The sequence below is a fragment of the Providencia sp. PROV080 genome (assembly GCF_033688105.1).
GTDB lineage: Bacteria > Pseudomonadota > Gammaproteobacteria > Enterobacterales > Enterobacteriaceae > Providencia > Providencia zhejiangensis.
Map to the genome: position 1 here is coordinate 230,687 of NZ_CP096346.1, position 57,671 is coordinate 288,357.

Annotated in this window: 54 protein-coding genes (2 of these 54 running past the window's edge); 22 read left to right on the plus strand and 32 right to left on the minus strand. The window is 42.8% G+C overall.

The window, feature by feature from the left end:
- The 16 genes from M1F03_RS00990 to paaA form a co-directional block, all read right to left on the minus strand.
- On the minus strand, positions 1 to 1,175 hold the 5' portion of the coding sequence (locus M1F03_RS00990) for a fimbria/pilus outer membrane usher protein (protein ID WP_251464887.1). It extends 1,318 nt beyond the left edge of the window; only the first 1,175 of its 2,493 coding nucleotides appear in the window; its start codon is at positions 1,173 to 1,175; its stop codon lies beyond the left edge, outside the window.
- Positions 1,176 to 1,195: 20 nt separating this feature from the next.
- Positions 1,196 to 1,888 (minus strand): molecular chaperone, encoded by a 693-nt coding sequence (locus M1F03_RS00995; protein ID WP_154623244.1) that lies wholly within the window; start codon positions 1,886 to 1,888, stop codon positions 1,196 to 1,198.
- A gap of 58 nt (positions 1,889 to 1,946) precedes the next feature.
- On the minus strand, positions 1,947 to 2,525 hold the full coding sequence (locus M1F03_RS01000; protein WP_154623243.1) for a fimbrial protein: 579 nt from the start codon (positions 2,523 to 2,525) through the stop codon (positions 1,947 to 1,949).
- A 1,188-nt stretch (positions 2,526 to 3,713) separates the two neighbouring features.
- Positions 3,714 to 4,307, minus strand: a complete 594-nt coding sequence (paaY, locus tag M1F03_RS01005) for a phenylacetic acid degradation protein PaaY (RefSeq protein WP_163860510.1) — start codon at positions 4,305 to 4,307, stop codon at positions 3,714 to 3,716.
- Positions 4,308 to 4,339: 32 nt separating this feature from the next.
- On the minus strand, positions 4,340 to 5,278 hold the full coding sequence (gene paaX / locus M1F03_RS01010; RefSeq protein WP_154622250.1) for a phenylacetic acid degradation operon negative regulatory protein PaaX: 939 nt from the start codon (positions 5,276 to 5,278) through the stop codon (positions 4,340 to 4,342).
- Positions 5,279 to 5,441: 163 nt separating this feature from the next.
- Positions 5,442 to 6,764 (minus strand): phenylacetate--CoA ligase PaaK, encoded by a 1,323-nt coding sequence (gene paaK / locus M1F03_RS01015; RefSeq protein ID WP_154622249.1) that lies wholly within the window; start codon positions 6,762 to 6,764, stop codon positions 5,442 to 5,444.
- Between the two features lie 200 nt (positions 6,765 to 6,964).
- Complete coding sequence (pcaF, locus tag M1F03_RS01020; RefSeq protein WP_154622252.1) at positions 6,965 to 8,167, minus strand: 3-oxoadipyl-CoA thiolase; 1,203 nt, start codon at positions 8,165 to 8,167, stop codon at positions 6,965 to 6,967.
- On the minus strand, positions 8,167 to 8,604 hold the full coding sequence (gene paaI, locus M1F03_RS01025) for a hydroxyphenylacetyl-CoA thioesterase PaaI (protein WP_163860511.1): 438 nt from the start codon (positions 8,602 to 8,604) through the stop codon (positions 8,167 to 8,169). Before paaI ends, pcaF begins: the two co-directional genes overlap by 1 nt.
- On the minus strand, positions 8,601 to 10,139 hold the full coding sequence (locus M1F03_RS01030) for a 3-hydroxyacyl-CoA dehydrogenase (RefSeq protein WP_251464888.1): 1,539 nt from the start codon (positions 10,137 to 10,139) through the stop codon (positions 8,601 to 8,603). Before M1F03_RS01030 ends, paaI begins: the two co-directional genes overlap by 4 nt.
- 1 nt (position 10,140) lies before the next feature.
- A complete protein-coding gene (gene paaG, locus M1F03_RS01035; RefSeq protein ID WP_163860513.1) occupies positions 10,141 to 10,935 on the minus strand; it encodes a 2-(1,2-epoxy-1,2-dihydrophenyl)acetyl-CoA isomerase PaaG in 795 nt (264 codons plus the stop codon).
- Between the two features lies 1 nt (position 10,936).
- The gene (gene paaF, locus M1F03_RS01040) at positions 10,937 to 11,710 is read right to left on the minus strand and encodes a 2,3-dehydroadipyl-CoA hydratase PaaF (protein ID WP_154622245.1); all 774 of its coding nucleotides are present in this window, start codon (positions 11,708 to 11,710) and stop codon (positions 10,937 to 10,939) included.
- An 8-nt stretch (positions 11,711 to 11,718) separates the two neighbouring features.
- Positions 11,719 to 12,777, minus strand: coding sequence for a 1,2-phenylacetyl-CoA epoxidase subunit PaaE (gene paaE, locus M1F03_RS01045; RefSeq protein ID WP_251464889.1), 1,059 nt, complete (start codon positions 12,775 to 12,777; stop codon positions 11,719 to 11,721).
- A gap of 10 nt (positions 12,778 to 12,787) precedes the next feature.
- Positions 12,788 to 13,297, minus strand: coding sequence for a 1,2-phenylacetyl-CoA epoxidase subunit PaaD (gene paaD, locus M1F03_RS01050; RefSeq protein ID WP_154622243.1), 510 nt, complete (start codon positions 13,295 to 13,297; stop codon positions 12,788 to 12,790).
- A 4-nt stretch (positions 13,298 to 13,301) separates the two neighbouring features.
- Positions 13,302 to 14,063 carry a 1,2-phenylacetyl-CoA epoxidase subunit PaaC gene (gene paaC / locus M1F03_RS01055; RefSeq protein ID WP_163860516.1) on the minus strand — a complete coding sequence of 254 codons (762 nt, stop codon included), beginning with the start codon at positions 14,061 to 14,063 and terminating at the stop codon, positions 13,302 to 13,304.
- Positions 14,064 to 14,073: 10 nt separating this feature from the next.
- Positions 14,074 to 14,361 (minus strand): 1,2-phenylacetyl-CoA epoxidase subunit PaaB, encoded by a 288-nt coding sequence (paaB, locus tag M1F03_RS01060; RefSeq protein WP_154622241.1) that lies wholly within the window; start codon positions 14,359 to 14,361, stop codon positions 14,074 to 14,076.
- 24 nt (positions 14,362 to 14,385) lie between these two features.
- A complete protein-coding gene (paaA, locus tag M1F03_RS01065) occupies positions 14,386 to 15,324 on the minus strand; it encodes a 1,2-phenylacetyl-CoA epoxidase subunit PaaA (protein ID WP_154622240.1) in 939 nt (312 codons plus the stop codon).
- A gap of 324 nt (positions 15,325 to 15,648) precedes the next feature.
- Here paaA and paaZ point away from each other — a divergent pair, with 324 nt between their 5' ends.
- Complete coding sequence (gene paaZ / locus M1F03_RS01070; RefSeq protein ID WP_251464890.1) at positions 15,649 to 17,715, plus strand: phenylacetic acid degradation bifunctional protein PaaZ; 2,067 nt, start codon at positions 15,649 to 15,651, stop codon at positions 17,713 to 17,715.
- 86 nt (positions 17,716 to 17,801) lie between these two features.
- Positions 17,802 to 18,563 carry a class I SAM-dependent methyltransferase gene (locus M1F03_RS01075; protein ID WP_163860517.1) on the plus strand — a complete coding sequence of 254 codons (762 nt, stop codon included), beginning with the start codon at positions 17,802 to 17,804 and terminating at the stop codon, positions 18,561 to 18,563.
- Here the strand turns inward: M1F03_RS01075 and M1F03_RS01080 are convergent.
- From M1F03_RS01080 to proP, 3 genes are read right to left on the minus strand one after another with little or no spacing between them, the layout of a single operon-like run.
- Positions 18,535 to 18,876, minus strand: a complete 342-nt coding sequence (locus M1F03_RS01080; RefSeq protein WP_154622237.1) for a monooxygenase — start codon at positions 18,874 to 18,876, stop codon at positions 18,535 to 18,537. The two genes, M1F03_RS01075 and M1F03_RS01080, sit on opposite strands and share 29 nt — an antisense overlap.
- A 52-nt stretch (positions 18,877 to 18,928) precedes the next feature.
- On the minus strand, positions 18,929 to 20,401 hold the full coding sequence (phrB, locus tag M1F03_RS01085; RefSeq protein WP_251464891.1) for a deoxyribodipyrimidine photo-lyase: 1,473 nt from the start codon (positions 20,399 to 20,401) through the stop codon (positions 18,929 to 18,931).
- A gap of 26 nt (positions 20,402 to 20,427) precedes the next feature.
- The gene (proP, locus tag M1F03_RS01090) at positions 20,428 to 21,930 is read right to left on the minus strand and encodes a glycine betaine/L-proline transporter ProP (protein WP_154622235.1); all 1,503 of its coding nucleotides are present in this window, start codon (positions 21,928 to 21,930) and stop codon (positions 20,428 to 20,430) included.
- 1,234 nt (positions 21,931 to 23,164) lie between these two features.
- Between proP and poxB the strand changes: the two genes are divergently transcribed.
- Positions 23,165 to 24,889: a ubiquinone-dependent pyruvate dehydrogenase gene (poxB, locus tag M1F03_RS01095; RefSeq protein WP_154622234.1), complete on the plus strand. Its 1,725-nt coding sequence runs from the start codon at positions 23,165 to 23,167 to the stop codon at positions 24,887 to 24,889.
- A 76-nt stretch (positions 24,890 to 24,965) separates the two neighbouring features.
- Here the strand turns inward: poxB and M1F03_RS01100 are convergent, their stop codons facing one another.
- Complete coding sequence (locus tag M1F03_RS01100) at positions 24,966 to 25,865, minus strand: DNA-3-methyladenine glycosylase family protein (protein ID WP_154622233.1); 900 nt, start codon at positions 25,863 to 25,865, stop codon at positions 24,966 to 24,968.
- Positions 25,866 to 26,058: 193 nt separating this feature from the next.
- On the opposite strand from M1F03_RS01100, the gene M1F03_RS01105 reads away from it, so the two are divergent.
- The 3 genes from M1F03_RS01105 to M1F03_RS01115 are packed head-to-tail and all read left to right on the plus strand — an operon-like array spanning position 26,059 to position 27,513.
- Positions 26,059 to 26,604, plus strand: coding sequence for a DUF2569 domain-containing protein (locus M1F03_RS01105; protein WP_154622232.1), 546 nt, complete (start codon positions 26,059 to 26,061; stop codon positions 26,602 to 26,604).
- A 38-nt stretch (positions 26,605 to 26,642) separates the two neighbouring features.
- Positions 26,643 to 27,005: a DUF488 domain-containing protein gene (locus tag M1F03_RS01110; RefSeq protein ID WP_154622231.1), complete on the plus strand. Its 363-nt coding sequence runs from the start codon at positions 26,643 to 26,645 to the stop codon at positions 27,003 to 27,005.
- Positions 27,006 to 27,018: 13 nt separating this feature from the next.
- Positions 27,019 to 27,513 carry a DUF2569 domain-containing protein gene (locus M1F03_RS01115; protein WP_163860520.1) on the plus strand — a complete coding sequence of 165 codons (495 nt, stop codon included), beginning with the start codon at positions 27,019 to 27,021 and terminating at the stop codon, positions 27,511 to 27,513.
- A 42-nt stretch (positions 27,514 to 27,555) separates the two neighbouring features.
- Here M1F03_RS01115 and M1F03_RS01120 read toward each other — a convergent pair whose 3' ends face one another.
- The 7 genes from M1F03_RS01120 to M1F03_RS01150 form a co-directional block, all read right to left on the minus strand.
- Positions 27,556 to 29,124 carry an ATP-binding cassette domain-containing protein gene (locus M1F03_RS01120; RefSeq protein WP_196713899.1) on the minus strand — a complete coding sequence of 523 codons (1,569 nt, stop codon included), beginning with the start codon at positions 29,122 to 29,124 and terminating at the stop codon, positions 27,556 to 27,558.
- A gap of 326 nt (positions 29,125 to 29,450) precedes the next feature.
- Positions 29,451 to 30,965 carry a glycerol-3-phosphate dehydrogenase gene (gene glpD, locus M1F03_RS01125; protein ID WP_154622228.1) on the minus strand — a complete coding sequence of 505 codons (1,515 nt, stop codon included), beginning with the start codon at positions 30,963 to 30,965 and terminating at the stop codon, positions 29,451 to 29,453.
- A gap of 460 nt (positions 30,966 to 31,425) precedes the next feature.
- A complete protein-coding gene (locus M1F03_RS01130) occupies positions 31,426 to 32,184 on the minus strand; it encodes a DeoR/GlpR family transcriptional regulator (RefSeq protein WP_163860523.1) in 759 nt (252 codons plus the stop codon).
- 26 nt (positions 32,185 to 32,210) lie between these two features.
- Entirely contained in the window at positions 32,211 to 33,056 is an 846-nt protein-coding gene (glpG, locus tag M1F03_RS01135; protein ID WP_154622227.1) for a rhomboid family intramembrane serine protease GlpG, read from the minus strand.
- Positions 33,057 to 33,072: 16 nt separating this feature from the next.
- Positions 33,073 to 33,396, minus strand: a complete 324-nt coding sequence (gene glpE / locus M1F03_RS01140; protein WP_154622226.1) for a thiosulfate sulfurtransferase GlpE — start codon at positions 33,394 to 33,396, stop codon at positions 33,073 to 33,075.
- A 90-nt stretch (positions 33,397 to 33,486) separates the two neighbouring features.
- Positions 33,487 to 34,065, minus strand: a complete 579-nt coding sequence (nfuA, locus tag M1F03_RS01145; protein ID WP_154622225.1) for a Fe-S biogenesis protein NfuA — start codon at positions 34,063 to 34,065, stop codon at positions 33,487 to 33,489.
- A 63-nt stretch (positions 34,066 to 34,128) separates the two neighbouring features.
- Complete coding sequence (locus tag M1F03_RS01150; RefSeq protein ID WP_154622224.1) at positions 34,129 to 34,812, minus strand: phosphoribosyltransferase family protein; 684 nt, start codon at positions 34,810 to 34,812, stop codon at positions 34,129 to 34,131.
- 33 nt (positions 34,813 to 34,845) lie between these two features.
- Between M1F03_RS01150 and bioH the strand changes: the two genes are divergently transcribed.
- The gene (gene bioH, locus M1F03_RS01155) at positions 34,846 to 35,625 is read left to right on the plus strand and encodes a pimeloyl-ACP methyl ester esterase BioH (protein ID WP_154622223.1); all 780 of its coding nucleotides are present in this window, start codon (positions 34,846 to 34,848) and stop codon (positions 35,623 to 35,625) included.
- A 50-nt stretch (positions 35,626 to 35,675) separates the two neighbouring features.
- Here the strand turns inward: bioH and M1F03_RS01160 are convergent, their stop codons facing one another.
- The 5 genes from M1F03_RS01160 to M1F03_RS01180 all read right to left on the minus strand — a co-directional run bounded on the left by M1F03_RS01160 (position 35,676) and on the right by M1F03_RS01180 (position 42,526).
- Positions 35,676 to 36,881 (minus strand): hypothetical protein, encoded by a 1,206-nt coding sequence (locus M1F03_RS01160; RefSeq protein ID WP_318840057.1) that lies wholly within the window; start codon positions 36,879 to 36,881, stop codon positions 35,676 to 35,678.
- 109 nt (positions 36,882 to 36,990) lie between these two features.
- Complete coding sequence (locus M1F03_RS01165) at positions 36,991 to 37,224, minus strand: FeoC-like transcriptional regulator (protein ID WP_196713896.1); 234 nt, start codon at positions 37,222 to 37,224, stop codon at positions 36,991 to 36,993.
- A 10-nt stretch (positions 37,225 to 37,234) separates the two neighbouring features.
- The gene (feoB, locus tag M1F03_RS01170; RefSeq protein WP_318840058.1) at positions 37,235 to 39,553 is read right to left on the minus strand and encodes a Fe(2+) transporter permease subunit FeoB; all 2,319 of its coding nucleotides are present in this window, start codon (positions 39,551 to 39,553) and stop codon (positions 37,235 to 37,237) included.
- A gap of 56 nt (positions 39,554 to 39,609) precedes the next feature.
- A complete protein-coding gene (gene feoA / locus M1F03_RS01175; protein ID WP_154622219.1) occupies positions 39,610 to 39,840 on the minus strand; it encodes a ferrous iron transporter A in 231 nt (76 codons plus the stop codon).
- 352 nt (positions 39,841 to 40,192) lie between these two features.
- A complete protein-coding gene (locus tag M1F03_RS01180) occupies positions 40,193 to 42,526 on the minus strand; it encodes a Tex family protein (protein ID WP_154623644.1) in 2,334 nt (777 codons plus the stop codon).
- 157 nt (positions 42,527 to 42,683) lie between these two features.
- On the opposite strand from M1F03_RS01180, the gene greB reads away from it, so the two are divergent.
- The 15 genes from greB to hemN all read left to right on the plus strand — a co-directional run.
- Positions 42,684 to 43,169, plus strand: a complete 486-nt coding sequence (gene greB, locus M1F03_RS01185; protein ID WP_154624386.1) for a transcription elongation factor GreB — start codon at positions 42,684 to 42,686, stop codon at positions 43,167 to 43,169.
- 249 nt (positions 43,170 to 43,418) lie between these two features.
- Positions 43,419 to 44,138 carry a two-component system response regulator OmpR gene (gene ompR, locus M1F03_RS01190; RefSeq protein WP_004923581.1) on the plus strand — a complete coding sequence of 240 codons (720 nt, stop codon included), beginning with the start codon at positions 43,419 to 43,421 and terminating at the stop codon, positions 44,136 to 44,138.
- Positions 44,135 to 45,466, plus strand: a complete 1,332-nt coding sequence (gene envZ, locus M1F03_RS01195) for a two-component system sensor histidine kinase EnvZ (protein WP_154624387.1) — start codon at positions 44,135 to 44,137, stop codon at positions 45,464 to 45,466. Before ompR ends, envZ begins: the two co-directional genes overlap by 4 nt.
- A 187-nt stretch (positions 45,467 to 45,653) precedes the next feature.
- Complete coding sequence (locus M1F03_RS01200; RefSeq protein ID WP_251464896.1) at positions 45,654 to 46,574, plus strand: hypothetical protein; 921 nt, start codon at positions 45,654 to 45,656, stop codon at positions 46,572 to 46,574.
- 519 nt (positions 46,575 to 47,093) lie between these two features.
- Positions 47,094 to 48,137, plus strand: a complete 1,044-nt coding sequence (gene pstS / locus M1F03_RS01205; RefSeq protein ID WP_154624389.1) for a phosphate ABC transporter substrate-binding protein PstS — start codon at positions 47,094 to 47,096, stop codon at positions 48,135 to 48,137.
- A 111-nt stretch (positions 48,138 to 48,248) separates the two neighbouring features.
- Positions 48,249 to 49,205: a phosphate ABC transporter permease PstC gene (gene pstC, locus M1F03_RS01210; protein WP_154624390.1), complete on the plus strand. Its 957-nt coding sequence runs from the start codon at positions 48,249 to 48,251 to the stop codon at positions 49,203 to 49,205.
- A 1-nt stretch (position 49,206) separates the two neighbouring features.
- On the plus strand, positions 49,207 to 50,088 hold the full coding sequence (gene pstA / locus M1F03_RS01215; protein ID WP_154624391.1) for a phosphate ABC transporter permease PstA: 882 nt from the start codon (positions 49,207 to 49,209) through the stop codon (positions 50,086 to 50,088).
- A 38-nt stretch (positions 50,089 to 50,126) separates the two neighbouring features.
- On the plus strand, positions 50,127 to 50,903 hold the full coding sequence (gene pstB, locus M1F03_RS01220) for a phosphate ABC transporter ATP-binding protein PstB (protein WP_154624392.1): 777 nt from the start codon (positions 50,127 to 50,129) through the stop codon (positions 50,901 to 50,903).
- A 13-nt stretch (positions 50,904 to 50,916) separates the two neighbouring features.
- The gene (gene phoU, locus M1F03_RS01225) at positions 50,917 to 51,630 is read left to right on the plus strand and encodes a phosphate signaling complex protein PhoU (RefSeq protein WP_154624393.1); all 714 of its coding nucleotides are present in this window, start codon (positions 50,917 to 50,919) and stop codon (positions 51,628 to 51,630) included.
- A 489-nt stretch (positions 51,631 to 52,119) separates the two neighbouring features.
- Positions 52,120 to 52,950 carry an ABC transporter substrate-binding protein gene (locus M1F03_RS01230; protein WP_154624394.1) on the plus strand — a complete coding sequence of 277 codons (831 nt, stop codon included), beginning with the start codon at positions 52,120 to 52,122 and terminating at the stop codon, positions 52,948 to 52,950.
- Positions 52,951 to 53,052: 102 nt separating this feature from the next.
- Positions 53,053 to 53,805 (plus strand): amino acid ABC transporter permease, encoded by a 753-nt coding sequence (locus tag M1F03_RS01235; RefSeq protein WP_251464897.1) that lies wholly within the window; start codon positions 53,053 to 53,055, stop codon positions 53,803 to 53,805.
- Between the two features lies 1 nt (position 53,806).
- Positions 53,807 to 54,559, plus strand: a complete 753-nt coding sequence (locus M1F03_RS01240) for an amino acid ABC transporter permease (RefSeq protein ID WP_154624396.1) — start codon at positions 53,807 to 53,809, stop codon at positions 54,557 to 54,559.
- A 218-nt stretch (positions 54,560 to 54,777) separates the two neighbouring features.
- Positions 54,778 to 56,112: an NCS2 family permease gene (locus M1F03_RS01245; protein ID WP_154624397.1), complete on the plus strand. Its 1,335-nt coding sequence runs from the start codon at positions 54,778 to 54,780 to the stop codon at positions 56,110 to 56,112.
- 203 nt (positions 56,113 to 56,315) lie between these two features.
- Positions 56,316 to 56,843 (plus strand): Der GTPase-activating protein YihI, encoded by a 528-nt coding sequence (gene yihI / locus M1F03_RS01250; RefSeq protein WP_251464898.1) that lies wholly within the window; start codon positions 56,316 to 56,318, stop codon positions 56,841 to 56,843.
- A gap of 205 nt (positions 56,844 to 57,048) precedes the next feature.
- Positions 57,049 to 57,671: the beginning of an oxygen-independent coproporphyrinogen III oxidase gene (gene hemN / locus M1F03_RS01255; RefSeq protein WP_154624399.1), read on the plus strand. Its footprint extends 751 nt past the window's final position; the window shows 623 of its 1,374 coding nt (coding positions 1-623); it begins with the start codon at positions 57,049 to 57,051; its stop codon lies beyond the right edge, outside the window.

Sequence of the window (57,671 nt, forward strand, 5' to 3'; positions counted from 1 at the left end):
CCAGAACCCAGCAAATAAGCTTGATAATCTTCACTGGCGATAACGCCGGTATAACCTGTGATTAAGTTATTAAAGCCATATTCGAAAGTGCCTTGGAAGAACTTCGGCTGATAGCTACCATTTTCTTGATTAACTTTACCTGCGAGTAGTGCGTAGTTACTGACGCCTTCTTTTAGCATGCCAGGTACAGCGGAGAAAGGGACAGTGAAGGACTGTTCTTGGCCGTCAGCTTCTTTCACAATGACTAATAAGTCACCCGCAGACCCTGTTGGCTGAATATTATCAATGGTAAATTGCCCTGGTGGAACGTTTTCTTGATAAATCACACTGCCATTTTGCATCACCTTGACGAGGGCGTTAGTTTGCGCAACACCTCTGACAATCGGGGCGAATCCCTGTTGTGAGGTTGGGCGCATATTAATATCTGATGCGAATGAAGCCCCTCGGACACGCACTGAGTCAAATAATGTGCCTTGAGAGTAGAAATCTCCAGCAATAAAATTTGATTTATAGGATGGTAAAGCTTTACGTAGGTAGCGGGTGTTATTCTGCCATTTTAGATCATTGCCTGCATGTTTACGGACTGAGCTGCTATCACGAAATTGCCAAGAACTGAAGTTGATCCCGGATTCAAGGCCAGCATAAAAGTCATCACTGGATGATGTGTCGCCACGTTTATTATGCGTTTTATAGTATGTTGTATTATATGAAAGCATCGCAGCGGGTATGCCATTCTCCCAAAATTCAGGGGGAACGTAGCCCGCTTCCGTGCGTAATAGGAAGCTTTGTGGAATAGACATTTTGATGCTTAATGTACTGACATCAACATCAAAGCTACCCCCTTGAACTAATTGTTCTAATGAATAATTTTGTTGCTCACTCGTGATTTCAGGTAACTTGATACCTAACAACGACGCTTCATGTTTGCTAAGCAACACTTGATTGTTATCGTTGGTAAACACAAAGGAATAGCGCCCTTTCCAGTCACCATTAATAAAAACGTCCATTTCTTGGGTGCCTGCTGGCATGCTTTGTTCTTCATAAAAGCGAGACAGGTCTGATTTCGCAGAATCACCAGCGAGTAAAGAGGTATCAAAGCTGACCCCCCAACTTTTTGATGTTCCAAGAACGAGAAAAGCGAAAAATAGGCTTTTATGGCAGCCAAACAACGTCATTATTACTGATTCTCTTATTTTTATTTTGCAATCACAGCTTTATGTTTATAGGCACCTAAGTCATCGACGTAGAGCAAACGATAATTTTGGCCTGCAATGACATTCGTTTTAGCGGGCGCTAAAACCTGATCAAAAGGATTAATCATGAGGGAATCCGATAACATTTTCTGACCTTTTCGATCATCAATATTCGCGATGGTGACATAATAAGGGCTATTATTCGTGATAAGGAAACCCCGATTTTCGGCCTTAACAGAAATACTCTCAAGAGCTTCATCCACTCCCGCTTGTAAATGTGTTGGGCGATAGAAAAGCTTAATACGCGTTTTGATCGCAAGCTGCATGGTATTTTTACCTTGCAGATGCTCTGGGGTCGGTGGAATATCTAATATATTTAAATAAAAAACCGATTCGCGATCAGTTGGTAAAGAGGCTGGCAATTTTTTTATACGTAATTGTTGCCCTGCATTACCAGACACTTTCACAACTGGTGGTGAAAGTAAGAAAGGCACATTTGCGGTTTCAGGGGTTGAATCGATATCACCATCATCAATCCATGACTGAACTAAGGCTGGGTCATTCCCATTATTAATTAATTGCACGACTGTTTCGTTATTTTTTTCAGGATAAATAACGCGGGTGCCATTCACAACGATATTAGCAAATGCAGTATGACTACTAATAAGTAAGGATAGAAAGATAAATAATCGCATAATAATCAACTCAGAAATAGCCAAGTTAAAAAGATAACTTGGCTATTTGGGGAAATAATTACAGATATGAAATGGTGTAAGTCACGTTAGAGCTTAAGCTACCGACTCTTGCTGGTAGAGCATTAGTTTTATAGTAATAGATATCTAATGCTAAAGTATCAGTTTTAGAATCATTGCCTTTGATATCAGTCACTAATGGTTGGTTTAATAACAGAGGGATTTGGTCTGTTGTTTTAGTAATAGCGAAACCAACGTTACGAGAAACACTGGTGTCATTTTCATTAACAGTGGTGTTTTGTAGATATTTACCATCAGTAGAAATATTATTTGCAGAAGAGAAATAAATTTTCAATGGAGTATCTGCTACACCGCTAGCAGAAGTACAGTTAGAGAAAGTAAGTGCGACTGTTTTTTTGTTTTTAGTAATAATACCTTGCTCAGTGCCAGCATCTTCAACAGTGATTGGGTTTAATGCAACAGTGAAATCTGCACTTTTACCACCGTTGATAGTACAAGTTGTATCTGTGATCGCGCCACTAAAGTTAATTACACCACCAGCTGCGCTATCAGCAGCCAGTGCTGGTGTAGCAGACAGAATTAATGCTGTAGCAGCCGATAATGCAAATTTGTTATTCATTTTCTTCTCCGAGAAAAGCTGTATATAGGTTAATAACGGTACATGGCGAAGTTTTTAAATTCTATTTAAATAAAAATAGAACGTTAAACTGGCCAGTTAAAAAATATTTATTAATTATGTGAAGTTTAAATAAAAGAAATACAAAACTATGCCTTTTAGTAAAGGAGTTTTTATATTTAGGCTGTATTTAAACTTCAGGGTAATTTGATTTATATCAAATTTGGCTGGACGCTATTATACGTGTAATCATTTGTTTAAAAAGAGGGTAAATATTACTCACATTAGATTTAAAAATTAAATATCGAGATAAGCTCAGAAAAGGTTGCAGATTACGTGTAAAAAGGCGAATTTAGAAATGAGACTGGAGTTTTATTTTGTAAATTTATATATTTCGGCATTATATATATTTTTTATCTATAAAGGTAGGGTTAAAAACTTGTTACCAAGTGTTTCGTTCTGTCATTTTATGTTTTTTTATTGATTTTAAATCAAAGTGTTATGTCAAATACTACTTTAGTAGTATTACGTTAATTATATAACTGCATGAAATTTTTCGAAAATTAATATATCAATAATTTTATTTATAACATCTTTTTTATCTTTATAAATGAATTTCTTGGAATAAATTTTTATTCTATTTGATAACAATTCACATTAAGAATAATTGTTAATAAATATATTCACCAGTGAAAATATTTTTTTAACGTAAACAACCGGCTATGAATGAGCAATAATTAAGCAAGCTAAGTTTTTACCTATTAATGTAATAGGCAAAAACGTATTATAACCTTAAAAATAATAAGGTTATATGCGTATGAAGTTGTCGAAATAGCATGACTAACTTCAAATTTATTTTTCAAAAAGCGATGACTAAACTTTTACTTAATTAACTATCGGCAAAAAATCAATTAACTTTATTATTTATTTACTTTTTTCTCTCAATAGTCAGTGAATGAGTCGGGCGCTTTGCACGGTACATTCACTGAAACGTGATGACTTATCATGTATGGCGATAATATAGTCGATAAGTTGAGAGACTTATTTTTAGCAGATCTTATTAAAAATGCTTATATAAGATAATCGGAATAGTATCAATCTCATAATGATTCGTTTGACAATTAATCATTATTGCTTGTTGATGGTCAGAAAAAGCACTCTATTTTGAGTGCTTATGGATGGCGATAAAACTTATAGCGCTGATTTTGGAATAATGCCTTCAAATTCAAGTTTTGGCCGGTTTGGCTCTTCTTCTTTTAAGGGGGATACTTCTTTAAGCGTTTGTTGGCAACGAGCCACTAAGTTTTGATAATCCACAGTACCGCTGCTTTTCCATGCGATTTCTTTTTCCGAGAGGGTGCGTTGCGCTTTGGCTGGCGTGCCCATGATTAAGGTATTATCGGGAAATATCGCCTCTGCTTTTACAAAGGAACAGGCACCCACAATCGAGTTTTCTCCAATGATGGCACCGTCCATGACAACACTATTCATTCCTACTAACGCATTACGTTTGATATGGCAGCCATGCAAAATTGCGCCATGACCAATATGACCATCCTCTTCAATGATCGTATCGTATTGGGGAAAACCATGCATGACACAGTTATCTTGAACGTTGGCACCATCTTTAATAATTAGGCGACCGAAATCCCCCCGTAAACTTGCATTAGGACCAATATAAACATTTTTGCCAATGATGACGTCACCAATGACAACGGCAGTTGGATGAACAAAACTTTCAGGACTGACAACTGGCGTGATGCCGTCTATTTGATAAAAAGGCATATTGAGTTCACTCCTATTTGTTTTTAGCATGACTATGCTGCGATTTCTTTTAAAATACCGCCAAAACGTCGGAAGTAGAGTGTCGTTGGTTGCGGTAATTCTCCTACGGTTGTTTCACATATTTCGCTAACGTATCGTGTTGCGGCCAGCTCAATGCGCTGATAAATATTGATACACAGATTACGTGCTATTTGCCCTTCCCACTGTGCTGGAAGCAGCTCATCAGGTAATAGTGGGTCTTTTAAAATGACTCGGCGGTAAAAGTGGATCAGTAATAAGCGTAGCTGAAAACATTGCTCGGGTGATATTTGCTCATCAGATAATTCTTTCAGCAATAAGGCGAGTGGCCGAAATAGCACAATGAATTGATGGTAGTGTTCAGCAACCTCCTGTAATGACCAGCTATCAGAAACGAGGTTTTTCAGATTTTTTTCTGAACGAGTATAGGGATAATCCGCTCGAAAATAGATCACCTCTTCACTGGCATTGAGCTCACTGAGTAGAGAAGGGATATCACTTTGAGCACTGCTGGGAGCCGCCATTAATGAGGTGCTAAATTGGCCAAACCCTAACCAACTTAACTCTTTTTTTAACCGAGCTTTTTCGTCTTTATCTGCGGCTTCAAGCAGTAATAAATCCCATTTTCCATCCCAATTTGGCTGCTCACTTTGATAGATTTTACTCTCAGCGTGGCGAAATTGGTTTTGTCCACGTTCAGATATTCGATAATAGCTACGGCGACCGATTTTCTCTGCGTCAAGCCAACCTTCTTTTTGTAGACGGAATACAGACGTACGGACAAAGCGATCTGTGAAGCCCATCGGCTCTAGTAATTGGGTTAAGCTACCCAACCATATTTCCCCGCCACGATGGTGCAAGGCATCGCCATACAGCGAGATAATCAGGGATGTTCCACTAATGGGTTGGCTCGTTAGCGCATGCTGTATAAATTGATCAAGTTTAGTTTCCATTTTTTTATTATCCATTGAATATCTGTATCAAAAGCATGAGTGAATAGTAGACAAAAACAGCTGATTTGTCTTCTATTTGCTATACAGAGGCTGACTGTGATAGGAAACTGAGATTGAGGCACTTTTAGGTATTATCCGCAATAAAGTGCCTCAATAAGATGAATTATATGGCAATCCTTGTATCAATGACTCGAGTTGCTTTACCTTGAGAGCGCGGAATATCGCCACAATTAACAATACTAATCTGGGTACTAACACCTACCATTGATTTAATGCGATGCTTAAGATTATGGCAAATATTACAGCGTTCATCATAGTTGAGTATGTCAGGTTGTTTTAATTCAACGCGAATAGCCAAGCTATCCATATTACCTTTACGACTGATTTCGAGTTGATAATGTGGAGATAGCTCTTTGAATTGCATAATTTGCTCTTCGATTTGTGAAGGGAACACATTGACCCCACGAATAATCATCATATCGTCAGAACGACCGGTAATTTTTCCAATACGGCGCATATTGCGATTGATGCCAGGCATTAAATGCGTCAGATCTCGAGTTCGGTAGCGAATAACAGGCATTGCTTCCTTTGTTAAGGTAGTAAATACTAACTCACCTTGATCACCCGGCGAGAGGGCTTGCAGTGTTTCTGGCGAAATAATTTCAGGATAAAAATGATCTTCCCAAATGGTTGGCCCACTTTCTCCCGCATCGGCGCATTCCATGGCAACGCCCGGCCCCATCACTTCGGATAATCCATAGATATCTAAGGCTTTAATTCCTAAACGCGTTTCGATTTCTGTTCTTAATGCTTCTGTCCATGGTTCAGCACCAAATACGCCCAACCTTAGTGAGCACTTACTTGCATCACCGCCCATGATTTTCTCTAGTTCATCAATAATACTTAAGCAGTAAGATGGGGTCACCATGATCACATCAGGTTTGAAATCTGCGATCAACTGAGCTTGTTTCTCTGTTTGTCCTCCCGACATGGGAATCACAGCCGCACCAAGACGTTCAGCGCCATAATGGGCACCAAGACCGCCCGTAAATAAGCCATAACCATAGGCGACGTGGATTTTATCCCCTTTCGTGGCCCCAGCAGAACGGAGACTGCGCGCAATGAGGTCCGCCCAGTTATCAATATCTTGTTGTGTGTAACCGACAACAGTTGGGCGTCCTGTCGTACCTGACGATGCATGGATACGGATGATTTGATCCATCGGTACAGCAAAGGTATCAAATGGATAATTTTCACGTAAATCTTGTTTTGTCGTATAAGGGAATTTTTCGATATCACTGAGTTGCTTGAAATCATCAGGATGAACGCCCGCAGCATCAAATTTTTTGCGATACATTGGCACATTCTCGTAAGCGTGAGTGAGTGTCCACTTCAGTCTAGAGAGTTGCAATGCCTCGATTTCATCTCTTGAAGCAAACTCAATTGGATTAATCATGTGTTGCTGAGTATGGGGTAGTGTGCTCATATTTGCTAGTCCTTATAATTATTGATATCTGCAGGCTTTAAGTCCTTAATGGCGTATTACCGAGTCAGGACGATATATACTTAAAAACTTAAAGTGAGCGCAGTATTAGCCTGAGCAGGTGTAGGGTTTCAGGCTGTTTTTTATGTTTCTACCTATCATCTATCTGATTGAATTTGTATGACTTTAGGTAAACTAGTTACTTAAACTCGTTCAATAATCATGGCGATCCCTTGACCGACACCAATACACATGGTGCATAGGGCAAAACGTCCTTGTCGGCGATGTAACTCATTGGTGGCGGTGATCGCGAGTCTTGCGCCACTCATACCAAGAGGGTGCCCTAATGAAATAGCGCCACCATTTGGGTTAACTTGTGGTGCATCATCCGGTAGGCCTAATCCTCTGAGTACGGCAAGCGCTTGTGCCGCAAAAGCTTCATTAAGTTCAATGACATCCATTTGTTCGATAGTCAGTCCTGCCATTTTGAGAACTTTTTGGGTGGCAGGTAATGGTCCGATCCCCATAAATCTAGGTTCAACACCACAGGTTGCAGTCGCAATAATGCGCGCTCTAGGGGTTAAGCCCTGGGCTTTAGCGACCTCTTGTGAGGCAATTATTAATGCGGCTGCACCGTCATTAACGCCAGAGGCATTACCCGCGGTCACGGAACCATTTTCACGAAAAGGTGTTTTAAGTTTTTGTAATTGCTCAATTGTCGTTTCTGGGCGAGGGTGTTCATCGGTGGTGATGGTAATATCGCCTTTGCGGTGCTTAATCGTGACCGGTACGATTTCTTGCGCAAACACACCTTTTTGACGTGCTTGTTCAGTACGTTGCTGGCTACGTAAGGCAAACACATCTTGATCTGTTCGGCTAATTTGGTATTTCTCAGCAACGTTTTCTGCTGTTTCGGGCATCGAATGTGTTGAAAACTGTTGGTCCATGAGAGGGTTGATAAAGCGCCAGCCGATAGTAGTATCGAATATTTGAGCCTGTCTCGAAAAGGCAGACTCTGATTTTCCCATGACAAAAGGGGCGCGACTCATTGACTCTACGCCACCAGCAATCATCAGACCCGCTTCGCCAGCTTTGATACTTCTTGCCGCGAACGCAATTGCATCAAGCCCTGAACCACAGAGACGATTGATTGTTGTTCCAGAAATCGATAACGGTAGACCCGCCAATAAGCCCGCCATTCTCGCGACATTGCGATTATCTTCTCCCGCCTGATTGGCACAGCCTAAGATAATGTCATCGGTGATAGACCAATCTAATTGTGGATGCCTTTCCATTAGGGCCTTTAAGGGGAAGACCGCAAGGTCATCAGGGCGCACAGAGGACAGAGCACCACCATAACGGCCAATTGGGGTTCTGATACCATCACAAATAAAGGCATCTTTCATCATGCTTCTCCTGTTAAACGATGACCTAGGCGATGTGCTCGCCCATAAAACCACGCTAAGGTTTTTCCTTGTTGGTTGATAATTTCGACTTCATAGAAGCCTGTCCGTTTGCCTTGATGCTTTACGTGAGCAATGGCAGTTAGCTTGTCGCCTTCAAAGGCCGGCCGGATAAAATCAATAGAGCAACTTGAGGCTACCGCAGCAAGACCATGGCTGTTGCAGGCATAAGCAAAGGCGGTATCAGCGAGACTAAATAGCTGCCCACCATGGCAAGTTTTATGCCCATTTAACATGTGTGATGAAACAGTCATAGAGAGCTGAGCTTCTCCTTCAGAAACGTGTTCTATCGTCATGCCCATTGCTTTTGCGCATGCATCATCACGGTACATAATCTCTGCTGATTGCTGGGCTAATGTCATGGTGATTTGAGAATTCATTGAATCTCCTTAGCGTCTAACCTGCGCGTTCCAGCAACGAGTTGTCGTAGTAAGGGATTGGCTCGATAACGGCCATCGGCATAAAACTGTGAGAGTTGCTCAAGAGTATGAAGAATATGCTGCCAGCCCAATTCAGTCCCCCAAGCGAGAGGGCCTTTAGGATAATTAACCCCATAGCGCATGGCATTATCGGTATCTTCAGGGGTTGCGATCCCTTTGTTAACAACGTCTAAAGCCTCATTGCATAGCATGGCAACGGTTCGCATGGTCAGTAGACCGGGGTAATCAGGTAACACAATGACGTCCTTGTTTAGCGATTGAAAAAAGGCAATGACATTTTGGTTGTCTTGGACGCTGTTTTGCACTGCACAACTTATCGCGATAGTGGTTGCTTTGGCATAGTCAGCCGATAAATCAAATTGCACCATGCTTTGGTTCATTTTTTGCGCGCGCACAGAAGTTAATTCACCATTCGTTAACATGACAATAACATTGTTAACGAAAAGAGTGGGCGGATTAGGGTTATCTATTTTAGATTCTTCGAGAGGGATCCCGTTTTGCTTTAATAATTGCGCAAATTCAGGGAAACTTTGCCAATTGCCGTGTGCTGTCACTGCCGGTGCATGCGGTAAAATGACTTTCTCGGCGATTGTCGCTTGAGTTAAAGGTTTATTTTCATCGTAATGATAGAAGCCACGACCGGTTTTTCGACCTAAATGGCCCGCTTGTACCAACTCTAATTGTTCAAAGGAGGTTTGAAAGCGAGGATCATAGCCGAATGCTTGGAAAATAGAGTCTGTCACTGCATAGTTGACATCATGACCGATGAGGTCGGTCAATTGTAATGGCCCCATTGAAAATCCACCGGCATCGCGTACAACACTATCGAGTGTTGGCGGATCACCGACTTGCTCTTCAAGTGCACGCATTGTTTCCGCATAGAAAGGACGAGCAACGCGATTAACGATAAAACCCGGTGTTGAACGGCATATAACCGGTGTTTTTCCCCATGATAACGCTAAACTTTTGAGCTGTTCAATGACCGTGTTGGATGTTTCTCGTCCTCGTATCACTTCAACCAGTTTCATGATAGGCGCAGGATTAAAAAAATGCAGTCCAGCAAAGCGCTCTGGGTATTTGAGTTGGCTGGCGATGGCAGTAATGGAGAGTGATGATGTATTACTGGCAAATAGGGTGTTTTTCTGACAAATCGCTTCTAATTCGCTAAAAATCGACTGTTTTATCGCTAATTTTTCGGCGACAGCTTCAATGACCAATTGAGCTGGCGCTAATTCGGCCATAGTATTAACGAGCGTGATACGCGCAAGCAATTGTTTGGTGGCTTGTGCATCAGCTTTGCCTTGTTGAACGCGTTTATTTAGGCGTTCAGTCAACGAGTGCTTTGCTTGCTCCAGCGCTTGCGGGTTGATGTCAAATAACAGTACGGTATGTCCACAGCTCGCAGCGACCTGTGCGATGCCGATACCCATAGTACCAGCACCAATGACAGCCACGGTGTTGAGTATAAGTGTCATATCAGCGTCCTTTAAATTTAGGTTCGCGTTTATTCAAAAAGGCATCGACTCCTTCACGATAGTCTTCACTACGACCACCTAAACGTTGTAAGTCGCGTTCAAGGTCTAGCTGTTGATCTAAGGTGTTGGTTGCCGCGCTGTAGATCGCTTTTTTAATTAGCCCTAAGCCGTAAGTAGGCTGTGTTGCGAGGTGCTGAGCTAATTTATTGACGGTGGCGGACAGGTCTTCATTTTCTGTCACTTGCCAGATCATGCCCCACTGTAGCGCTTGCTCCGCACTGATTTTGTCGCCTAATAATGCCATTCCCATCGCTCTCGCATGTCCAGCTAGGTGCGGTAAAAACCAGCTACCACCTGAATCAGGAACGAGCCCTAAACGACAGAATGATTGAATAAAACTGGCATTCTTGGCGGCAATAACGATATCTCCTGCTAAAGCAATAGCAGCACCGGCGCCAGCCGCAACACCATTAACTGCACAGATAATCGGTTTGGGTAAGCGGGTTAGCCGACGGATCAGTGGGTTATAAAAAGTCTCAACGGAATAACCTAAATCAGGAGCTTCGGCGCCTACGGAGACATTACGATCGTTTAGATCTTGTCCAGCACAGAAACCCCGGCCTGCGCCTGTAATCACTAAACAGCGTACGGTGTCATCACGTTCAGCAATTTTTATGGCATCACTTAGCTGGTGGTGCATTTCATCATTAAAGCTATTAAGCCTATCAGGACGGTTCAATGTGATGGTGAACACGCCATTTTCCAATGTGGTCAGTATGCTTGGGCTGTTTGGCATTTTATTGTCCTGTAAATTTCGGCTGTCGTTTTTCAAAGAAGGCTGCAATACCTTCTCGTCGGTCATCAGTACCTGCTAAGCCGACAAAATATTGGCGCTCAAGCTGTAAACCATCAGTCAGTGATATTTCTTGAGCGGAATTAATGGCTGCTTTAGCGGCTTTCACCGCGAGTGGTGCATGGTTTGCAATGCGTTGCGCAAGCTTTTGTGCATATTCAAGGGTCAGCCCATCTACACAGATTTGGCTAATTAACCCAGCTTGTAAGGCGCGATGTGCGTTGATCGCCTCTCCGGTGAGGACCATTTGCATTGCTAGGGATTTACCAACACTCTTAATTAAGCGCTGCGTTCCCCCTGCACCAGGTATTAACCCGAGAGTGATTTCTGGCAGGCCAAAGCGGGCCGTTTCACCGGCAATCACGACATCACTGGCTAGCACTAACTCGAAACCTGCCCCGAGGGCATAACCGTTTACAGCGGTCACTATCGGTTTGGATATCTGAGAAAACCGACGCCAAACTAAAGGTCGTTTATCGGTAATGGCGGTTGCAACAGTTTGTTGTTGAAGCTCTTTAAGGTCGGCACCCGCGGCAAAAAAACGTGGGTTGCCCGTAATAACGATCGCCCCTATTTGCGGGTCTCTATCGGCATGTTCTAAATGTTCGACCAGTAGCTCAAGGCAATCGGTGCTCAGGGCATTACGAACTTCAGGTCGATTTAGCGTCAACGTTAAAACGCGGTGTGCTGTATGGCTTAGGATCCAATCAGTTTGCATATGGCCCCCTACACATCAAAGTCGAGAACGACGCCATCGCCTTTCGGCCACGCTTGGCAGCTAAGAATGTAGCCGTCCGCGATTTGATCGGGTTCAAGGCTATAATTGACACCCATTTCAACGTCGCCAGATTTAAGCTTGCATTTGCACGTTGCGCAAACCCCACCTTTACAGGCGTAAGGTAAGTCTGCGCCTTGGCGTAGCGCGGCGTCGAGAATACTATCGTCTTGACTGTCCATATTGATTGTCATGGTGCGACCATCAAGGTGAATGCTGACTTGGCGGCTGTCTGTCGATAAAGCGGCAGATGGGCGAAACTTCATATTAGAGGTATTGAAACGTTCGCTATGGATATGCTCTGGTTTCATGCCACATTCTGATAATGCCGACTGAACATCATCCATCATAGCCTCTGGACCACAGACAAAAGCGCGATCAAATTGTTGAAAGTTAAGTAATGTTTTACCTAATGCAACTAATTGGGGCTTATTGATTCGGCCACTGAGCAGCTGGCTATCTTGTTGCTCTTGGCTGAACAAGTAGAGCACTTGGAATCGTTCGGCATATTGGTTTTTAAGATCAGCAATGCTTTCTTTAAACATCACGGAACGGCTATTTTTATTACCATAAATTAAGGTAAAACGGCTGTTTGGTTCGGTTTGTAATGTTGATTTAATGATCGATAAAAGGGGGGTAATCCCTGAACCCGCTGCAACGGCAAGGTAACGAGCTTGGGTGGTCACTTTAGGTAAATAACCAAATTTTCCTTGTGGAATCATCACATCAAGGCAGTCACCAACATGAAGTTGCTGATTAATGAAATTGGAAAAACGCCCTTCATGAATCGCTTTCACCCCAATTTTTAAAACGCCCTCATCGGGGGCACTGCAAATGGAGTAGCAGCGGCGTAAATCCTCGCCATTAACTAACGCTTTGAGGGTTAAATGCTGGCCTGGGTGGTAACGGTACTGTTCGCGTAATTCGTCAGGGACACTAAAGGTCACAGCAACCGCATCTGCGGTGTCACGTTCAATAGCGGCAATACTTAAACGATGAAATACAGTCATGAGTGTGCCCTTAAATACATTTAAAATAATCAAAAGGTTCAAAGCATTCGAGACAGCGATATAACGCTTTACAGGCTGTAGAACCGAATTCGCTAATTTTTTCTGTCTGTTGGCTGTTACAGCGTGGGCAGCAGATTGGCCCCGATTTTTCAGGATGTTCACAGGATTTTCCTGCGGGGGGCGCGATACCAAATTCACGTAAACGTTGTTTGGCATCTTGGTTCATCCAATCTGTTGTCCAAGCGGGTGTTAGCACTACATCGATTTCTACATTGGCAAATCCTGCATGCGCTAAAACGGTTTTAATTTCGTTGATTAAAAATTCTGTTGCTGGGCAACCGGAATAGGTCGGTGTAAACATGACTTTCCATCCGTGGGAAGTCGCAACAACATTGCGGATCATGCCGAGATCAGTAATGGAGAGTGCAGGTAACTCAGGATCGGGTATTTGATGCAATTGCTGCCAGATCTGATGAATTTGTGGAGGTTGTAGTCCTCCAATTTGCATACTCTGTTCCATTACATCACCACTCACAATTTGGGTAAGCACGCTGGACAAACTGTAGTTCGGTGAGAAGGATGCCCAAATGCTCGGTGTGAAGACCTTGTTTGCCACCTAAACGGTAGGCATTTTGATCTGGAATGCTCAGGGTTGCCTGATCGAAAATGTCAGTGACTGTCGCGAGCCATTGTTCATGTAATGTGCGAGGATCGACCGCTATTCCCGTTTTGGCTAACGCAATTTCAATGTCATCTGCATGAAATAATTCACCTGTAAATCGCCATAATTGGTTGACGGATTGTTGAATTTTTTGGTGACTCACTTCGCTACCGTCGCCTAAACGGATCATCCAGTTACTGCTGAATCGCAAGTGATAAAGCACTTCTTTTAACGATTTTTCAGCAATCGCGGATAGCTGCTCGTCCCTACTGTGAATTAAGGCTTGGTACAGAGGAACATGATAGGCATCCATAAAAAATTGGCGCACTAACGTGTCGTTGAAGCCTCCATTAGGCTGTTCAACCAACAGTAGGTTGCAGAACTCACGTTCATCTCGGTGGAAGGCAATTTTGTCTTCATCATCGAATTTATCGTCTGATAGGGTGGCGGCGTATGCTAAAAAGTTTCTCGCTTGGCCCAATAAATCGAGCCCAATGTTAGATAATGCGAGGTCGATTTCCAGTTCTGGGGCATGACCGCACCATTCACATAAACGTTGCGCAAGAATCAATGATGTATCGCCTTGCCTTAAAACATATTGTTTGAGTACTTCATGTTGGTTCATATCCGTCACCTCACATATTCTTGATACCATCAGGGATGGTGTAAAAAGTCGGGTGGCGATAAATTTTGCTATCAGCGGGATCAAAGAAGGCGCTCTTATCTTCAGGTTGTGAGGCGATAAGGTGTGTGGCTTTTACGACCCAGACGGAGCATCCTTCACTACGGCGAGTGTAAGCATCCCGTGCATTTTCGAGAGCCATTTGGTCATCTGCGGCATGTAGGCTTCCGACATGACGATGTGCAAGCCCTTGTTTGCTACGAACAAAAACTTCATATAATGGCCAATCTTGATTGCTCATGATCTTTTCCTTTTTTATTTTGTACTAAGCAGCAGACTTAACAGCTTTGCGTTTTTGGCTGTGTGCCATGGCACCTTCACGCACCCATGCGCCATCTTCCCAAGCCTTACGCTTGGCATTAACACGTTCGTAATTACAGATCCCTTCGCCTTTGATCACTTGATAGAACTCTTCCCAATTGATTTCACCGAAACGATAATGCCCAAGCGCCTCATCCCATTGCAGATCAGGGTCAGGAATGGTCATACCGAGGGCTTCGACTTGTGGCACCGTGTTATCAACAAATTTCTGGCGTAGCTCATCGTTACTAAATCTTTTGATTTTCCACGCCATACTCTGTGCACTGTGTGGGGAGTCGCTGTCATTAGGGCCGAACATCATGAGAACTGGCCACCAAAAGCGATTAATTGCATCTTGCAGCATGGCTTTTTGTTCGGCAGTTCCGTTGGCCAGTACGGTGACGGCTTCATAACCTTGGCGTTGATGGAAACTTTCTTCTTTACAAATTTTCACCATGGCGCGTGCGTAAGGGCCGTATGATGCTCGACATAGCGCAACTTGGTTAACAATGGCCGCACCATCAACCAGCCAGCCAATGACGCCGACATCTGCCCAGTTCAGGGTGGGATAATTGAAGATTGATGAGTATTTCATTTTGCCGTCGAGCATCTTTTGATAGATATCTTGGCGTGAACATCCCAAGGTTTCCGCGGCGCTATATAGGTAAAGGCCGTGTCCCGCTTCGTCTTGAATTTTTGCTAATAAAATGGCCTTACGCCGCAATGTGGGGGCGCGAGTTAACCAATTCGCTTCAGGCAACATACCAATCACTTCTGAGTGTGCATGCTGTCCCACTTGGCGGATCAGATTTTGCCTGTAAGCATCGGGCATCCAATCTTTTGGCTCAATGTTAATGTCGGCTTCGATTTTGGCCTCGAAGTTTGCCTGATTTTGCTCATTCATTGTTTTCTTCATCCAAGTGATTCGAATTAAATCATTTAAAAATAAAAAATGAATCATAAATATTTAACATTAATGCTAGGAATCGTTAACAATAAAATCAATGCTGTTTATTCTTCTTTTGCGATGGGCTTCACAGTTGATTTTATTTTATTGTTGATAAACATATAGTTAAATTTATTGTCTTTTGTGTGGTTTTTGTTTTTTCATGGATTTTTGATCTGATTTGTTTTTGATTTGTTAAATTTCAAGTGGCGTCTATCATTGATGTTGTGATACATATTTATAATATGTCTATTTTTGTTTGTTTTTATTTGGAGAGATGTCATGCAGCAATTAACGAGTTATATAACGGGGAAGTGGTTATATGGTGAAGGTGAAGGCCGCAAAATTTACCATGCGTTGACTGGGCAGGCGTTATATGAGGTCACGACAGAGGGTTTGCCTTTAGTTGATTGCCTTGATTATGGGCGCAAAAAAGGGGGTGATGCCTTATCTGCTATGACATTTCAGCAGCGTGGGCAGATGTTAAAGGCAGTAGCAAAACATTTGTTAGCGCATAAAGCATCTCTTTATGAAATCTCAGCGCAAACAGGAGCGACTAAGGCGGATAGTTGGGTCGATATCGAAGGGGGAATTGCGACGTTATTTTCCTTTGCTGGATTGGCAAATCGAGAATTACCGGATGATACCCTTTGGCCTGAAGATGACATGATCCCATTATCGAAACAAGGGCAGTTTATTGCGCGGCATATTTTAACGTCTCGCCATGGTGTCGCACTGCATATCAATGCCTTTAACTTCCCGTGTTGGGGGATGCTAGAAAAATTAGCGCCAACATGGTTAGCAGGTATGCCAGCGATTATTAAACCTGCGACTGCTTCAGCACAAGTGACACATGCAATGGTTCGTTTAATTGTTGAGAGTGGCTTAGTGCCTGAAGGGGCGATTCAGCTAATTTGTGGCGGTGTTGGTGATATGTTTGAACATTTAGATTTTGAAGATGTGGTGACATTCACAGGCTCGGCAGCAACAGGACAAAAATTAAAATCACATCCTCGACTACGTGAAAAATCAATACCTTTTACTATGGAGGCGGATTCGCTGAACTGCGCCATTCTTGGTGTAGATGTGACCGCACAGCAACCTGAATTTCCACTATTTATTAAAGAAGTGACGCGAGAAATGACGGTAAAGGCGGGCCAAAAATGTACGGCAATTCGACGTATCCTTGTGCCAAAAACACAATTAGAAGCGGTTAAACAGGCCTTATTACAGCGTTTATCAGGGGTAACGATGGGGGATCCGGCTGTTGAGGGCGTTCGCATGGGGGCGTTAATCAATCTGGAACAGCGTGAAGATGTACACCAAAAAGTCATGTACTTGCAGCAAAATGGTTGTGAGTTGCTGTGTGGTGGGAGTATGGAAAACCTAGATGTTATAGGGGCTGATAGCCAAAAAGGCGCGTTTTACCCACCGACATTACTGTATTGTGCGGATCCCTACACTCATCAAGCGGTACATGAAACAGAAGCGTTTGGGCCGGTAGCAACACTGATTGGTTATGAAACCAGTGAACAGGCGGTTGAGTTAGCCATTATGGGAGGCGGAAGCCTTGCGGGAACCTTAGTGACGGCAGATTCATTGGTAGCTCAAGATGTTATTCGCAAGAGTGCGAGAGCGCATGGCCGAATGTTGGTGTTAAATGAAGCGGCGGCAGCTGAATCGACCGGACATGGCTCCCCATTACCTCTATTAGTTCATGGTGGCCCAGGGCGTGCGGGGGGTGGAGAAGAACTCGGAGGACTAAGAGCAGTAAAACATTATATGCAGCGAACAGCGATTCAAGGCAGCCCGTCCATGCTGACCTCAATCACGAAGCAGTGGGTCCGTGGCTCGGATGTTATTACCGACCCTGTACACCCCTTTAGGAAGTATTTTGAGGATTTAGTGATTGGCGATACTTTACTGACAGCGAGACGTACGGTATCAGAAGCCGACCTAGTCAACTTTGCGTGTTTAAGTGGCGACCATTTTTATGCGCATATGGATAAAATTGGTGCGGCACAGTCCTTGTTTGGTGAACGTGTCGCTCATGGTTATTTTGTCGTATCGGCGGCGGCAGGTTTATTTGTCGATGCTGCTGTTGGCCCAGTGATTGCCAACTATGGGATGGAAAACCTACGCTTTATTGAGCCAGTCAAAATCGGAGATACAATTCAAGTACGTTTAACCTGTAAGAAGAAAATTAAAAAGGCACAAAAAACGGCGGAGGATAAGCCAAATGGTGTGGTTGAATGGGATGTTCAAGTGTTTAATCAAAATAACGCCGCGGTTGCCTTGTATAGCATTCTAACATTGGTTGAACGTCGAGAAGGGGATTTCGCACAGTAGATTTGGCATGAAGGATGAAATGCGTGTCTTTTTATTGATTTTCTGTTTTGATGGAAAAAACCGCCATAAAAATAATAGGGGATCATATGAAGACACATCATCAATCGGTATACCAACAATTTGACGAGCAAGCGGCTGCTTATTTAACGAGCCAAGTGCATGCACAAGGCGAAGATTTACACGCCTTACAGCAGTTGCTTCAGGAAAACGCTGAGGCAACTGTTCTCGATCTTGGCTGTGGTGCTGGGCATGCCAGTTTTTCGGTTGCGCCTTTTGTGGACTCTGTCACTGCCTATGATTTGTCGGATTCCATGCTTTCTGTTGTCGCGGCGACAGCCCAAGAACGGGCACTGCATAATATTAAAACATGTCAGGGAACGGTAGAGTCATTGCCTTTCGAGGATAATCGTTTTGATATTGTTATTAGTCGTTATTCCGCGCACCATTGGCATGATGTTGGTCGAGCTTTGCGTGAAGTGCATCGTGTCTTAAAGCAAGGTGGCCGAGCGGTGTTTATTGATGTTGTTTCACCGGGGCATCCACTATTAGATATTTACTTACAAACCGTTGAAGTATTACGTGATACCTCACATATTCGTGATTACTCTGTTGGTGAATGGACTGCGATGTTTAATCATGCACAGTTGTTTGTACGTACGGTGAAAAGTTTTCGTCTTGAATTGGAGTTTACCAGTTGGGTGGAACGGATGAGGACACCGCCGCCGTTAGTTGACGCAATCCGTCAATACCAAATGACACTCAGTGATGAGGCAAAGAACTATTTTATGGTACAAGAAAATGGTTCTTTCACCTCCGATGTTATGCTGTTTGAATGTTTACGTCCATGAATGACTTGGTAATAAATTGCGCTTGGTTGAGTTGGCTAAGCGCATGATTGACAGCAAAAATCTCACCTCTTACTTCAGGCACGCCAAATGATTTTAATCGTGCGCTGTGTTTTTCTAAGTAGGCTTGCGCCTGTTCTTGTGAGTTAAACAAGTAAATACCGCCAGCTTGCTGTGTTGCGGGGTTTTCTGTCCATATTTTCCAAATGAATCCTGGCTCCTCATTGATCGATTTGGCTAACGTTTCCATCGCATTGGCCATGTCCTGTCCCCAAGGGCCTTGGTAAGGAAAGTCCACTTGTAAAATCACCGGCATAACGACTCCTATTTGAATTTTTTATTTTATTAATTATTGAACAGTATAATCCTTAACTTAAATTATTACTTTGATCATTAATGGTTTTTATACTGTCATTTTTTCCTGCCTCGAAAGCCGCTAGAGTGGCTAAACGAGCCTGTTTGTGATCAACAATGGGGGCAGGATAGTCTAAGGTTAGGTTATTCGCCTCAGCCCACTCATGAGGAGTATGAATATATTTGTCCGGTACTGAACCTAATTCGGGTAACCACTGGCGAATAAATTCACCCTGAGGGTCAAATTTCTTTCCTTGTGTTGTCGGATTAAAGATACGGAACCATGGTTGCGCATCTGTCCCCGTGGACGCTGACCATTGCCAACCACCATTATTGGCGGCAAGCGTGCCATCAATCAGTTGTTGCATAAAGTATCGCTCACCAAGGCGCCAGTCTATGAGCAAATCTTTCACTAAAAAGCTAGCAGTGATCATTCTTAGGCGATTATGCATCCAACCGGTGGCGTTAAGCTGACGCATTGCGGCATCGACGATAGGATAGCCTGTTTGTCCATTTTGCCATGCATTTAGGTCCGTATTGTTCGTGTTCCACTGAATATATGTTGTCCACTCAATAAAAGGCTGGTGGCGGCACAAGCGGGGGAATGCGACCAATAAATGATGATAAAACTCACGCCATATCAGTTCATTGAGCCATGTAAATGCACCACTATCAGGTGAATCGAAAACATGCGGGTTTTCAGCAAGCAATCGATTTAAACATTGTCGTGGTGAGAGAACACCTATCGCTAAGTAAGGCGATAATTGGCTGGTTCCATCAATAGCAGGAATATCACGCTGTTGCTGATAGTGTTGGACCTTAGTACGGCAAAATTGCCGTAGTTGCTGCAATGCAGCAGCTTCTCCAGCCGGAAAATGGGGCGCAATATCCACCGCGTGATGCTCAAACAGGGGTTGTGATAGCGTCTGGAGCTTCAGTGCGTTATCTCTTGGCTTAGGGGCTGCCAAAGAGCGAAAATCCGCCGTTATCAACTGACTAATAAAGGCTCGGCGAAAAGGTGTGTATACCTGATACATTTCACCTTTTTGATTGGTGATTGATTGAGGTGGTAATAAGAGTGCGTCATCGAACGTGTGGACATGAAAAGGTAATGTTTGTTTTAACAACCATTCATCGCGCTTACGTTCGTTCAATTCATATTGACGGTTGAAATAGAGGTGATCGGCCTGTTGCTGTTGTGCAAACTCGACGACCCAGTGTGCTGCACTTGAAAAATCAGCGACTGTCTGACAAATCAAGGGGATGCCTAGCTTCGCCAGTGAGTCGCGTAGCGCAAGCAGATTTTGGTGTAAGAACGTGATTTGTCGGGAAGAAAGGTCATGTGCCCGCCATTGTTCCGGTGTTGCAGTAAACAAGGCGAGCACTTTAGCCTCGGGATCAGCACAAGCAGAAGACAGGGCTTTATTATCGGTGACTCTCAGATCATGACGAAACCAGACCAAATGACAAGCCTGTTTCTTGACCATCTTCTGCTCCTTTGCCTTACATAGACTTAGTCTAATTTAGGGTGCTGATTAATTAACGATTGGCGTTTTTTCTCAAGTTCTGCAATCTGTTGTTCAATATCTTCAACCTTCTGTTCAATATTGTCATAGTGCTCACTTAAGATTTCTTTTGCTTCAGCCTTATCTGATGCAGCCGGTGTCGCGCCTCTCAGTGGTTTATTTGCTGTTTCTGGCATTTTAATCCCAGTGTACAAGCCTATCAGCGCGATAACCATCAAATAAAAGGCTGGCATATACAGGTTGTTGGTGGATTCAACTAACCAAGCCGCGACGGTTGGTGTCGCACCGGCAATCAATACCGAGATATTAAATGCGATCGCGAGAGCACTGTAACGAATATGAGTTGGGAAAATGGCGGGTAAAATAGACGCCATCACGCCAGTAAAACAATTAAGTAAAACGGCTAAAATCAGTAAACCAACGAAGATCAAACCCACAGAACCGCTGTCAATCAGCATAAAGGCCGGATAGGCTAAAATAATCAGGCCTAAGCTTCCCGCAATCACAAATGGGCGACGACCTATTTTATCGCTGGTTAAGCCAATAATAGGCTGAACAAATAACATACCAATCATAATTGCAATAATGATAAGCACACCATGGTCAGCTGAATAATTCATGTTATGCGATAAGTAACTTGGCATATAGGTCAGCAACATATAGTAAGTCACGTTAGTTGCGATAACCAGCCCCACACAGATCATTAAGCTCTTCCAGTACTTTGTTACCACTTCACGGAAAGACACTTTTGGTGGGTTTTGAATATTGGCTTTATCTTGTTTTTCCAGTGTTTCAACATGTTGTTGGAATGCTGGCGTCTCTTCAAGCGCATGACGCAAATATAACCCAATGATACCCAGTGGCAATGCTAAGAAGAATGGAATTCTCCAGCCCCAATCATGAAAATTTTCTTCTCCGACAATGCTCGAAATCAGGACGACGACACCAGCCCCTAATACGAAGCCAGCAATAGAACCAAAGTCTAACCAACTTCCCATAAAGCCGCGTTTTCGGTCGGGTGAATATTCGGCAACAAAGATGGCTGCACCTGAATATTCTCCACCAACGGAGAAGCCTTGAGCGAGTTTCGCTAACAGCAGCAGAATAGGAGCCCAAATACCAATACTTTCATAGGATGGGATCAAACCAATCGCGAACGTACTGATCGACATAATAATAATGGTGATCGCCAAGACTTTTTGTCGGCCGTATTTATCACCTAAGATCCCGAAAACAATACCACCTAAAGGCCTAACGAGAAAAGGCACGGAAAACGTTGCCAATGCGGCAATCATCTGAACGCTCGGTGATGCGCCAGGGAAGAAAACTTGACCAAGTACATAAGCTAAGAAGCCATATACACCAAAATCAAACCACTCCATCGCATTACCCAGCGAAGCCGCTGTAATGGCTTTTTTCAATTTCCCATCATCAATGATAGTAATATCATTAATATTTAATGGTTTTTCTTTTTTCTTTCTGAATTTCATGGAACCATCCTCTTATCTGAATCTCGGAACATAAGGAACTGCATTCATGATGTGTGTGGCGTCCATATCTCTACAGCTAACTTGGGTAAGATAAACAGAGAGACTGTTATATTAGAATAGTCGTTATCTATAGAATGCATAAATATTTTATTAATCACCTGTAGAAATCATCAATATGAATAGCGTGTTATATCCGATTACTAAGACAATTAGGGGAAAATCACCGCTAATAATTGTGAAGAGACGAACGAAGAAGCGGAAAGAATAGCGAGTTATTTTGTTGTTGTGTATTTTTTAAATAAAGCAAAACATGTACCTTTAGGTAACCTTACATAGCGACTAATAATACAATAATATCGAATAAATGTAAAACGTTAGTCTTTTATGCTACTTTTTGTGGCGTTATTGACTTTTTAATCTCGCAATGAGTGCTTAATTAGGGATGATATTTATATTGTTGTTTTTTAAAGAAAAAATAAGTGTGAATTCGACTTTGTTATATACGGTTTTTCGCCTTCCATTTGCAGATAATAAAATCCTGATATAAGCCGACATCAATCATTCTGTGTTGAAAACAAAAGCCCGTTAAAATACCTTCAGGGTTATCTGATTATTTGGCAGGTTATTGCGTTGAATAATGAGCTGATAGGAAAATGGTATAAAGATAAAAAGCGTGACTAGCTGTTCTTTCTATTTGTGTCACAGTGAGTGGTCCTTTTGACCACCCTGAATGATTCAGCTTATATATTATCAGTCTGCTTATTCTACATTAAGTTGAATGAATATTGCTGGAATATTGCAGTATCATGACCATTGTGGCAATCGTCGATAATATTCATGTTTCAATAATTCCCAGCAAAATGAAAAGTGAAGGGGCATTTTATTTTTAGGATGACTAAGGGGCTGTTTTCAATTCGTGATGATAGCCAATAGGAACCTTATATAATCTTATTTCGATTTGTTGTTAAGTTATTGTTAATACGGTTTATTTTTGTTATTTCATCTTTTCGCTATATTTAATTTATTCTGTATCCAGACTCTTCTTTTGATATTAGTGGATGATTATCCTGTTCTTACTAGCGATGGGTTTTCGCTGGTATGAACAGCAGATTTAATTAGTTACACTAAGTTAAGTAAATATACATTGGTTTAATAATGATGAAGTGTCACAGCGAGCATGATTTTGACTTGTTGTGAGTGATTTTAACTTAATCTGACTTAAAAGAGTGCCATTATGAAAAAACAGACTGTTGCATCCTATGTCGCGAAGGTCCTAGAAAATGCAGGTGTTAAGCGTATTTGGGGCGTTACTGGTGATTCACTGAATGGTTTAAGTGATAGCTTACGCCGTCTTGGCACAATTGAATGGTTAGGCACTCGTCACGAAGAGGTTGCGGCATTTGCAGCGGGTGCTGAAGCACAAATGACTGGTAACCTTACAGTTTGTGCAGGTTCATGTGGACCCGGTAATATGCACCTGATTAATGGTTTGTATGATTGCCATCGTAACCGTGTACCTGTATTGGCAATTGCGGCACATATCCCATCAAGCGAAATTGGTAGCAACTATTTTCAGGAAACACACCCAACAGAGTTATTCCGTGAATGTAGCCACTACTGTGAGATGATCTCTAACCCTGAGCAGCTTCCCCAAGTGCTTGGCATTGCTATGCGTAAAGCAATTCTGGAAAAAGGTGTGTCTGTGATTGTATTGCCTGGTGATATCGCGCTACGTGACGCACCAGAAACCGCTAATGATACATGGTATCAGCCGCAGGCTCCGTTGATCATGCCACAAACGTCTGAAATAGCTAAATTAGCGGATGCACTGAATCAATCAGAAAATATTACACTATTCTGTGGTGCGGGATGTGCAGGGGCACACGATGAAGTGGTTAAACTCGCAGAAACATTAAAGGCACCTGTCGTACATGCCTTGCGAGGTAAAGAGCATATTGAGTGGGATAACCCATATAGCGTTGGGATGACAGGACTCATTGGCTTCTCATCGGGTTACCATGCGATGATGAATGCGGATACCGTTGTCTTACTCGGCACTCAATTTCCATACCGCGCATTCTACCCACAAGGGGCTAAAATTATTCAGATCGATATCAATGCGGGCAGCTTAGGCTCTCATTGCCATATTGATATGGGATTGATCGGTGATATTAAAGCGACTTTGACAGCCTTACAGCCGCATTTAACAGTGAAACAAGATCGCCACCATTTAGATAGCGCATTAAAACATTATCAAGAAGCTCGTAAAGGCCTTGATGATCTAGCGAAACCGGGGCATGAAGATGTGATTCATCCACAGTATTTGGCTAGTCGAATCAGTGCACTTGCAAATGATGATGCTGTATTCACGTGTGACGTCGGTACACCAACGGTTTGGGCTGCACGTTATTTAAAAATGAACGGTAAGCGCCGTTTAATTGGTTCGTTCAACCATGGCTCAATGGCGAATGCAATGCCACAGGCAATGGGGATCCAATCCGTCGATAAAACTCGTCAGGTCATTACAATGAGTGGTGACGGTGGCTTTAGTATGTTGATGGGGGATCTGTTATCGCTAGCGCAAATGAATTTACCGGTAAAAGTGATCGTTCTGAATAATAGTGTTTTGGGCTTTGTTGCGATGGAGATGAAAGTCGGTGGCTTCTTAACTGAAGGTACAGACCTCCATAATCCTAACTTTGCTGCTGTGGCTAACGCCGCCGGTATCAAAGGAATTCGTGTTGAGAAAAGCGAAGACGTGGATGCGGCATTGAAAGAAGCATTTGCACATGATGGCCCTGTTGTGGTCGATGTGGTGACTGCAAAACAAGAGCTCTCTATGCCACCAACCATTAATCTGCAAGAAGCTAAAGGCTTTAGTTTGTATATGCTGAAGGCGATTTTAAGCGGTCGTGGTGATGAAGTTGTTGAACTCGCGAAGACAAACTGGATACGTTAATGCATCTATCGCTTTGCTGTTAGATTGACCGTTTAAGCCAACCAACCTTAGCCGGTTGGTTGGTATTTATAGGCCATTAATATCCTGCCGCAGATTGGCTACGCCATAAGTGTGCTGCCACTAAAGCACGCCATGGAGTGAACTCCTCAAGCCATTTTTCAGTTTCTTTCGCTGTAGGTTGCGTTTCCATACCAAGTAGTGATTGCAAGTTGCGCCGAACAGCAACATCGCCATGCAACGAGCCATCAAGATAATTAAAACCACGTAACAAGGCATAACTTACCGTCCATGGGCCAATACCTTTTAGGCTAACCAGTTGGCTGGATAATTTTTGTACCTCTTCAGCGTTGATTGGTGATGTGAGGTCGATGTGATGATTTAAGAGCGCTGCACATAGGGCTCTGAGCGCCGTCAATTTACTGGCCGAAAGCCCTGTCTGCCGTAGTGTCAGATCATCGACCGCAGTCACTTGTTGTGCATCTGGAAAACACCAAATTCCAGATGAATGCCTAGACCCTGTGGCTTGAATAAAACGCCGGCGTATTGCGATTGCCGCAGTAACACTAATTTGCTGACCGATAATAGCCCAAATTAAAGCTTCAAATGGGCTAGTCGATTGATAGATGCGCAGGCCTTGTTGTTGTTGAATTAATTTACCAAGAATGGGATGAGATAAATATTGTGCTTCAAATTGTTCGACCGCTTGTTGTAATCCAAGCATGTGCTTGCCTACCTCAACCAATTTTTGTTCGCAAGGTTGCGTTTCCCCCTTATCTATTTCAAGACTCATCGTGGCTTGATTGCCATCAATAGCAATGAGCAGCTGAGCAGGGGAGCGATCCCACAGTATGCCTTTACGTAATAAGTTTCCCTCAACAATTTCTGCAATATTGTGTTGGTCCCGTAAATGGAAGGCAAAAAAATCATCTGCCCGAAAATGGGAAGGCAAACGTAGTTGGGTGGTTATTTTTTGCATCACATAGGCCTTATCGGTGTCATTTTTGTCATATGTAGGGAGGCAAGCTGCATTTATTATTCAAAACCATTTTGGCATTTTAAATTTGAATTTCAAAGGTGATCTCTTAGCAAAAAAGAGTTAGATTTAAATCAAATATGAGTTACGCTTCAGCTGCTTTTGTTGTCTATAAATGAAAAGCAAGGATGTGATGATGAATGAATTAGAAGAACGCTCTACACAACGCGATGATCATAAGGTATTGAGTCAAAATACGCCTAATTCGCCTTTAAACGATAACAGGGAACTTAAACCCGCGGGCTTTGGTGGGTGGTTGATATTACCAATGTTGGGGATCATTATTTCTCTTTTTTATCTCCCTTATACATTTTGGCGTTCATATGCGGCAACATTTGAATATTGGGGACTTTTAACGGATCCTCTTTCTCCTTCTTTTATGCCAATGTTCAAAGAGCTTATCTATTTTGAAGTACTGGGTAACATAATTGTTTATGGAACATTGTTATTTTTATGTTATCTCTTTTTTACTAAAAAGAAATTAACGATAAAAGTCATTATTTTCTTTTATGTCTTTTCTTTAGTCTTAGTCATTGCCGATGTTATTCTTGTGAAAGAGCTTCTTTCCGTTCCTGTCGATGACGATGACACCAGAAATATTATTCGTGCGATGAGTGCCTGCGCTATTTGGATCCCTTATTTTTTGAAATCTGTTAGGGTAAAAAATACCTTTGTGAATTAAATCATCAGTCAATATTAAAGTGACTAACGAGAGGGTGCATGATTGACTGTAAAAGAGTTTATGATGCTGTCTCACCAAGCGATGGTTATCGTGTGCTGATTGACCGATTATGGCCAAGAGGAATTAAAAAAACAGATTTGCAATATGATGAATGGAAAAAAGAAGTGGCTCCGTCTAATGAGCTGCGAAAGTGGTTTCATCAAAACACCGATCAGTTTGATAAATTCGTTGAAAGATATCAGCAGGAACTGAATGATAATCCATCGGCATGGATACCACTGGTCGAAAAAGCTCAGCAAGGTAATCTGACATTACTGTATAGTGCTAAAGATAAGCAGCATAATCAGGCACTGGTCTTAAAATCATATCTAGAAACAGCGCTAAGTCATAAAAAGAAATAAGGTTATTAATAAGATGGATGTAAATCAGCCGGCGACTTCAACGGCTCCTCAGAAAGCACCACTTCAGGGAATTGGTGGATGGCTTATTTTTCCTACGATAGGTTTGTTTTATATGCTGTATCAAACCATCATGATGATGCTGTTCGATATTAATCAAGTCAAATTAGCTTGGCATCTTGCGACTAATGTCAATTCTGATTTTTATGTCAGCGGATTTTCAACGGCCTTTTATTTGCTACAAATGAGTCATGGCATATTGATTGTCTTGTTGTTGTGGACTTTTATTGCCGCGTTAAAATGGCGGAAAAGTGCAAAGCTGCTTTTCATTATTTCTATGCTATTTTATATCGTAATGATTATTGCCTCGCGTTTTATCTTTCCTAGCGTTTTTGGTTTGGAAATTAAATATAGCTATATTATGAATGTGGCAAATAGCAGTTTTTATTGTTTGATTTGGATACCTTATTTTTTAGTGTCTGAAAGAGTTAAACAAACATTCATTAAGTAACCACAAGCTTATAGGCTGCCCGTTGGCAGCCTTACACGCTTATTAATCTGAGAGCACGAATTCATTTGTGATCCCACAGTTCTCGACAAAGGTGTCATCATGGGACACCAAAAATAAGGTTCCCTTGTAATCACTGAGCAATCCCTCTAATAAGTTCTTTGAATCTAAATCGAGATGGTTATCCGGTTCATCGAGTAGTAATACGGCTGGTGGAGTAGGGCTATGTGTTAGAGCCAATAGTGTTGTTTTTAGCTGTTCACCACCACTGAGATGCTTTATAGGTTGCAGTGATTTATCACCTCTGATCCTTAACATACCCAATTGCGTTCGCCATTGTTCAATGGTAAATGCAGGTTGATAATTATGCAGCGCTTCGGCGGCGGGTAAATCTTTATTCAATAAATTAAGATGTTGATCAAGATAGCAAAATGCAGGATTGATTCGATATTCACCTGATATGGCTCGCATTTCTCCTGATAATATTTTTAATAAGGTCGATTTCCCACTGCCGTTGCGTCCTTTAATGTGCCAATGTTCTCCCGTATAGGCCGTGAAGGAAAGTGGCGTGGTATGCCCATAAGGTAATTGCAATTGGGAAGCAAAAAGGGTGACTTTGCTGCCATCAGGTTGGTAATTTAGGGTCATCTTTTGTTGCTTGCTATGAATTTGTTTATCTTGGGTTTCCTGTAATTGCCCTTGCAAATCACTCATGACACGTTGGTGCCGTTCAGCGACATTGGATTGCCTTTTCTGTGCACGATTGGTTTTCATATCCAATAACAGCAGAGATTGGGAACCGCTATAACGAATTTTCTCACCTTGTTTACGACGCTGTTCCGCTTTTTGTATCGTGACGTGCTGTTGACGTTTTTCTTGGCGGATTTGGTGATCGAGTCGCTCTGTTTTGGCTTCAATCGCGGCCATGGCAAACTGTTTTTGCTGCTCATAAAGCGCAAAATCCCCCCCGTACTCATGTAGGCCTTTATCCGTTAATTCAAAGATGGTTTGCATCTGCCCCAGTAACGAGCGGCTATGGGTGATCACTAAAGACCCAGCCTTATGTTCAGCTAGCTTGTTGCTTAACCATTGACGCCCTTCATGATCAAGATGGTTATCGGGTTCATCTAAGAGTAAGAAATGATTTTTATGGAGGAAGGCACGACATAGCGCGAGGCGTGTGCGTTCACCACCACTAAGATGATTAATAGGCTCATCTACCATAATGGGTAATTTGGCCGAATCTAACAAGCTTTGCCACTCAGCGGGTAGGTGCCATTTATCGTCTAATAGCTCAAAATCTTCCATCGTCGCATTCCCTGTATCGACGCGTGTGAATGCATCGACTAATGCACTAACGCCTAAAGCATCCGCAATAGAATTCCCTTCAAGGCGAGTCAACTGCTCTACATGAATAAAAGGCATCATCCAATTGATATGACCTGTTGTGGGTATCATTTGTTGGGCAAGCAGGCGCATTAATACGGATTTTCCTTTGCCATTATTCCCAATGAGTGCATTTTGTTGGCACTGCAAGGTTCCGCTCAGAGGAGAAAACAGCGCATTTTGGTTAAATTCGATATTGAGTTGTGAGAAATGACAAGCAACCGTCATGTGTACCTCCTGAGTACAGGGGGCAGACAATACAACATAGTGCGTTCATTTCACGAAATGAGGGGCTGGACGATTATTGTCTGCCAAAATCAGAAAAAGTTATACCGTTAAGGTATCTGTAAGCATTTTCTGGCAGATCTCAAATCATCGTCGGGGAATACCTTTAGTGAGGTTGAAGGAAAGTAACGTCATTATTTAATCAGACTAAATAGCTTTAAGCAACTGATAAAATACAATGATATTCACGACATAAAAAAGAAAAAGCCGGTCAGCGATAAACTGACCGGCTTTGACTGCATTGCCAACGAGATTTTTACAATTGTTTCTTATGACGCAATTGTGACTGGTTGAGCCGCTTTCATTTGCTCTGCCAGCCATTGTGCGATGCGCTGTTTTTCACTTTCATTCAGCCACATGCCCAATTTGGTACGACGCCAGATGGCATCATCTAATTCAGTTACCCACTCATGCTCGACTAAGTAACGTAGTTCTGCTTCATACAGGTTATGGCCAAAGGCTTCACCTAGGTCAGTGAGTGAGTTTGCACCCTCTAAGATGAGTTTGCTTTGGCTGCCGTAAGTTCTCGCAAAACGTAGTGCAAGGCCTTCAGGTAACCAATCATAACGTTGACGGAGTAAGCGTGCGTAACCATCACGATCACAACCTTCAATGTCGCCACCAGGCAAGACACCATTTTTAGTCCATGCAGCACCTGCATTTGGATAATAAGGCGCCAGTTTCCCAACCGCTGCTTCTGCTAACTTACGGTAAGTTGTTAATTTACCACCAAAGACAGAGAGCAATGGCGCTTGACCATTTTCATCATGAATATCTAATGTGTAATCACGAGTAATGGCTTGTGGAGAGTCAGACTCATCGTCACATAATGGGCGAACGCCTGAGTAATCCCATACGATGTCATCTTTGCTTAACTGTTTTTTGAAGTGGTCATTATAGACTTTCAGTAGATAAGCGACTTCATTGTCATCAATACGCACATCTTTTGGATCCCCTTTATATTCGACATCGGTCGTACCGATAATGGAGAATTCATCCATCCAAGGGATCACGAAAACAATACGATTGTCTTCGTTTTGTAAAATATAGGCTTGAGGCTCGTCATGCGCACGTGGTACGACAATATGGCTACCTTTAATAAGGCGAATGCCATAAGGTGATTTCAGTTTCAAACCATCGTCAAAAAATTCTTTCACCCATGGGCCTGTCGCGTTAACTAAGCCTTTAGCTCGCCATGTTTCTTTTGTGCCAGTCAGAAGGTCTTCTGCCTCAACAACCCATAGGCCGTTTTCACGGTAGGCTTTAGTTACTTTTGTCCGCGTACGAACTTCACCTTTTTTACGTACCACTTCTTGAGCGTTTAGTACAACTAAACGCGCATCATCGACCCAGCAGTCAGAATATTCGAAACCTTTATTGAGTTCAGGTTTGAGCACTGAATTTTGACCAAACTTCAATCCTTTACTACCCGGTAAACTGGTACGTTTGCCTAAATGGTCATACAAGAACAAACCGATACGGATCATCCAAGCTGGACGTAGATGAGGTTGGTGCGGCAGACGGAAGCGCATTGGAAATGCGATATGTGGCGCAAGTTTTAATAATACTTCACGCTCAGCTAATGCTTCGCTGACGAGGCGGAATTCGTAATGCTCAAGATAACGTAAACCACCGTGGATCAGTTTTGAACTCGCAGATGATGTCGCACTGGCTAAGTCTTGAGCCTCAAGCAGCAATACAGATAGTCCACGGCCAGCGGCATCTGCCGCGATACCAGCGCCGTTGATACCGCCGCCGATTACAATCAAGTCTTTAGTTTCCATGCATCCCCCTGAGATGTTCGAAACAAGTTCTATAATGTTCGTTTTCGCTCATTTGATTGTAATCAAAATTGGCTAATATGCCAACTACTAACCAATAAAAAACAACAACTGCGTGATAAAGATAACAAAATAGTCTCATTAACCATAATAATAGTATGTTTATTTTTACAAAATGAACATGTTCGAGCATTAACGAAAGATCGTCATTGGGTGAGTAATCGTATGAGAGGCAAAGAATTAGTCGCTTGAAAGGCGACAGAGATTCCAAAAAGGTTCAGAGAGATGCAGACTGCTGACAAACCTATTATGTTTGGCGGCAAGTCGAATAGGTTTTGAAAATAAACGAGAAAATCAATTTATTGATTTTCGGCTGATAACACAAAGCGGGAAAAACTACGCTTTTATCCCACTTTGTCAACAACCTCAGATGGTCGCTTAAGCCACCATCTGGAGGCGTGATTTAGCACAGTTCTAGTTGTACATTGTGTTGCTCAATGACTTTTTGAATACTGTCGGGGGGGAGTTTATCGGTAAATAAGTAGTCGATAAGGTTCATGTTACCAAGGTTGACCATCGCATTACGGCCAAATTTTGAATGGTCTGTCACTAACATGACACAGCGTGAATTTTCAATAATGGCACGTTTAGTGCGCACCTCATGATAGTCAAACTCAAGTAATGAGCCATCCATATCAATTCCACTGATACCTAAGATGCCGTAATCCAGCCTAAATTGGGAAATAAAGTCTAGAGTCGCTTCACCTACAATACCACCATCTCGTGAACGCACCTCGCCGCCTGCTAAAATCAAACGAAAATCTTCTTTTGGCATGAGGAGTGTTGCGACATTCAAATTATTCGTCACGACTCGGAGGTTTTTATGATTCACTAACGCATGCGCAACTGCTTCTGGGGTTGTACCGATATCGATAAATAAGGTCGCACCGTCAGGTATCTGGCTCGCGACGCGTTGTGCAATTCGCGCTTTTTCATTTGACCACATAATCTTACGGTCATGGTAGGCCGTATTGACAGAGCTAGAAGGCAACGCGGCACCACCATGGTGGCGCTGGATTTTGTTTTGTTCAGCAAGGTCATTGAGGTCACGACGGATTGTCTGAGGGCTAACCTCGAAATGTTCGACAAGCTCCTCAGTGCTCACATAGCCCTGAAGGCGAACGAGTTCAATGATTGCATCATGTCTCTGGGTCTGTTTCACGGTGTTAGCCTCTAATTATATATGTTCTATCTGGAGCTCTGGTGTTTAAAAGTATGCCTATTATCCCATATTCCCATCAATAATCCGATAATTAACCCTGAGATATGTGAGGCATTGGCGATATCGTTACCTAGAACACCTAAGTTACCTAAAAAGAGCCAGACGATGACAAAAATCATTAATCCCCGAGGGGCACTTACTTCTTTTTCCGGTTGACGCTCACCCGTTAACCAAGCATAACTGATAAGAGCATAGACCACACCGGATAACCCACCAAAATTAGACTCACTGTACAGAGATTGCGCCCAATTACAGAATAGGGCAGAAACGAGAAAAATGGTGAGCAGTTTTCCAAAGCCTAATCGACGTTCAACCTGACTGGCCAAATACCACCATAAAACCAGATTAAAAACGAGTTGGGAAAGTGAAAACTGAACGAATACAGGGCTAAACCAGCGCCACAACTCAAATTGTTGATCTTCTCTTGGCCATGCAAAATAACGCAATACATCAAGGTGTTGAGTCATATCTAGCCAAAAATAGACCCCGATGCAGATGAGTATTACAGCGATGGTTAAAGGGCCTGATTGCGCTTTTAAGTTCGCGAGTGTCAGGGTATTGCGATATTTAAACCCTGCTTCTGTGGTGCCTGTTTCCCAACTTGCTGCGATATAACGTGGATTTGTCGGGTCTTGCAAAAAACGCTCGAGTTCATGTTGTACTTTCGCTAGGTGCTCTTCATCATTGAGCCAAAGTTCAACTTGTTGCTGTTCTGGGACTGTGTGTATTTTTAATGGAATATGTTGGCTTGCCATATAATCGACAAAAGCCTGAGCCATTCTGGGATTTTCGAATGAAACAACGTGGATCATGAATGGATGTTCTCGCTTAGAGAGCCGTGACGGCTTGTGGATATTCCCTTAACCAAGCTTCGAAACCACCGTTTATGCTATAAACGGATTCGAAACCAATATTAATCAGATACTGTGCAGCGCCTTGGCTACTATGACCGTGATAGCACATCACCATGATAGTTTGTTCATAATCAGTTTGTTCTAGGAAGGTGCTCAGTGTTTCATTGGTCAAATGATAGGCGCCACTCGCGTGACCCGCACGAAAACTTTGTGGATCACGAACGTCCACTAATATTGCGGAGCCATCAACCCAATGTTGGTATGCCTGTGCAGGCGTTAGCGTCTCAAATTGTTCCATAACATACCGGATAGTAAAGGTGATTTAATAATAAGAGACACCCGCAGTACAATACGGGTGTCGTAAAAACAGGTTAAATCGCGTGAACATTTAGTAGAATGAGTGTTCACCACGTTGGTGTTCAGTCAAGTCTTTCACACCTTTCAACTCACCTTCAAACATTTTCAGAAGTTCTTTTTCAATCCCTTCTTTTAAGGTGACATCGACCATAGAACAACCGTTGCAACCCCCACCAAACTGTAAAATAGCAAAGCCATCATCGGTAATTTCCATCAGTGATACGCGACCACCATGGCTAGCCAGTTGTGGGTTAATTTGTGATTGTAAAACGTACTCAACACGTTCGATAAGTGGTGCATCATCAGCCACTTTACGCATTTTTGCATTAGGTGCTTTAAGTGTGAGTTGTGAACCTAATTGGTCAGTCACGAAATCAATTTCAGCGTCTTCTAAGAATGGCGCACTGATTTCATCAACATAAGCCGATAAAAGCTCGAATTTCAGCTCTTGGTCTGTTGCTTCAACAGCGTCTGGTGGACAGTAGGAGACACCGCACTCAGCAGAAGGTGTACCCGGGTTAATGACAAATACGCGAATTTGGGTTCCAGGCTCTTGATTTTCCAGTAATTTGGCAAAATGAGCTTGTGCTGCTTCAGTAATATTAATCATAATCATTTGCTCAATAATAGTTGACCGCTTTAGTTGGTTATAATACGCCCATTTGCCCCCTTTCTACAAGGTGCGACACAGGGACCAAGCCTGTACTGTCTGTACACCCGCACAAATCAGCAATTGTGCAGCGGCTTGCATGGTGGCTCCTGTCGTTAATACATCATCTAAAATCGCGACTCGCTGACCTGTTATAGGCCTCGTCAGGGTAAATGCACCATTAAGATTACTGTAGCGGTATTTACGTTTTAATGTTATCTGAGTCAGTGTATCACGAGTGCGTAATAATGAATTTCTTGAATAGGTGATATTTAACCATTTGGATAAATATTCGCCAATAAAGGCAACATGGTCAAACCCACGAGACCACAGGCGTTTAGAGTGTGGTGGGATTGTCAGCAGTAAATCAGGTTTAGGCCAAAGTGATTGACGATAGCCATTTAGCCAATGTAAGGCATAGATCTTTGCAAGGGTAAAAGCCAGCTGAGGTTGTGGATGAAATTTATAACGATGGATTAACTTTCTCAACGGGGCTTGATATGGGCTTACCGTAATCAATGTATGCCAAGCGGGGGGATGCTTCAAACAGCGGCCACACATGATGCTGCCTTGTTCGGTAGGGAGTGCGCAACGATGGCAGCAATTAGGCATTGACGGCAAGTGCCTTATGCAAAATGAACAGATTCCTTGGTCAGCTAATTTTAATGGCTGTTGGCATAGCCAACAGGCACCTTGCATTGCTAGCATAGACATATTCCTGTGAAAAAAGAGAGTGTAACCATGACACAACTGTATTGGGAGACAATTGGGGAAGGTTCTCAAGATCTTGTGCTGCTGCACGGATGGGGGTTGAATGCTGAGGTATGGCGTTCAATTATTCCGCGAATCGCCCCGCATTTTCGTTTACATCTGGTTGATATGCCGGGTTATGGCCGTAGCCAAGGTTTTGAGGCGATGGATCTACAAACAATGGCCAATACGCTGTGGCAAAATGCCCCCGAAGGCGCTATTTGGCTGGGTTGGTCTCTCGGCGGGCTAGTTGCTAGTCGTATCGCACTTGACCATCCATTCCAGATAAAAGGGTTAATCACTGTCGCTTCATCTCCCTGCTTTCAAGCTCATGCGAGTGATTGGCCGGGAATAAGATCCGAAGTATTAGTTGGGTTTGAACATCAATTAGCAACAGATTTTCAGCGCACAGTCGAACGTTTTCTGGCATTACAAACATTAGGAACAGAGAGTGCTCGTAATGATGCTAGGTTACTTAAAGCCATTGTTACCGATCAGCCTGTGCCTAAAGTAGAGACCCTCAATGCCGGATTGGAAATGTTGCGCGTTGTCGATTTACGCGATGAGTTAAAACAGCTCACAGTTCCGTTTTTACGCCTTTATGGTTATCTCGATGGACTCGTGCCACGCAAGGTAGCTGCCTTATTGGATGATAGGTATCCCAACTCTCCTTCCGTAGTGATGCGTCACAGTGCGCATGCGCCATTTATCTCCCATCCAGATGAGTTTTGTGAATACTTACTCGATTTTTTGGCGCGTTTAGAAGGATAAAGCCGTAGGAGCAGTGGTCAAAAGACCACTGACTAGCGATAACAAATAGGTTATGAACTAAAAAGACTGTCATAAGAGGGCAGTGGTGCAGGCGTATGGGAGGCGTTTGACTCCCTCATCACTAACTCGCTTGGGGGAGCCGATGGTTCAAAGGGGAATGGAGGAGCAGAAGGTTCAAAAGCGGTTGCATGCCGATTGAACGATTGCGGTTGGTTGACCGATGGACGAATGTGATAAAACTTTTTGTATTTCAATGTGTCAATTGAAAGGCCATGTTGATGGCTATAGGTTTTGGCTTTCGTGATTAGGCTATTCAAAAAGGTATCTAAGTTATTGAAGGTCTTGATGCCCACATTAGGGTCAAAGAGTGTAAAAAGGGGGGTATCCTTTTTAGGATCCTTACGAATATAACCCGCTAAGGTATCTTCACCGATAAAAATTTGTATCCCTGTTTCTTTACGGCTGGTTTTGGCAAGCTGGGCGTCTTCACGTAGCATATTCTTAATGTCTACGGGAGCGCTGATTTGAAATAAATAGGTTAACGTTGTCTTGCTTTCTGCGTTTAAACCATTTTCTTTCATCGATTGATCATACTGTTTTAATTTAGGGCAGCGCATTTGCTCTGCGGCGATATTAAGACAGGCTTGTATTAACGCATCATTAGGCTTTCGAACCAATTCTGCAAGATTACCGACAACACTATTTTCCAGTTTTTCAAAGAAAATGTGGCTTAAAGAGGGGGGTAATTTATTAACGTTGTGCAGCACTTTAAATTTTAGTGCTACGAAATATTGATATGCTAATTGATGAACTCTGTCATTATACTTTTCAAAATGTTGGTGTTGCACGAATGGATTATGCGGGTTACTCGCATCCGCTCTTTTATGTTTTATGAGTGACTGTTCGGGGGTTAACGCTTTACCCTCAATCTTAGCGGAACAGGAATAGTACTCTTGATAGCGTTTTATTTTATCTAATGGTTTCTGAGTATCGAGTATTTTTTGGATACTTGCGGTCATTAACTCATGAGAAATAGCCGTTTTACTTTGTGACCTACCATCAGATTTAAGATAATTTTGAGCATGAGATAATAAGTTAATATAACTATTCCCTTTATTTTTGACTGAGGTGATCAGGAAGTAAGCGGTAAGTCCTTTACTTAAGTTATATTGTGCTTCTGGTGGGATCGTTTGGTTCTGTTGGCGAAAGTAGTTTTCGGTGTGATTTACAAATAATTGTTTATCAAAGTGTGGCATAAATACATCCTCTTTTTCATTGAATGAGATGATGTATTTTAGTGATCAGCTTGATGAAAACTTTAAAAAAGAGACAATGCCAAAATATTATTGCTCTCTCAATAATCCGTTATTTGATTTTATAGATAGGGTGTGAACAGGCGGTACTTTCGGGGCAACCTTTACAACTTGTGCTGGTTAAACAAGCACTAACATCCACTTTTTCTAATTTTCCCATCGCGACTAACTTTTCCAACATGGCTTGCACCATAGGTTGAGGCGCATGGGAGTGTTTACAGAGTAAGTCAATGTCAGCTTGCCCATACAGTGCAATTAAGTCTCTGATTTGTAACAAGCTGACCATGATTAACCCCTTAGTGACACGTTTTGCCTGAGCAATCGGAACATGATTTAGCGGTAGCACTGGCTAAATTCAGAGTGACTCGACTGCGCGCTCGGCGTAATAAGGCAAAGAGCACCATATTAAATATAATGACTGTAACAATGGTTATTAAGCTACTTTGTGGATGCAGGCTGAATGTCGCGGTTTGGTAAAATAGAGCCGCTAAACTGTAAGCGACATTGAGTCCCCATAAAATCGAGAAGCTCATCCAACTTTTATTGGTTTCTCGCGCAATGGCTCCCATAACCGAAACACACGGGACATACAGCAACACAAAGATGAGGTAGCTGTATGCCGCGATGTCAGAACCAAATTTAGCCGCCATGGTTCCCATCGAACCGGATTCCATTTCGCCATCACCTTTACTGGCTTCGATAGGATTTGAAAGGGCACTTAGGGTAAAGGTCTCTTTCAAGCTATCCCATGTTTCGACTACTGCATCTTCAAGTTCTGCTAGCAAATCAAATGACTCAGCATCGAAAGGTTCTGCCGTAATACTTTCCGCGGTATACAGGGTGTTTAAGGTCCCCACAACGACCTCTTTTGCCATTGCCCCCGTAATTAAGCCCACTGTGGCTTGCCAGTTATCTGTGTGCACCCCAATCGGTTGTAAAACAGGCGTGATCACTTTACTGACGGAAGCTAAAGCAGAGTCATTAATATTATCAACGGGTTTGCCGGATAAAGAGAAACTATTCAAGGCACCAATAAACATACTGGCGATAACGATCACTTTACCTGCACGAACCACAAACCCTTTTAAGCGCTGCCATGTTTGGATCAATAAGGTTTTAAGGTGTGGAACATGATAAACCGGTAGTTCCATGACAAAGGGGGAAGCTTCACCACGCATGAGTGTATGTTTGAGCAGGAGGCCCGTTAAGATAGCCACCACGATCCCCAAAATGTAGAGTGAAAAAACAATACTCGCCCCATTTTTACCAAAGAATGCCGCCGCAAATACGGCAAAAATTGCCAAACGTGCACCACAGGACATAAACGGTGCCATGAGCACGGTAATTAAACGTTCACGTGGTGCATCCAGTGTACGCGCCCCCATAATAGAAGGAACGTTACAACCAAAGCCAACAATCAGTGGTACGAAGGATTTACCGGGTAGGCCTAACGCTTGCATTAACCTGTCCATCACAAATGCGGCGCGAGCCATATAGCCTGAATCTTCTAAGACCGATAAAAATAGGTACATCATACCGATTTGCGGTACGAGTGGGAGAACGGTATTAATACCTCCACCAATCCCTTGGGCGAGGAATACTGTTAGCCAATCAGGGAAACTAAAATAATCACCAATCCATTGTATGCCATGAATAAAAATGGCTTCTGAAGCCCCTTCAAAGAACGGTTGTAGTGCACCGCCAATATTAATGGCCAGAACAAACATCAGATACATGACAAATAGGAAAATCGGCACCCCAAGCCAACGATTTAAAATAATTTTATCCAGTGACTGAGTTAATTGATTAGGTTCAGCAGCACTATTGTTTATCGCTTTTTCACAGATAGCGGCGATGGATTGATAACGCGCATCCGCTATGAGCAGTTCAGGTTCTTCATTTAAGCTATTTTTTAAGTTTTGCTGAGTAGCATGTAGTTGTGCTTCTGTAATATTTGCACGTTGGCGACTATAAATATCACCTTCAAGAATTTGCAACGCCAGCCAACGACGCTGCTGTTGACTGAATTGTTGTGCTGAAATTTGTTCTGATAATGTATCGACCGCTTGTAATAGCGCCGCGGGATACTCAACCAAGGCTGTCATGTTATTTTGTGGGTGATTATCAATAGCTTGTTTGAGCTTATCAATGCCCGTTGCTCGAGTTGAAACTAAAGGAATAACAGGGCAGCCTAATTGTTGCTGTAATTTTTCCACATCGATTTCAATATGTTGGCTTTGCGCGATGTCCAGCATATTCAGCGCCACAATACAGGGCACGCCTAATTCAACTAATTGTAATGTCAGATAGAGATTACGCTCTAAATTAGAGGCATCTACGACGTTGATGAGCATATCGGCTTCACCGCTGAGGATAAAATAGCACGCGATTTGCTCATCCAGCGATGTTTGCTCAGAAATCGTTGTTAAAGAGTAAGTCCCCGGTAGGTCGACTAACTCAATATGATGTTGCGTTGTATTAAAGTGCCCAACCTTTCTTTCGACAGTCACCCCTGCCCAGTTACCAACACGTTGGCGAGACCCTGTTAATTGGTTAAACAGTGTGGTCTTACCTGCGTTTGGATTGCCAATTAGACCGATAGTTAATGGTTTCATAGTGTTTACCAGTAATAAAAATTTAAGATAACGACCTGGTGCAGTAATCCGTGATGTTAGGTGGCTGTGGTTTCGTCAAGGTTAAGTAACGCTAAATCTTTTTTGCGTAATACAAGACTCACTCGATGTGTTTCGATTTGAATCGGATCACCGAAAGGAGCACAACGCACCACCTTAAAGATAGAGCCGGGTAATAGACCAAGTGAAAGCAATTTTTGTCGGTAAGCGGGGCTTATCTGTGGTGAGAAACCGAGTATTTTGTAGCTATGTTGAGGAAGTAATGACATAACGCCTTCCGTTTATCATGAGTAGTAATGATAATTATTAAAAATATAATTTTTTATGGACCAAAAAAGACAGTAAGTAGTAATAAATCTAATTAATAATGAGAATTATAATCATCAACTATTCACTATATTTAGCCTCTTTTTTCGTCAAACTGAATTGATATGGATCAACTAAGCATTGAGTATACGGGCACTTCGGATTGATGAACCTAAGTTGTGCAGGTAAATAAAAACAGTTTAATGTATTCGTTTTGTTAAATATTAACGTAATGAAATTGTCGGGGTGGGATTAAAAACCTCTACAATCAAAGAGAAAGTCGATTGTAGAGGTGTTTTTATTGCGGAGTCTGACTTAGCGTTTTTTGCCAAATGCGGCGGCGAGGGCATCGCTCATCGCACTGTTTCCCGCGGAACTATTATTTTTTCGTGAAGTATCGCGAGGTGTCGACGGTGTTTTCCGTGAGTTTCTATCTTGCGAATGGTTCGTTCTACGCGATGAACTATGGCTATCACCCGGTTGCTCATCTAAGCGCATAGTGAGCGCGATGCGTTTACGCGGAATATCAACGTCGATCACTTTGACTTTTACAATATCGCCAGCTTTGACCACTTTATGCGGGTCATCGACATAACTGTTAGACAGCGATGAAATATGGACTAAACCATCTTGGTGAACACCGATATCGACGAACGCACCGAAGTTAGTGACATTAGTGACTGAGCCTTCAAGGATCATGCCCAATGTCAAATCATTCATGGTTTCGACACCTTCAGCAAAGGTTGCCGTTTTAAACTCAGGCCGAGGGTCTCGACCCGGTTTATCTAGCTCTTTGATAATATCCGTGACGGTAGGAACACCAAACTGCTCTGTTGTAAAATCATGGGGGCTTAAACTATTCAAGGCTTGTGAGTTGCCCATGATCTCTTTGAGAGGTTGACGAACGGCATCGAGAATTTTTTCAACGACAGGATAAGCCTCTGGGTGGACACCAGACGCATCAAGTGGGTTGTCACCGTTAGTGATACGTAAGAAACCGGCACATTGTTCAAAGGCTTTTGGCCCTAAACGAGTCACTTTCAAGAGCTGTTTTCGGTCGTTAAAACGGCCATTCTCATCTCGCCAATTCACGACATTCTGAGCGATCATTTTGCTCAAACCAGCAACACGCGTAAGCAAAGCGACAGATGCCGTGTTTAAGTCAACCCCGACTGAGTTTACACAATCCTCGACTACCGCATCGAGTTTACGGGCTAATTGCGTTTGGCTGACGTCGTGCTGATACTGACCAACGCCAATCGATTTCGGATCGATTTTTACTAATTCAGCGAGGGGGTCTTGCAGACGACGCGCGATAGAAACGGCCCCACGTAGTGATACATCAAGGTCTGGGAACTCTTGTGCTGCCAGCTCTGAAGCGGAATAAACGGATGCGCCCGCTTCACTCACAATGACTTTTTGTGCCGTCACTTCAGGATACTGTTTTTGCACTTCGGCAAAGAAACGCTCTGTCTCTCTAGAAGCGGTACCATTACCAATGGCCACCAATTCCACTTGGTGCTTTTGGCATAAGGCAGCAACCACGGCGGCGGCTTTCGCTGCTTGCCCCGTATGTGGATAGATAGTCTCTGTTGCGATGAGTTTACCTGTTGCATCGACGACCGCGACTTTAACGCCGGTACGTAAGCCGGGATCGAGGCCCATCGTTGCGCGCATCCCAGCGGGTGCGGCCATTAATAGGTCATGGAGGTTACGCGCAAATACATTGATTGCTTCATCTTCTGCTTTTTCTCGCAAGGAACTCATGATTTCCGTTTCAAGATGAAGCAGAACTTTGACACGCCATGTCCAACTGATGACGGCTTTACGCCATTGGTCGGCTGGTGCATTGTTTAACCTAACATCAAGGTGACGTGTAATGATTTCTTCACAGTAACTCTCTTTAGGCGGCTCTTCAAATTGTGGGTCACAATTCAGTGACAGTTGTAAGATCCCTTCATTACGACCGCGGAACATGGCTAATGCGCGGTGAGAGGGAACGGAAGAAACAGGCTCTTGATGATCAAAATAGTCGCTAAATTTTGCTCCCTCTGTTTGTTTTCCGTCAGCAACTTTGGAAACAATGTGGGCATTTTTTAGCAAGTAGTCACGCACTTTGGCTAATAATGTCGCATCTTCAGCGAAACGTTCCATTAAAATATAACGGGCGCCATCAAGTGCCGCTTTGACGTCAGCAACCCCTTTTTCTTCATTGATATAGGCTTGTGCTAAATCATCCGGTGATTGGCTAGGGTCATGCCATAAGGCTTCCGCTAATGGCTCTAAACCTGCTTCAATCGCGATTTGTCCACGAGTACGGCGTTTAGGTTTAAAGGGTAAGTAAAGGTCTTCTAGTTCGGTTTTATTGAGGGTATTGTTGATGGCAGCGGCGAGTTCAGGGGTGAGTTTCTCTTGTTCTTCTATTGACTTAAGGATAGTTTGCTTACGCTCATTCAACTCTCGTAGATACCCTAAACGGCTCTCCAGTTGACGAAGTTGGGTATCATCTAGCCCACCGGTCACTTCTTTACGATAACGGGCAATAAAAGGAACAGTGTTTCCTTCATCCAGCAGTGTGATAGCAGAAAATACCTGTTTCGTCTGAACTTGTAGCTCTGCTGCAATTATTTGGCTTAGAGTTTCATTCATGTCGCTTTTAATACCTAATCAATGAATAATAAAAAAATTTATGGCACTGTTATACTTGCACAGAGGCAGAATTTCTAGGGCGAACTTTATTAAAGTCAAAGAATAATTCTGTATATAATTTATAATTATCTAACTTGCTTACTAATTTATAAAGGTTATGAATAAGAGTCTGTTAATCACACGCGAAGGCTGGGATGCTCTGGACAAAGAACTTAAGTACCTTTGGAAAGAAGAGCGTCCAAGAGTGACCCAATCCGTTTCTGAAGCCGCAGCACAAGGCGACCGCTCAGAGAATGCGGAATATATTTACGGCAAAAAACGCTTGCGAGAAATTGATCGTCGAGTTCGTTTTTTATCTAAAAGATTGGATCAACTCAGGATTGTCGAACCTGACCCACGGCAAGAAGGGCGTGTTTTTTTTGGGGCATGGGTTAAACTAGAAGATGATGATGAAAATATCAGAATATTCCGGTTAGTGGGTGCTGACGAATTTAATCCCTCTAAAAATTGGATTTCGATTGACTCTCCAGTAGCTCGAGCACTAGTTGGTAAGCAGGTTGACGATGAAATTACTGTCAACACGCCGGGGGGGATTGTGACCTATTCGATATTAGAAATTAGTTATAAACCTCTAGCCCTATAACGCGTAAAATTATTCATTAAATTTCAAGTTGATGGTAAATTAGAGCATTAACTATTTTATATTTAACTTATACGCAAAATAATTAAGTTATATACCACTATCACAGGCTAGCGAAAAAACGCATTAATATGATGAGGCGATCATTTAGATAACTGTGAATTTGGTGACACCCATAATTTTTGGGAATGGTGGGTATGCTCTTATTTTTAAAGATAATTTCAATAGATTGCACATCTTGAGGGCTACAAAATGCAAGAAAGTTATAAAGTTCTTGTTGTCGATGATGATATGCGTTTACGTGCCTTACTAGAACGCTATCTCACGGAACAAGGGTTTCAGGTACGTAGTGCCGCCAATGCAGAACAAATGGATAGGATCCTCACGCGAGAATCTATTCATCTTATTGTTTTAGATTTAATGTTGCCGGGTGAAGACGGCCTGTCAATTTGTCGCCGTTTGCGTAGTCAAAATAATCCGATTCCGATTATTATGGTGACGGCAAAAGGTGAAGAAGTTGATCGTATTGTCGGTTTAGAAATTGGTGCCGATGACTACATCCCGAAACCATTTAACCCGCGTGAATTATTGGCGCGTATCCGTGCGGTATTACGTCGTCAAGCAAATGAACTACCTGGTGCACCATCTCAGGATGATGCCATTATCACATTCGGCAAATTTAAACTTAACCTTGGTACTCGTGAAATGTTCCAAGGCGAAGAAAATATGCCTTTAACCAGTGGTGAGTTTGCCGTACTAAAAGTGCTGGTTTCGCATCCAAGGGAACCATTATCTCGTGATAAGCTGATGAGCTTGGCGAGAGGCCGTGAATACAGTGCGATGGAACGTTCAATTGACGTGCAAATCTCACGTTTACGCCGTATGGTTGAAGAAGATCCTGCTCATCCCCGCTATATCCAAACAGTTTGGGGACTGGGTTACGTGTTTGTACCGGACGGTAGTAAAGCATGAAGCGATTGAGGTTCTCTCGCCGTAGTACATTTTCTCGTTCGTTATTTTTGTTCGTTGCCTTATTGTTTGCCAGCCTTGTCACCAGCTATATGGTGGTATTGAACTTTGTTGTGATGCCAAGTTTGCAACAGTTTAATAAAGTACTGGCTTATGAAGTACGAACTTTAATGACGGAAAAGATGGTGCTGCAAGATGGAACCACTGTGCGGGTTTCTCCTGCATTGCGTAAAAAGATTTATAATGAGTTAGGGATCACATTTTATGCCCAATCAGCTGCCATGGAAGAAGGCTTAAATTGGGCTAAAGAATATGATTTCCTCAGTGAAAACATGTCTGAATATATTGGCGGTGAAGCTAAAGTCCGTTTAGAACTTGGCCGCGAATATCCTATTCTTTGGCTAACGTCTTATCTTGCCCCCGATATCTGGGTACGGGTACCTTTGACCGAAATAGGGCAAAACCAATTCTCGCTAGTATTCCGTTATACATTAGCAATCTTTCTGTTTATTTTTGCCGGTGTTTGGCTCTATATCCGTTATCAAAATAAACCCTTACTGGAGCTTGAATACCATGCTGGTCAAGTAGGTAAAGGGGTTATTCTGCCTGCTATGCAGGAAAAAGGCGCCGCAGAGGTAAGAGCCGCAATTCGCTCCTTTAACCACATGGCAGCCGGCATCAAAACACTTGAAAATGACCGTACGATATTAATGGCAGGGGTCAGCCACGACCTCCGTACACCATTAACACGCATACGTTTAGCGACGGAAATGATGAGTCCAGAAGATGGTTATCTTGCTGAATCCATCAATAAAGATATTGAAGAGTGCGATGCGATCATTGGTCAATTCATGGACTACCTGAAGACCGGTCAAGAAATGAATATGGAGTTCTGTGACCTGAATGCAATCTTAAATGAAGCCGTCACCGCGGAAAGCAGTGTTACAGGTGAAATTGAAACGGCATTTGAGCCAGGTAATCTGATTGTGAATGCCAATCCATTGGCGATTAAGCGGGCAATTACGAATATGATCGTGAATGCCTATCGTTATGGTAATGGTTGGATTAAAGTCAGCAGTGGTAAAAACGAAGACTCAGTCTGGTTCCAAGTGGAAGATGATGGTGCAGGAATTAAGGAAGAGGATATCCAACGTCTCTTTCAACCGTTTGTGCAAGGGGAAAAAGCGCGTAGCAATAAGGGAACAGGCCTTGGCTTAGCGATTATCCGCCGTATTGTCGACGCCCATGAGGGCAGTATCGAAATTCATAAAAGCGAACGGGGGGGTTTTGCCATTCGCGCGCTGTTACCATTGAAAGAAAAAGAAGAATAACAGGCTGTTAGTGAAATGAGCTGTCAGCCTATCTCATCTCTTTAACTAAAATATTCTTAAATTGTATTCATTCCTAATTATTTACCTCATAAAACATGCCGTTTATAAATAAAATAATCGTTATATAAAAGACTCAGCAATTGTTTCGTTTGGATAATAGATCCAAATAAAATAATTGGGTGAATCTATGCAGATTAATTTTTTTAAAACGATCCGTTCTTCTCAAAGTCAAAATGCATGCGCGAGGATAGAAGGAAAGGGAGACCAATCTGCCCTATTTCAAAAAATAAAGCGTACACGATGTACCATAATAGGGTTCTTTCAAGAACCTAAAAAGGTGGCTACACCGGTGACGTGGGGTCGACAACTGACCGCGGTTATCCAATCACCGGAACATCAATTGGCAACATCAAAATCACCGCTATCTATTCCAGTACCGCCGCCAATGCCTGAGTTTGGTACTCCGCTTGCTCAACCAACAAAAGCAGGGAAAATAGGGATGGAGCAAGTGTTTGCAGAGCTAAAAAGTTGTCAGACTTTTATCAATCATGCCAAAAAGCGTAAGGGGCTTGAAAAAAACGCAGTGGCTTCAACCGATACGCCACCGCCCCCTCCGCCGATGGCAAAGTTTCTGGGCATTGGCAAAATGGCTGTTGCTCCGCAAACTCAGGGGGAAAAAACCGGTATGGCACAAGTGCTGGCGGAGCTGAAAAACCATCAGGTTTTTATCAATAATGCCAAAAAGTGTGAGGGAGTTGAAGAGACCTCAGTGACTTCAATCGATACGCCACCGCCCCCTCCGCCGATGGCAAAGTTTCTGGGCATTGGCAAAATGGCTGTTGCTCCGCAAACTCAGGGGGAGAAAACCGGTATGGCGCAAGTGCTGGCAGAGCTGAAAAGTCATCAAGTTTTTATCAATAATGCCAAAAAGTATGAGGGGCTTGAAGAAACCTCAGAGACTTCAATCGATACGCCACCGCCCCCTCCGCCACTGAAAGGCATCCACAAAATGACGACGCCCTCTCAAACTCAGGGAAAGAAAGTCGGTATGGAGCAAGTGCTGGCTGAGCTTAAGGAGTATATGCTGCACAAAGCAAATAAAGAATAATGTCGGTCTATGTGTATTTTGAAATTGGATATAAGATCGATTATTGTCGCTAACGTGCTCATTTTACGCGTCAATGGGCACGTCATGGCGGTTTGCTTGTTAGGTGTTTAACCATCGTTATTTGCTGTAGCGCTTAGAAAATCATAAAGCGCGTATTTTGCAATGAACTGTTATCTATCCCCTCATGACAAGTGTATGCGCTTTTTGCTATGGTGAGCAGAGCAGTATTGATCGATCCTGAGAGGCGGCAAAAAAGAATTGTGCGACTTTTTTATGACAGAGTGTCATTTTTGCCTCATGACAGATTGGCAGAGTATTATATTTCTTACCATCTGATTTTATTGTTAATTTTTTTTATTGGCCTTCCGCTTTGCTTCAATAAATACGCTAAAATAATCAATTGTCATAAAACTGTCATAAATCAGACATGTTGTTGTCATCAAATTGTCCTATTTTTCCTACCGTGACATTTCACCAACAATTTACACTTAATTGTTTCTATACATCCCCGGAGGGATTATGAAAATGATGCGTACAACCTTAGCTAGCGTAATGGCAGCAACTCTTTCAATGACTGCGATGTCTTCTTTTGCTGCCACAAGCTTAACTGGCGCGGGTGCAACATTCCCTGCCCCTGTTTACGCTAAGTGGGCGGACTCTTATCAGAAAGAAACAGGTAATAAAGTGAACTACCAGGGAATCGGTTCTTCTGGTGGCGTTAAACAAATTAATGCGAAAACAGTTGATTTCGGTGCATCTGATGCGCCATTGACTGATGAAAAATTGAAGCAAGATGGCCTGTTCCAGTTCCCAACAGTTATCGGCGGCGTTGTCTTGGCCGTTAATGTGAAAGGTATCCAGTCTGGTCAATTGACATTAGACGGAACGACGTTGGGTGACATCTATCTTGGCAAAATCACCAAATGGAATGACCCCGCAATTGCTAAGCTGAACCCTGATGTTAACTTACCAGACCAAAATATTGCGGTAGTAAGACGTTCTGATGGTTCCGGTACCACTTTTGTCTTCACTAGCTATTTATCGAAAGTGAGTTCAAATTGGAAAAATGACATCGGTGCGGGTTCAACGGTTAATTGGCCGAAAAACAGCGTAGGTGGTAAAGGTAATGATGGCGTTGCAGCCTTCGTTCAACGTCTACCAGGCTCTATCGGTTATGTTGAATATGCTTATGCAAAACAGAATAATCTTGCTTATACTAAACTCGTTTCAGCGGATGGTAAGGTGGTTTCACCAACAGGTGAAAGCTTCAGTGCGGCAGCGAAAAAAGTGGACTGGTCTAAGTCATTCGCTCAAGACCTGACTAACCGTGATGGTGAAAATGCATGGCCAATCACATCCACCACATTTATCTTAGTTCATAAAGATCAAGCGAATGCAGAAAAAGGAAAAGCGGTGCTCGACTTCTTTAACTGGGCTTACGAAAAAGGTGGTCAACAAGCTGAAGCATTAGATTACGCTGTACTACCCGCAGAAGTTGTGACAGCAATACGTGCAGCATGGAAAACAGAAGTTAAAGATAGCCAAGGTAAACCACTGTTTTAATCAGTGAACCTCGGGTTGGCAATGGATGGCGGATGCTTAGGATTAACATCCGCCTTCTGACGTAGTAACTAAATCCTACTAATAAAGTAGGTGTAGGATGAGACAAAGCGCATGGCCGAGAAAACAACGGCATTTAAAGCACCGAGCAAGTCAGGCGATGTGATATTTAGCGCATTGGTAAAAATTGCCGCACTAATCACTTTGTTAATGCTTGGTGGCATCATTATTTCCCTTATTTTTGCCTCGTGGCCGAGTATGCAAAAATTTGGGTTTTCGTTTTTATGGACTAAGGAATGGGATGCACCCGCGGAGGAGTTTGGGGCATTAGTGCCAATTTATGGCACCATTGTGACGTCATTGATCGCCCTGATTATTGCTGTACCCGTCAGTTTTGGTATTGCACTTTTCTTAACGGAACTGGCTCCTAACTGGTTAAAACGCCCTTTAGGTATTGCGATTGAATTGCTCGCAGCAATTCCAAGTATTGTTTACGGTATGTGGGGGCTATTTGTTTTTGCGCCTCTGTTTGCTGAATATTTCCAAGAGCCTGTCGGCAATGTGATGTCAAGTATCCCGATTGTCGGTGAGCTTTTCTCGGGTCCTGCATTCGGGATTGGTATTTTGGCGGCAGGGATTATCCTCGCCATTATGATCATTCCTTATATTGCCTCCGTTATGCGTGACGTATTTGAACAAACACCCGTCATGATGAAAGAGTCGGCATATGGTATTGGTTGTACCACATGGGAAGTGATCTGGAATATTGTTTTACCTTATACCCGTAATGGTGTGATTGGTGGCGTCATGTTAGGCCTTGGCCGTGCTCTTGGCGAAACCATGGCGGTGACCTTTGTCATCGGAAATACTTATCAACTGGATAGCTTCTCGTTATTTATGCCAGGAAACAGTATTACGTCAGCACTAGCGAATGAGTTTGCCGAAGCAGAAAGTGGATTACACACTGCTGCACTGATGGAACTTGGGTTAATTCTCTTTGTTATCACCTTCATTGTTCTGGCGATATCAAAACTCATGGTTATGCGCTTAGCGAAGAACGAGGGCCGTTAATATGTCGACATCTCAACATTTTGTTATTAACGAAAAAGAACGTGCCCGTCGTCAAGCATGGCGTCGTCAGATTAACCGAATGGCCTTATTTGTTTCAATGTTAACCATGGCCTTTGGTCTGTTCTGGCTGGTTTGGATTTTATTTTCAACGGTGACCAAAGGGATTGATGGGATGTCCCTTAACTTGTTCACAGAGATGACTCCGCCACCGAATACTGAAGGTGGTGGCCTCGCTAACGCCATCGTCGGAAGTGGCTTGTTGATTCTGTGGGCAACGGTGATAGGCACCCCTTTAGGTATCTTAGCAGGGATCTATTTGGCAGAGTATGGCCGTAAATCATGGCTCGCTTCTGTAACGCGTTTCATTAATGATATTTTGTTATCTGCACCATCAATTGTTGTAGGTCTGTTTGTCTATACCATTGTGGTTGCACAAATGCAGCACTTCTCTGGCTGGGCAGGCGTTATCGCTTTAGCACTGTTGCAGATTCCGATTGTTATCCGCACAACGGAAAATATGTTGAAACTGGTGCCGGATAGCTTGCGTGAAGCCGCATATGCGTTAGGTACGCCAAAATGGAAAATGATTTTATCTATTACGCTTAAAGCATCTGTATCCGGGATTATTACAGGGATCTTGCTAGCGATTGCTCGTATTGCGGGTGAAACCGCACCATTACTGTTCACTTCTTTGTCGAATCAGTTCTGGAGCACAGATATGAGTGAGCCAATTGCTAACTTGCCTGTGACTATCTTTAAATTTGCGATGAGTCCGTTCTCGGAATGGCAACAACTGGCATGGGCAGGGGTTCTATTAATCACCCTATGTGTCCTGTTAATTAACATTATCGCACGCGTTGTGTTTGCTAAGAAAAAACACTAACACCCGGATTGAATAGAGATTTATAGAGAGAAGTTGCCATGATTAATGCAAATCAGATCGCAAACAGTAAAATTCAAGTACGTGACCTTAACTTTTATTACGGTAAATTCCACGCACTAAAAAATATCTCGTTAGATATTGAAAAAAACAAAGTCACCGCATTTATCGGCCCATCCGGTTGCGGTAAATCAACGCTGCTGCGTACCTTTAATAAAATGTATGAGCTGTACGGTGAGCAGCGAGCAGAAGGTGAGATTCTGTTAGACGGTCAAAATATTTTGACTGATAAACAAGATATCGCGTTATTACGTGCCAAAGTCGGTATGGTATTCCAAAAACCAACACCCTTCCCGATGTCTATTTATGACAACATTGCCTTTGGTGTCCGTTTATTTGAAAAGTTATCGCGTGTTGAGATGGACGAACGTGTTCAGTGGGCGTTAACCAAAGCTGCGCTGTGGAATGAAACCAAAGATAAACTGCATCAAAGTGGTTATAGTCTTTCTGGTGGTCAGCAACAGCGCTTGTGTATCGCTCGTGGTATCGCTATTCGCCCTGAAGTTTTATTATTGGATGAGCCATGTTCAGCCCTTGACCCCATTTCAACTGGGCGTATTGAAGAGTTGATCAGCGAACTCAAATCTGAATATACCGTGGTCATTGTCACTCACAATATGCAACAGGCTGCACGTTGTTCGGATTATACGGCCTTTATGTATTTAGGTGAGTTGATTGAGTTTAATGACACAGACAAGATGTTTACCACACCTGAAAAGAAACAAACCGAAGACTATATTACAGGTCGTTACGGTTGATAGGGAGCCGATTATGGATACGCTGAATCACAACAAACATATTTCTGGGCAGTTCAATGCTGAATTGGAACATATCCATACAGAATTGATGACAATGGGAGGGCTGGTTGAAGAACAGCTCACCAAAGCGATCACTGCCATGCATAATCAGGATGAGGCTCTTGCGCGCGAAGTTATCGAAAATGACCATAAAGTGAATATGATGGAAGTGGCTATTGACGAAGAGTGCGTGAAAATCATTGCTAAGCGTCAGCCAACAGCCAGTGACTTACGCCTCATTATGGCTATTTCAAAAACCATCGCTGAACTCGAACGAATTGGGGATGTTGCCGATAAGATCTGCCAAACAGCATTAGAAAAATTCTCTCATCAACATCAACCTTTGCTGGTTAGCCTTGAGTCATTAGGGCGTCATACGGTACAAATGTTGCATGATGTGCTTGATGCTTTTGCGCGAATGGATTTGGAAGAAGCGATTCGGATTTATCGAGAAGATGAAAAAGTTGACCAAGAATACGAAGGAATAGTACGTCAACTGATGACGTACATGATGGAAGATCCAAGGACGATCCCAAGTGTATTAACGGCATTGTTCTGTGCCCGTTCGATTGAACGTATCGGAGATCGATGCCAAAACATTTGCGAATTCATTTTTTACTATGTGAAAGGGCAAGATTTCCGTCATGTAGGTGGCGATCAATTGGAAAAAATGATCACCAAAAAATAACGGTCAAACTTTGCGTTGTCGCATTGTTGGTTGTCATTACCAACCCCAGTCACAGACTTATGTGTGTGACTGGGGTTTTGTTTTTTATCGCCAGCGTCAACACGTGTGAGTGAGGTTATTGAGCGTCGTTTTCGTTCATTTCGATATGCTTAGAGTGTTTTTATTTGATGCAGATTTTAGGTTTTTGGTGATCTTTTAAAAGACTCCCGTTATCACGCTATTTTCATATGATATTAAACACGGACGAGTTAGTTAGAAAAAACCGTTTATTCATCCTCATTAAAGGTCCTCATAACGATTGTACGCATTAAACAACCCTTAAAGGTAACGTGAATCATTTTACAGGCTCTCTTCATTGCTTGGTGACCTATTTTTGCGCGTATATTCTTTTTTGATATAAATATATCATTTAATAGTATTTCAAGAGATAAGCCTTCCTTGATAATTTGTGGTAGTCGATTTACATAAATTTACCGTCAGAGGTGTTCAATGAAAGCTCGCGTTTTAACTACCGCACTACTTGCAGGCCTTGCGCTGGTGGCCAATGTCGCCAATGCAGATAAATTGGATGATATTAAGCAAGCTGGTGTTATTCGTATCTCTGTGTTTGACAGTAATCCACCATTTGGCTTTATTGACCCACAAACAAAAAAACTCGCGGGCTATGATGTTGATATCGCGCAAGCGATAGCCGATGACCTCGGCGTGAAATTGGAATTGCGTCCAACTAACCCAGCTAACCGTATTCCTCTACTGACATCAGGTAAGGTTGATCTCATTGGGGCAAATTTCACAATTACTGACGAACGCGCTAAGCAGGTTGATTTCTCGATTCCGGATTTTGCGACAGGGCAGAAGTTTATTGCTCGCAAAGGGGTCTTGAAAACGCCTGACGATATTGCCCCATTACGTATTGGTGCGGATAAAGGCACGGTACAGGAAGTGACCTTACGTGAGCGTTATCCAAATACGAAAGTGATCTCTTATGATGACACGCCACAAGCATTTGCTGCTTTGCGCAATGGTAATGTCCAAGCGATAACGCAAGATGACGCGAAGTTAGTCGGTCTGCTGGGTAACTTGCCAGAAAAAGTGAAGGCTGATTTTGAAATATCTCCGTTTAGTATCACTCGTGAATATCAAGCGGTTGCAGCAGTAAAAGGTGAAACGCGTTTAATCGAAAATGTGAATAACACCTTGTTGAAATTAGAAAAAGAAGGCAAAGCAGAACAGATTTATAACCGTTGGTTTGGCCCTGATACTAAGGCAGCGCAACCTCGAGGTGAATTCAAATTCGCTCCTCTTGAACAACAAAAATAATGATAACCATCTGATATATCGATTCAATATGTTGAATCAGCACTTCAGAATAAATAACCCCGCTCATTATTGCGGGGTTCTTAGTTATACAAGGCAGCAGTTATGTTTGAAAAATTTATTAGCGGCGAATTTTTTTCTCAGCATTTTTTGGCTCCTGAGTATTTGGAATGGTTTGGCTATGGCTTTTTGCTGACGATTTGGATCTCGGTTTGTACCATCATTGCTGCAACGCTATTAGGTTTTGTCGTTGCCGCGGCAAAGGATAGCCAAATTGCCCCGCTACGTTGGGGGGTCAGTGTGTATGTTTCCATTTTCCGTAATACACCTTTACTGGTTCAACTGTTTTTTTGGTATTTTGCGTCAGGGGAGATTTTATCATCGGAGATGATGGCATGGCTCAATACACCGCATGAAATCCATGTGGTAGGTATCACGCTGAGCTGGCCTTCATTTGAATTCTTAGCGGGTTTTGTTGGGTTAACATTATATACGGTACCATTTATTGCTGAAGAAATACGCTCAGGGATCCGTGGTGTACGCCAAGGCCAAAAATATGCAGCCTTTGCACTTGGTTTAACGGGATGGCAAGCCATGAAACATGTTGTGTTGCCACAAGCGGTGAAAATCGCCATGCCTCCTTTACTGGGGCAATACATGAATGTTGTTAAGAACTCGTCGTTAACCATGGCAATTGGTGTTGCTGAGCTCTCTTACGTCTCACGCCAAGTGGAAAGCCAAACATTACAAACATTCACTGCATTTGGCCTCGCAACAGTGCTGTATATCGCCATTATTGCGGTTATGGAAGGCTGGGGACAATGGCGAGCGCAACGAAATTTAGTGGAAGGGGTATAAGATGGATTTTTCAGTGATTGAACAAAATTGGCAATATTTGTTATTTGGCGCTTTTCCTGATGGTCCTATAGAAGGTGCAGCCCTTACACTGATTATCAGCTTAATTGCGGGTGCCGCATCGATTGTGCTGGGAACACTTAGCGGTGTTGCATTAGCCATGTTACGAGGGTTTTGGATGAACCTATTCGCGGCTATTTTAGGCTTTTTCCGTGCTATTCCAGTCATTATGCTAATTTTTTGGACCTATTTCTTCTTACCTGTGGTACTCGGAACAGAAATACCGGGCATCGCTTCGGTCGTTTGTGCGCTCGCATTAATCACCTCTGCCTATTTAGCTCATGCTGTAAAAGCAGGTATTCTTGCTATCGGGAAAGGGCAATGGCAGGCCGGATTATCATTAGGCTTTAGCCGTTGGCAAGTTTTATGGCAAATTGTCTTACCGCAAGCATTACGTATGATGGTTCCTTCATTTATTAATCAATGGGTGGCTTTGATTAAAGACACTTCCCTTGCTTACATTGTTGGTGTCGCGGAATTGTCATTTTTGGCGACACAAGTGAATAACCGTGAAATGGTGTATCCACTCGAAATTTTCTTATTTGTTGCCTTTATTTATTTTGTTATGTGCTTAACGTTAGAGATGATCGCGAACTTCGTGGCAAAACGTTTAAATAGTCATCAAGGGGCTAAACCATTTGCGCCAAAGCGTGCCTTGCTATTTTGGCGTAGACAAAAACTACTCGCGTTATCTTAATCAATTCAAGGTGGCGATTGCTGATGGGGTCGCCACTGCTTATGCAAATTTTATTTTTCTACTGTCTATTTCAATTCATCTTGTTGTATCAGTAAGTTAACTCATTTATGGATCTTTGATTTACGCAAACGTTTTCTTTTTTTCATTTTAACGGTAACACTCTCGATTTGTTTGTTGTAGGATAGGGCGAAAAAAACTTTTTTTGGGCGCTATATCTAATGAGTAATCAATCTTCTAGCTCTGGACAACAACAGGGTCTGTTTCAACGCGTGTTTAAATTACAAGAACACGGGACAACGGCGAAAACAGAAGTCGTTGCGGGCTTCACCACCTTTCTCACAATGGTCTACATTGTCTTTGTTAACCCTCAAATCTTATCTGTCGCTGGGATGGATATTAAAGCTGTTTTCGTCACCACCTGCTTAATTGCGGCGATAGGCAGTATTCTGATGGGGCTGTTGGCAAATCTGCCAATCGCAGTAGCTCCAGCGATGGGGCTAAATGCTTTTTTTGCGTTTGTCGTCGTCAGTGCGATGGGGTATTCATGGCAAGTGGCGATGGGGGCTGTATTTTGGGGAGCTGTTGGCTTATTCATTTTGACCCTATTCCGTATTCGTTATTGGATCATCGCGAATATTCCATTAAGTTTACGCGTTGGTATCACCAGTGGTATCGGACTGTTCATTGCGATGATGGGGCTGAAGAACTCGGGTATTATTGTGGCGAACCCAGATACACTCGTCTCTATCGGTAACTTTACCCAACATAACGTGTGGTTAGGGGCTTTGGGCTTTTTCATTATTGCGATCCTAGCGGCACGTAATATCCATGCGGCAGTGCTGGTCTCCATTGTGATCACAACCTTAATTGGCCTTGCATTAGGGGATGTGCAGTTCAATGGTATCTTCTCTATGCCGCCGAGCGTGATGACCGTTGTTGGCCAAGTTGATATTATGGGATCCTTGGATTTAGCGTTATCAGGCGTTATTTTTGCTTTTATGTTAGTTAACTTATTTGACTCTTCGGGCACCATGATTGGTGTGACAGATAAAGCAGGGATCACGGATGCGCGTGGAACTTTCCCTCGCATGAAGCAGGCGCTCTATGTCGACAGCCTCAGTTCTGTCGCGGGTTCGGCGATGGGAACCTCCTCCGTTACTGCTTATATTGAAAGCTCTTCTGGCGTGTCGGTTGGCGGACGTACAGGGTTAACTGCCATTGTGGTTGGTGTGTTATTCCTATTGACCATGTTTATCTCACCACTAGCGGGTATGGTTCCTGCTTATGCGACAGCTGGCGCGCTGATCTACGTTGGGGTGTTGATGACATCAAGTTTAACGCGTGTGAAATGGGATGACTTAACGGAATCAGTTCCTGCATTTATTACTGCGGTGATGATGCCCTTTAGTTTTTCGATCACGGAAGGGATCGCGTTAGGCTTTATCGCTTATTGCGCAATGAAAGTGGGTACCGGCCGCTGGCGCGAGTTGGGGCCATGCGTCATTTTAGTTTCCGTTTTATTTATTTTAAAAATGGTTTTAGTTGACGCTTAATCTTCTTTCCTATCAAACGGCTCCAATCGTCGGAGCCGTTTTGTTTATCAACTCCTCTCTATGACAGCCAATTCGAGCTATAATCAACAAAGCTGCCATGCAAAATACAAAAAAACCGTTTTAATTGCTGCGCAAATGCTTTCACAGCTTGAGGGATTCTGCTAGATTCCGCAGCAGAAACTGACTTATCAAGGTATCAGACCATGAATTCACCAAAAAAACCGGCAAGTAAAACTGCTAGCAAAACGAAGAAAAAGTATCGCAAAACAAAAGAAGAGCTCAATGCAGAAGGGCGTGAGCGTAAGCGCCAGAAAAAGCATCGTGGCAATAAATCGGGGGCTCGCTATCAAGAAAAATCGTCTAATAGTCAGTCTGGCAAGCAAAACGACAGCCTTGACCCACGCCTTGGTAGCAAAAAACCAGTCCCATTAGTGGTTGATGCAAATGCCGTTTCCACACGTACGACGCCAGTAAAAGAGCCTGTCGCAAAAGTGAAATTATCACCCGAGCAAGAGCTAGAAATGCTGGAGCAGGACGATCGTTTAGATAGCTTATTAGCGCGTTTAGAAGAGGGTGAAACGGTCACCACGGAAGAGCAAAAATACATTGATACTTGTTTAGACCGTATTGATGAGTTGATGTCTATTCTGGGTATCGAGCTCACTGATGAAGAAGAAGAGGAAGATGAAGAAAAACTGGATGACATTATGCGCATCTTGAAAAGTCAATAAGCGTCTTTTTCACTCCCCCTGCTTGCTGGGGGAGTATTGAACAAATTTCATTCAAACTGTATCACTTTTGGTGTTGCATCAACTCTCACCGCCCAATCACAAGTTATAATTTCTTTTATGTTATTATGTCGTGTATATAAGTTAGCCAATAAAAAAACATAAGATGTGGCCTGTAAACCGGCATTCGGCCAATTAAGGAATGTTAATGTCAGAGCAAAATATCGTTTGGGATCTTTCTCTTATCCAAAAATATAATTATTCAGGACCCCGCTATACGTCATACCCGACGGCCTTAGAGTTTAATCAGTCGTATGATGAACGTGCATTCGTGGCGGCAACGCAACGCTATCCTGAAAATCCATTATCGCTCTATGTTCACATTCCATTCTGCCATAAGCTCTGTTATTTTTGTGGCTGTAATAAGCTAGTGACACGGCAAAAGCATAAAGCAGATGAATATTTACAAGTTATTGAAAAAGAAATTATTCAGCGTGCCGCACTATTAAAAAATCGCACTGTGACGCAAATGCATTGGGGGGGAGGAACTCCAACTTATCTCGATAAAGCTCAAGTGAGCCATCTTGTCGCACTATTAAAAAAACATTTTCATTTCTCAAACGATGTTGAAATGTCGATTGAAGTTGATCCGCGTGAAATTGAACTCGACATGATCGATCACTTGCGGAGTGAAGGATTTAATCGCCTAAGTATGGGCGTGCAAGATTTTAATAAAGAAGTTCAGGTCTTGGTGAACCGCGAGCAGGATGAGGATTTCATTTTTGCGTTGATTAATCGAGCAAAAGAAACGGGGTTTACATCAACGAGTAT

Bases quoted from the DNA above. Each gene is read 5' to 3' on its own strand.
- M1F03_RS01235 (WP_251464897.1), top strand. From the start codon at position 53,053: ATGTTTGAAAAATTTATTAGCGGCGAATTTTTTTCTCAGCATTTTTTG.
- M1F03_RS01240 (WP_154624396.1), top strand. From the start codon at position 53,807: ATGGATTTTTCAGTGATTGAACAAAATTGGCAATATTTGTTATTTGGC.
- paaA (WP_154622240.1), bottom strand. From the start codon at position 15,324: ATGAATGAGCAAAATCAGGCAAACTTCGAGGCCAAAATCGAAGCCGAC.
- greB (WP_154624386.1), top strand. From the start codon at position 42,684: ATGAATAAGAGTCTGTTAATCACACGCGAAGGCTGGGATGCTCTGGAC.
- paaX (WP_154622250.1), bottom strand. From the start codon at position 5,278: ATGGAAACTAAACTTGATCAATTTATACAGCATGCGCTAACGAGCCAA.
- M1F03_RS01105 (WP_154622232.1), top strand. From the start codon at position 26,059: ATGAATGAATTAGAAGAACGCTCTACACAACGCGATGATCATAAGGTA.
- paaB (WP_154622241.1), bottom strand. From the start codon at position 14,361: ATGAGCAATCAAGATTGGCCATTATATGAAGTTTTTGTTCGTAGCAAA.
- M1F03_RS01230 (WP_154624394.1), top strand. From the start codon at position 52,120: ATGAAAGCTCGCGTTTTAACTACCGCACTACTTGCAGGCCTTGCGCTG.
- nfuA (WP_154622225.1), bottom strand. From the start codon at position 34,065: ATGATTAATATTACTGAAGCAGCACAAGCTCATTTTGCCAAATTACTG.
- feoA (WP_154622219.1), bottom strand. From the start codon at position 39,840: ATGTCATTACTTCCTCAACATAGCTACAAAATACTCGGTTTCTCACCA.
- ompR (WP_004923581.1), top strand. From the start codon at position 43,419: ATGCAAGAAAGTTATAAAGTTCTTGTTGTCGATGATGATATGCGTTTA.
- M1F03_RS01080 (WP_154622237.1), bottom strand. From the start codon at position 18,876: ATGCCGGTGATTTTACAAGTGGACTTTCCTTACCAAGGCCCTTGGGGA.
- M1F03_RS01000 (WP_154623243.1), bottom strand. From the start codon at position 2,525: ATGAATAACAAATTTGCATTATCGGCTGCTACAGCATTAATTCTGTCT.
- M1F03_RS01110 (WP_154622231.1), top strand. From the start codon at position 26,643: ATGATTGACTGTAAAAGAGTTTATGATGCTGTCTCACCAAGCGATGGT.
- paaZ (WP_251464890.1), top strand. From the start codon at position 15,649: ATGCAGCAATTAACGAGTTATATAACGGGGAAGTGGTTATATGGTGAA.
- M1F03_RS01150 (WP_154622224.1), bottom strand. From the start codon at position 34,812: ATGCTAGCAATGCAAGGTGCCTGTTGGCTATGCCAACAGCCATTAAAA.
- M1F03_RS01100 (WP_154622233.1), bottom strand. From the start codon at position 25,865: ATGCAAAAAATAACCACCCAACTACGTTTGCCTTCCCATTTTCGGGCA.
- M1F03_RS01180 (WP_154623644.1), bottom strand. From the start codon at position 42,526: ATGAATGAAACTCTAAGCCAAATAATTGCAGCAGAGCTACAAGTTCAG.
- M1F03_RS01120 (WP_196713899.1), bottom strand. From the start codon at position 29,124: ATGACGGTTGCTTGTCATTTCTCACAACTCAATATCGAATTTAACCAA.
- phrB (WP_251464891.1), bottom strand. From the start codon at position 20,401: ATGGTCAAGAAACAGGCTTGTCATTTGGTCTGGTTTCGTCATGATCTG.
- paaY (WP_163860510.1), bottom strand. From the start codon at position 4,307: ATGCCTTTTTATCAAATAGACGGCATCACGCCAGTTGTCAGTCCTGAA.
- envZ (WP_154624387.1), top strand. From the start codon at position 44,135: ATGAAGCGATTGAGGTTCTCTCGCCGTAGTACATTTTCTCGTTCGTTA.
- pstA (WP_154624391.1), top strand. From the start codon at position 49,207: ATGTCGACATCTCAACATTTTGTTATTAACGAAAAAGAACGTGCCCGT.
- M1F03_RS01165 (WP_196713896.1), bottom strand. From the start codon at position 37,224: ATGGTCAGCTTGTTACAAATCAGAGACTTAATTGCACTGTATGGGCAA.
- pstC (WP_154624390.1), top strand. From the start codon at position 48,249: ATGGCCGAGAAAACAACGGCATTTAAAGCACCGAGCAAGTCAGGCGAT.
- glpG (WP_154622227.1), bottom strand. From the start codon at position 33,056: ATGATCCACGTTGTTTCATTCGAAAATCCCAGAATGGCTCAGGCTTTT.
- proP (WP_154622235.1), bottom strand. From the start codon at position 21,930: ATGAAATTCAGAAAGAAAAAAGAAAAACCATTAAATATTAATGATATT.
- paaI (WP_163860511.1), bottom strand. From the start codon at position 8,604: ATGAATTCTCAAATCACCATGACATTAGCCCAGCAATCAGCAGAGATT.
- paaK (WP_154622249.1), bottom strand. From the start codon at position 6,764: ATGAGCACACTACCCCATACTCAGCAACACATGATTAATCCAATTGAG.
- M1F03_RS01075 (WP_163860517.1), top strand. From the start codon at position 17,802: ATGAAGACACATCATCAATCGGTATACCAACAATTTGACGAGCAAGCG.
- paaF (WP_154622245.1), bottom strand. From the start codon at position 11,710: ATGCAAACTGATTGGATCCTAAGCCATACAGCACACCGCGTTTTAACG.
- M1F03_RS01160 (WP_318840057.1), bottom strand. From the start codon at position 36,881: ATGCCACACTTTGATAAACAATTATTTGTAAATCACACCGAAAACTAC.
- glpD (WP_154622228.1), bottom strand. From the start codon at position 30,965: ATGGAAACTAAAGACTTGATTGTAATCGGCGGCGGTATCAACGGCGCT.
- M1F03_RS01030 (WP_251464888.1), bottom strand. From the start codon at position 10,139: ATGACACTTATACTCAACACCGTGGCTGTCATTGGTGCTGGTACTATG.
- M1F03_RS01115 (WP_163860520.1), top strand. From the start codon at position 27,019: ATGGATGTAAATCAGCCGGCGACTTCAACGGCTCCTCAGAAAGCACCA.
- poxB (WP_154622234.1), top strand. From the start codon at position 23,165: ATGAAAAAACAGACTGTTGCATCCTATGTCGCGAAGGTCCTAGAAAAT.
- paaC (WP_163860516.1), bottom strand. From the start codon at position 14,063: ATGAACCAACATGAAGTACTCAAACAATATGTTTTAAGGCAAGGCGAT.
- paaD (WP_154622243.1), bottom strand. From the start codon at position 13,297: ATGGAACAGAGTATGCAAATTGGAGGACTACAACCTCCACAAATTCAT.
- pcaF (WP_154622252.1), bottom strand. From the start codon at position 8,167: ATGAAAGATGCCTTTATTTGTGATGGTATCAGAACCCCAATTGGCCGT.
- M1F03_RS01200 (WP_251464896.1), top strand. From the start codon at position 45,654: ATGCAGATTAATTTTTTTAAAACGATCCGTTCTTCTCAAAGTCAAAAT.
- pstB (WP_154624392.1), top strand. From the start codon at position 50,127: ATGATTAATGCAAATCAGATCGCAAACAGTAAAATTCAAGTACGTGAC.
- pstS (WP_154624389.1), top strand. From the start codon at position 47,094: ATGAAAATGATGCGTACAACCTTAGCTAGCGTAATGGCAGCAACTCTT.
- phoU (WP_154624393.1), top strand. From the start codon at position 50,917: ATGGATACGCTGAATCACAACAAACATATTTCTGGGCAGTTCAATGCT.
- M1F03_RS00995 (WP_154623244.1), bottom strand. From the start codon at position 1,888: ATGCGATTATTTATCTTTCTATCCTTACTTATTAGTAGTCATACTGCA.
- bioH (WP_154622223.1), top strand. From the start codon at position 34,846: ATGACACAACTGTATTGGGAGACAATTGGGGAAGGTTCTCAAGATCTT.
- M1F03_RS01245 (WP_154624397.1), top strand. From the start codon at position 54,778: ATGAGTAATCAATCTTCTAGCTCTGGACAACAACAGGGTCTGTTTCAA.
- glpE (WP_154622226.1), bottom strand. From the start codon at position 33,396: ATGGAACAATTTGAGACGCTAACGCCTGCACAGGCATACCAACATTGG.
- paaG (WP_163860513.1), bottom strand. From the start codon at position 10,935: ATGCCAAACAGCCCAAGCATACTGACCACATTGGAAAATGGCGTGTTC.
- paaE (WP_251464889.1), bottom strand. From the start codon at position 12,777: ATGACTGTATTTCATCGTTTAAGTATTGCCGCTATTGAACGTGACACC.
- feoB (WP_318840058.1), bottom strand. From the start codon at position 39,553: ATGAAACCATTAACTATCGGTCTAATTGGCAATCCAAACGCAGGTAAG.
- yihI (WP_251464898.1), top strand. From the start codon at position 56,316: ATGAATTCACCAAAAAAACCGGCAAGTAAAACTGCTAGCAAAACGAAG.